Consider the following 57,671-nt stretch of genomic DNA (forward strand, 5'->3'; position numbering starts at 1 on the left):
ACACCCCCCCGGCCCAGCTTCCCGCTGGCCCCGGTAACGGCGATGGTCATGACCCCCATGACCACGCGGCACCCCGAATCGGCCTCCGACCCCGATCCGATGTTGGAAGCCGACGTGTTCTCCCGTAACTGCACCTCACGCCCGGTCCTCCAGGAGGTCGTGAGCCGCTGGGCCGTCCTGGCCCCTGACGGCCCTGCGCGAAGGCCCCTACCGCTCCAACGCCCTACGCCGCCGCGTAGACGGCGTCAGCGAACGCATGCTCTCCCAAACTCTGCAAACCCTCGAACGCGACGGCATGATCCACCGCGAGGTCCACCACACCATCCCCCCACGAGTCGAATACACCCTCACCCCCCTCGGCACCCAGGTGGCCGACAAACTCCAGGACCTGATCGACATCCTGCAGCCCAATATGGACACCGTCCGCGAGGCCCAAGCCGCCTATCACCGCGACTGACCCGCCACCCCTCAGCTCAACCCCAAGGCATCCACTCATCGGTACGGATCGAAATCCCGAACGGTTCCGGCAATTCGATCGTCTCCCCGAATTTCCAGCTCTCCGATGCCTGATAACTGCCTGATTGTGTATCCGGCAGGCTGTACAGCGTCGCGGCGGCAATTTTCGGATCACGGTCCACAATCAGGTAGCGGCGAATACCAACCCGCGCATAACCGTTCCATTTACTCGGACGCGCCCGGCGAACGGCGGGTTCACGGTCCTCAGCGGCATTCGACGGAGAAGTAACCTCCACAGCCAAGGCCAGTTGATTCGGCACCAGCTTCCTCAGAGCCGCCGTACCGGCCAGCCGCGCAACGTCCCGGTCGATAATGCACAGGTCCGGTATGTACCCATCATGGATCTCACTGAGATCGAGATCCTGCATCTGCAAGCATCGCCATGAAAACCTCGGATCGATTGCCTTGGCCCCCGCAAACGTGTCGTGGATATCGCTCACGATCAGGTTGTGCACGACCTCCGGCCCCGGCGCCACAACAATCTCCCCTCCAATGACCTCGACCCGCGTGCCGTCATGCGGCAGCTCGAGCACTCCCGCCAGCTCATCGCGCAACCACAACTCGTACGGATCGACGGGCAACTCGGTAGCCATAACACTCATTGTCTATCCCTCCCTCGCATTGGGCCAGCCCATCGTAATCACGATTTCGCCCGCAATGCCAACTTCATCCGATGTTCGCACTCCCTACAGGGCGACACACCGAAAAACCATCAAAGACGCGCGGTAAGGGGAATATTCCATTACACACTTTTCATTTCGCGAGTACAGCGATCAATGGAAAACGAGTAGTCCAGAAACAACAAGTCGCCCTCCGGTTCGAAACCGGAGGGCGACTTCGCTGACCGACACCACGACAGCTCTGGAACGCAATATGCGTAAGGCCGCGGTTATCACCGGGCTGTTCCGCCAAGATCGCTACGACTATCCACTCGAGGTAATCCGCGAACTGCTCGTCAATGCGCTGATGCACCGCGACTACAGTCCCGGAGCCCGGGGAAGCCAGATCCAGGTCGAGTTATATCGCGATCGCCTGGTCGTGAGGAGCCCCGGTGGATTATTCGGCAATGTCGTCGCCCCTCTGCTCGGGACCAGCGAACAATCTTCCTCCTCACGCAATTCGTCCCTCGCCAAACTACTGTCCGACCTTCCTGTATACGGGCGGGAAGACCATGCGATCAGCGAGAATCGTGGGTCCGGACTGCCGACGGTGATGTCCACCCTGCGCCGGGCGGGCATGAGCCCAGCGGCATTCGATGTAGCACCCGGTCGTGTACAGGTCACCGTTCCACAGCACGCCCTATTGGGTGTGGAAACGATCGAATGGATCGGAAACCTTGGACAGGACGGGCTTACCAATACCCAGCACCTCGACGAGCGCCCGAAGCCGGCGATCGAAAAACCGGAGTGGACGCAGAACTGGATGCGATCGTCCAGGCAATCCGTGCCGGACACGACACCGCCAGATCACTGGAGTCCGTTCTCGGGCTGAACTACCAGGCTGTTCTCCGCCGCCTGCGCAAATTGGTCGATGCCGGTGTCGTCGAGCGAGTACACGCCCGCAACAGCCGCAATCAGCAATATCGACTCAGGTGATGACCGAAAGCGCCCTCCGGACCAGAAACCAGTGGGCGCTTTCGGATGCGAATCAGAAGTTGATCATGTGCCCAGCCAGGCCGTGGAACGCCTCCTGCAACGCCTCGCTCAGGGTGGGGTGGGTGTGGACGTTGCGGGTCAGTTCGTTGACCGTCAGGTCCCACTTCTGGGCCAGGGTCAGTTCGGGGAGCAGTTCGGAGACGTCGGGGCCGATCAGGTGGCCGCCGATCAGTTCGCCGTACTTGGCGTCGGCGATCAGCTTCACGAAGCCGGTCGGGTCGCCCAGGCCGTGCGCCTTGCCGTTGGCGGTGAACGGGAAGGTGGAGATCTTCACGTCGTAGCCCTCGGCGCGGGCCTGCTCCTCGGTGAGGCCGAAGCTGGCCACCTGCGGCTGGCAGAAGGTGGCGCGTGGCATCATCCGGTAATCGCCCAGCGCGAGGGTCTCGGCTCCGGCGATGGTCTCGGCGGCGACCACACCCTGTGCCTCGGCCACGTGCGCGAGCTGGAGCTTCGCGGTGACGTCACCGATGGCGTAGATATGCGGCACGCTCGTGTGCATGTAGTCGTCGATGGCTATGGCGCCGCGCTCGGTGAGCTGCACGCCGGTGGCCTCGAGGCCGAAGCCGCGCACCCGGGGCGCGAAGCCGACGGCCTGCAGCACCTTGTCGACGGTGACGGTCTCGACCGAACCGGACTTGTTGTCCTTGATCGACACGGTGACCTTGGTGCCGTTGTCCTCGATGGACTGCACCGACGCGCCCGTGGTGATGGTGACGCCCAGCTTCTTGTACGCCTTGGTGATCTCCTTGGAGACGTCGGCGTCCTCGTTCGGCAGCGCGCGGTCCAGGAACTCCACGATGCGCACGTCGACGCCGTAGTTCTTCAGGACGTAGGCGAACTCCATACCGATCGCGCCCGCGCCGACGATCAGGATCGACCCCGGCAGGTCGCGGGTGAGGATCTGCTCCTCGTAGGTGACCACGTTCTTCGACAGCGACGTGCCGGGTAGCAGCTTGGTCTCGGTGCCGGTGGCGATGATCGCGTTGTCGAACGTGAGGGTCTCGCTCGAGCCGTTGCTGAGCGCGACCGACAGCGTGTGCGAGTCGGTGAACGTGCCCTTCCCGTCGAACTCGTCGATCTTGTTCTTCTTCATCAGGAAGTGGACGCCCTTGACGCGGCCGTCGGCGACCTTGCGGCTGCGGTCGAACGCCACGCCAAAATCGAAGCTCGCCTCGCCGGAGATACCGAAGGTCTTGGCTTCCTTGGTGAAGATATGCGCGAGCTCCGCGTTACGCAGCAGGGCCTTGGACGGGATGCAACCGACGTTCAGGCACACACCGCCCCAGTATTTCTGCTCGACGATCGCTGTTCGCAAACCGAGCTGAGCGGCGCGGATCGCGGCGACGTAACCGCCGGGCCCGGCGCCGAGAACGACGACATCGTAGTGGGAAGTCACGACGGCAAGTGTAGGCGGCGAACGCGAAGCGTCTCGGTTGAGGGGAGTGGTGGGGCCGAGGCGGGCGAGTCGGCGACAATGTCAGCATGAGCGGTGGGCAGGAGCAGCAGAACGATCCGTACCTCTGGCTGGAGGAGGTGACCGGCGAGCGCGCGCTGGATTTCGCGCGAGCGCACAACGAGGTGGTCGCCGAGCGTTTCGCCACCTCTGACCGGTTCGCCGAACTGGAGCACCGCATCCTGGACATGCTCGACACCGACACCCGTATCGCCTACCCGACCCGGCGTGGGCCGTGGCTCTACAACTTCTGGCGCGACGCCCAGCACGCCAAGGGGTTGTGGCGGCGCACAACGGCCGAGCAGTACGCCACCGACGATCCGGACTGGGAAGTGCTGATCGATCTGGACGCGCTGGCAGCCGCCGAGGACGAGAACTGGGTGTGGGGCGGCGCGGCGGTGCTGCGCCCGGAACAATCGCTGGCGCTGATCAGCCTGTCGCGCGGCGGGGCCGACGCCAAGGTCGTGCGCGAATTCGATATGGCGACAAAGCAATTCCGTGAGGAATCGGACGGCGGGTTCCATCTGCCCGAGGCAAAGTCCAGCATCCGCTGGATCGACGCCGACACCGTCTATGTCGGAACGGATTTCGGCCCCGACTCGCTTACCGACTCCGGGTATCCGCGAATCGCCAAGCGCTGGAAGCGCGGTGAACCGCTCGAGCGGGCGCAGACGGTGTTCGAGGGTGAGCCCGGCGATGTGTCCATCTCGGCGGGCTACGACCGAACCCCGGGCTACGAGCGCCATTTCGTGGGCCAGGCCATCGACTTCTTCAACGAGATCGTCTATCTGCTCGACGAGGACGGCGCCCTCCGCCGCCTCGACACCCCCACGGACGCCTCCGTCTCCTGGTACAAGGACTGGCTGCTGCTGCGCCTGAAGACGCCGTGGGAGGTGGGCGGCGAGACCTATCCGGCGGGCGCCCTGCTGGCCATGGACCTGAACGAATTCCTGGATGGCGCAAGGAATTTCGAGACCATATTCACCCCCGACGAACACACCGCGCTGCACGGCTACGGCTGGACCGAAAACCATCTGCTGCTGATCACCCTCGAGGATGTGCAGACCAAGCTGTACGTCCTCACCCCGGGCACACCGTGGACGCGCGAACCACTGGGTGACGCACCGCCGATGGCGACCACCAACGCCATCAACCTGGATCCGCTGGAGGGTGGTGATGAATTCATGCTCATCACAAGCGGTTTCACCACTCCGGCCACCCTGCTGTCCGCATCGGTGGGCCGCTCGGCCGCACCGCTGAAACAGGAGCCCGGTTTCTTCGACGCCGACGGCATCCGGACCGAGCAGTTCTTCGCCACCTCCGACGACGGAACACAGGTGCCCTACTTCGTGATCCGCCACGGCGACCACCGCGATCGTCCGGTCCCCACGGTCATGTCCGGCTACGGCGGCTTCGAGATCTCTCGCACGCCCGCCTACAGCGGCGCCTCGGGCATGGGCTGGCTCGAGCACGGCGGCGCCTGGGTGATGACGAATATCCGGGGCGGCGGCGAATACGGACCGCAGTGGCACACCCAGGCGCAGAAGGCCGACCGGCACCGGGCCTACGAGGATTTCTCATCCATTGCCAGAGATCTGGTGGCACGCGGTATTACGACCACCGATCAATTGGGCGCGGTGGGCGGCAGCAACGGCGGGCTGCTGATGGGCGTGATGCTCACCCGCTATCCGGAACTGTTCGGCGCGATCGTCTGTCAGGTGCCGCTACTGGATATGCGGCGCTATCACCTGCTGCTCGCGGGCGCCTCCTGGATCGCCGAATACGGCGACCCGGACAAGCCCGAGGAATGGGAGTACCTCTCGAAGTACTCGCCCTATCAGAACACCCACGCCGACCGGCCGTACCCTCCCATCCTGCTGACCACCTCGACCCGGGACGACCGAGTGCATCCCGGCCACGCCCGAAAGATGGCCGCGCGCTTGGCGGAACAGGGCCACACCTTCTGGTACCACGAGAACATCGAGGGCGGCCACGGCGGCGCGGCCGACAACAAGCAGATGGCGTTTCAGGCAGCCCTGATCTACGAGTTCTTCACCCAGATGCTGATCGAGGACCGCAAGAACGCCTGATACCTCACAGATCCCGCATCCACTGTTCGATTCGATCGACAGTGGAGCGGGGATCGGTGATCCATCCGTTGTGCCCCAACGGTTTCGACTCGTGCCAAGTGGTGATCGATGCGTTGGGCAGCTTCTCCAGCAGATGGTCGGCCGAGCTGCGCGGGGCCAGTTCGTCGCCCTCGACGGTGATCGACAGCACGGGCAGTTTCAGCCGGGAGATGCGCTCCTCGTAGTCGATATCGGCGCCGACGGGGACGAATCGCCCGGTGCGGGCCAGCCGCGCCCAGTCGGCGATCAGCACCTTGGACTGGCGGCCGAATCCGCCCGCGGTGATCCGGTCGCCGGGCCAGAATCCGGCCAGGTTGGCGGTCAGCGAGATGGCCGCCGGGCCCACCAGCATGCTTGAGCGGGCGATGCCGCTGTAGCCGCGGTAGTAGGGCGTGCCCGAGGCGATCAGGATCAGCCCGCGCAGCCGGCCGCGGATCCGTGAGGCGTACATCACGCCCAACTGCCCGCCCATGCTGTGTCCCAACAGGATGGGCGTGCTGTCCGGAAAGCGCTCGCGCACCACCTCGAAGATGGCCGGAAAGTCCACCGACACCAGTTCGTGGTAGCCGTAGGCGCTTTCGGCGGTCGGCCGAGGCCGCGAGTCACCGTTGCCGCGCAGTTCGCCGATCGCGACGTCGACCCCGCGCCCGGCCAGTTCCTTGGCGAAATCGCTGTAGTAGATCGCGGGTACGCCCAGGCCGGGGACGATCACCACCACCGCGCGCGGTGTGTCCGCGGTGATCGGATGCCGGTGCCGCCCCCAGGCCGGGATCAGCCGCACCGGCACCGTACTGCCGTCGGTCACCTGGATCGGAACAGTCTCCATGCGCGAACGCTACCGCGCACCAGGTGCGTTCACGTGAACGTCGGCACTCCTCACGAGGTGACCGCGCCGATGATGATGCGCCGCAGCACGCGGATCACATCGTCGAGCGTGGGCCGCGGGTCGGCGCCGCTCCACGCGTCGACGACGTAGTTGACCGCGCCGATGATCGCCAGCATCCGCATCTCGTAGTCGCCCGGCGGGATCTCCCCGTGCAGCGCGGCGTCTTCCGCCGCACTCGCCAGCAGCGAGCCCCAGGCCCGGCGTAGATCGAGCCGGAACTTCTCCACCTTGGGCCCGGCGCCGACCACCTCGACCAGCGCGACGCGTGCCTTGCGCGGATCGCGGCCCACCGACTCGATGTAGGCGCGGATGGCATGGTCGATGATGTCGGCCGCAGGTTCGTCGGCGTGGTCGGCCAGAGCCGTCGTGACCGCCTCCCGCGATTGCCGGTCGATCTGTTCGTAGAGCTCTAGTAGTAGCGATTCGCGGCCGGTGAACTCCTCGTAGAACTGTCGTGACGAGAGCCCGGCGTCCTTACAGATAGCGCCCACCGAGCTATTGCCATAACCGTCGCGCGCGAACACCGTCAATCCCGACTCCAGAAAACGTGCACGTCGCTGCCGCTGCCGGTCTTCTACGGGCTGTCCGGCGTACATTCTGCCCGCATTCGTCTCCTGTGACATTGCGCCAGAGAATACAGAAGGGCCCGATCCCCTCGTCATGGATCGGGCCCTTCGTTTTCACCGCCAGCTAACTTCGCGTTAGCCGAAAGTTGGCTGCATAACCGGTATTTTGGATGCCCTACCGCATCCGACCGGCAACCAGCCATTAGCTGAATCAGGGGCTCCGAAACAGCCTCGCCAAGCATAACTGTTTTACCGGAATTTTCTAGTCCAAAATCGCTTCCGTTTGAGCGCACCAGAAGACCGCCCAGGAAACCCGCTCACGACTGTCCAATCGGCGCCGCGCTAATAGTCGTTACACCCGAGGGCCTCGCCTGTGAGCCGAGGTAGCACATACCGGGCGAATCGGATAACCGGCCGGTTGGCCCGAGCCGCCGCCGACCCCGCGAACGACAAAGGGCCGCAGACGGTTTCCCGTCCACGGCCCTTCGGGCGCCGAATATCAGGCGGTGACGGCCTGCTGCTCCCGCTGCAGCTCCAGCGCGATATCGATCAGCTGATCCTCCTGGCCGCCGACCAGCTTGCGCTTACCCGCCCGCACCAGCATCTCCGCCGCGGAGACCCCGTACCGCTCGGCCTGACGCTCGGCATGCTTGAGGAAGCTCGAGTACACCCCCGCGTAGCCCATCATGAGGGCCTGGCGGTCCAGCAGGCACTCCTGCGGCATGGCCGGGCGTACGACGTCCTCCGCGGCGTCGGCGATGGCGAAGAAGTCGATGCCGGTCTTGATGCCCAGCTTGTCGCACACACCCACGAACGCCTCGACCGGTGTGTTGCCCGCGCCCGCGCCGAAACGCCGCGCGCTGCCGTCGATCTGCTTGGCTCCCGCCTTCACCGCGTAGATCGAGTTGGCCACCGCCAGGTCCAGGTTCTCGTGACCGTGGAAGCCGACCTGTGCGTCGTCACCGAGTTCGGCGACCACCGCGGCGATCCGGTCGGTAACCTGATCCAGCACCAGGGCGCCGGCCGAGTCGACCACGTACACGCACTGGCAGCCGGCGTCGGCCATGATCCGCGCCTGCTTGGCCAGCACCTCGGGCGGCTGGCTGTGCGACATCATCAGGAAGCCGACGGTTTCCAGTCCCAGTTCCCGCGCCAGCCCGAAGTGCTGGATGGACACGTCGGCCTCGGTGCAGTGCGTGGCGATGCGCACGATCGAGGCGCCGTTGTCCTGGGAGACCTTGATGTCCTCCTTGACCCCGACGCCGGGCAGCATGAGCACCGCGATCTTGGCCCGCTTGGCCGTCTGCGCCGCGATCGTGACCAGTTCTTGCTCGGGGGTTTTGGAGAAGCCGTAGTTGAACGAGGAACCCCCCAGGCCGTCGCCGTGAGTGACCTCGATCACCGGAACGCCGGAGCTGTCCAGCGCCGCGACGATATCGCGCACCTCGGTCGCGGTGAACTGGTGCCGCTTGTGATGCGACCCGTCCCGCAGCGAGGTGTCGGTGACGCGAATGTCGAGTTCTTGTGAATACACCATCGATTCGTTCCTTTCCCTACACCCGAGCCGAGAGGATCCGGTCGGCCAGCACTTCACCCACGCGCGTGGCGGCGGCGGTCATGATGTCGAGGTTGCCCGAATAGGGCGGCAGGAAATCGCCCGCGCCCTCGACCTCCACGAAGATCGAAACCTTCGCCATACCACCGGAAACCACCGACGGGTCGTCGAATTGCGGCTCGTTCAGCAGCCGGTAGCCGGGCACGTACTCCTGCACCGACTTCTCCATCCGCGCGATGGAATCGGCGATGGCGTCGCGATCGGCATCCTCCGGAATCGCGCAGAAGATGGTGTCGCGCATGATCATCGGCGGCTCGGCGGGGTTCAGGATGATGATGGCCTTGCCGCGCTGGGCGCCGCCGATCGTCTCCACACCCCTGGAGGTGGTCTTGGTGAATTCGTCGATGTTGGCGCGGGTTCCGGGTCCGGCGGACACCGACGAGACCGAGGCGACGATCTCCGCGTACGGCACCGGAACGACCCGGGAGACGGCCGCGACCATCGGAATCGTCGCCTGCCCGCCGCAGGTGATCATATTCACATTCGGGGCGTCCGTGAGTGTGTCGAGATTCACCGGCGGGATGACGGCCGGGCCGACGGCGGCCGGAGTCAGGTCGATCGCCTGAATGCCCGCTGCCTCGTACTTGGGCGCGTATTCGCGGTGCACGTAGGCCGAGGTGGCCTCGAACAGCAGATCGGGCTTGTCCGGCAGCGCCAGCAGCCAGTCCGCGCCCTCGTGCGAGGTCTCCAGGCCCAGACCGCGGGCGCGCTTCAAACCCTCACTGTCCGGATCGATCCCGACCATCCAACGCGGTTCGATGGAGTTCGAGCGCAGCAGCTTGTAGAGCAGATCGGTACTGATGTTGCCGGAACCGACAATGGCGGCGCTGACTTTCCCATTCGCAGTCACGTGTATCTCCTACTGGCTCAGCTGAATTGCAGACGAACAGAGCCGAGTCCGTCGAACTCGGCGTGGAAGGCGTCGCCCGGACGGGCGTCGATGGCACGGGTGCACGAGCCGGGCAGCACGATGTCACCGGCCTTCAGGCGCACACCGAACTGCGCGACCTTGCGGGCCAGCCAGGCCACCGCGGTCGTGGGATCGCCGAGCACCGCATCGCTGCGGCCCTCGGCGATCAGTTCACCGTTGCGGGTCAGGCGCGCGTCGATCTTCTTGATGTCCACCGCATTCGGCGCGACCCGCTCGGGGCCCAGCACCCATCCGGCCGAGGAGGCGTTGTCGGCGATGGTGTCGCACAGGGCGATCTTCCAGTCCTTGATGCGGGTGTCGATCAGTTCGATCGACGGGGCGTACGCGACGGTCGCGGCGAGCACGTCGGCCTCGGTGCACTCCTCGCCGGGCAGATCCGCGCCGAGCACGAAGCCGACCTCGACCTCCACCCGCGGGTACAGGTACTTCGAGCTGTCGACCACGACGTCCTCGAACACCTGCATCTCGCCGAGCAGATGGCCGTAGTCGGGTTCGTCGACGCCCATCATCTTCTGCATCGCCTCGGAGGACAGCCCGACCTTGTGGCCGATGACCTTCGCACCGCCGTCCAGGCGTGCGCGGATGTTCACCAATTGGATCTCGTAGGCATCCACCACGTCGATGTCGGGATACCGCGCGACCAGCGGGTCGACCGGCACCCGGTCACGTTCGGCGGCCGCGAGCTCCGCGGCCAGTTCACTCCGTACCGCGTCGGACAGCACACTCATTCCTTCCACTGTGGGGCCGGTGGGTTACCAACACAGAAACTGAAACGAGTTTTCCTGGGAAAACCTGCCCCAGCAGTACCTTCTGCCATGCCAATATAGACCAACCCGGCACTGATTCTATAACGTGTTCTACATGACTGATCGGGAATACGACGTGGTGGTGGTCGGTAGCGGCGCCGCCGGGATGACCGCCGCACTCACCGCGGCGCACCACGGCCTGAGCGCGGTGCTCATCGAGAAGGCCGCGCACTACGGCGGCAACACCGCGCGCAGCGGCGGCGGGGTGTGGATCCCGGGCAACAAGGCGCTGCGCGCCTCCGGCCGCCCCGACGACCGCGAGCAGGCGCGCACCTATCTGCACAGCATCATCGGCGACGCCGCGCCCGCGGACCGGATCGACACCTACATCGATCGCGGCGCGGAGGCGTTCGACTTCGTGCTGGATCACTCGCCGCTGAAGATGAACTGGGTGCCGAACTACTCCGACTACTACCCGGAGGCCCCGGGCGGCCTGTCCTCCGGCCGCTCGTGCGAGCCGAAGCCGTTCGACGCCAAGACCCTGGGCGAGGAGCGGTTCAAGCTGGAACCGCCGTATGCCAAGGCGCCGATGAATGTCGTGGTCACGCAGGCCGACTTCGTCAAGCTGAACCTGATCCGGCGGCATCCGCGCGGCATGCTGCGGGCCATGCGGGTGGGCGCGCGTACCTACTGGGCCAAGGCCACCGGCAAGCATCTGCTCGGCATGGGGCAGGCGCTGATCGCCGCGATCCGCAAGGGCCTGCTGGACGCGAATGTGCCGCTGCTGCTGAACACGCCGATGACCGGGCTGCTCATCGAGGACGGGCGCGTGGTCGGCGTCGAGGCGACCGACAACAACGCCGGCGGCGAGTCCATCGTATTCCGTGCCCGCTACGGCGTGGTGCTGGGCTCGGGCGGTTTCGAGCGCAACGAGGACATGCGGCACAAGTACCAGCGTGAACCGATCACCACCGAGTGGACAACCGGTGCGATGAGCAATACCGGCGACGGCATCGTCGCGGGGATGGCCGCGGGCGCGAACATCGATGTCATGGAGGACGCCTGGTGGGGGCCGACCATCTTCAAGGGGGGCAAGCCGTGGTTCGCCCTGGCCGAGCGCAATCTGCCCGGCAGCATCATGGTCGACGAGAGCGGTGAGCGCTTCGGGAATGAGTCCGCTCCTTACGTCGAGGCCGTACACACCATGTACGGCGGGAAATACGGGCAGGGCGAGGGGCCCGGCGAGCATGTGCCCGCCTGGCTGGTCTTCGACCAGCGCTACCGCAACCGCTATATTTTCGCTGGTTTGCAGCCCGGTCAAAGGATCCCGTCTCGCTGGATGGAAAACGATCTGATCGTCAAGGCCGACACCCTGCCCGAGCTGGCCACGAAGATCGGCGTTCCCGCCGAGGCGCTGGCCGCGACCGTCACGCGGTTCAACGGCTTCGCCGAGAAGGGCAAGGACGAGGACTTCGGGCGCGGCGAGAGCGCCTACGACCGGTACTACGGCGACCCGACCGTGAAGCCGAACCCGAGCCTCGCCGGTCTGGTGCAGGGACCGTACTACGCGGCCAAGATGGTGCCCGGCGACCTGGGCACCAAGGGTGGTCTGGTCACCGACACCGCCGGACGGGTGCTGCGCGAGGACGAGACGGTCATCGAGGGCCTGTACGCCTCCGGGAACTGCTCGGCGCCGGTGATGGGCCACACGTACGCCGGTCCGGGCGCCACCATCGGACCCGCGATCACCTTCGCCTACCTCGCGGTCCAGGACATCCTGCGTCGATCGAAGAACAGCGCATAGCTCGATGTGACATTCACCCCGATCCGGTCAGCGGGATCGGCACCGGGATCGCGACAGCGATCCATGACGATGGATATGAGCAGCCAGGAGTACTTACATGCCGATTGATCCGAAAGTCGCGCTGGGAGCGGAGCTTCCGTCGGAGGAGTTCGCGTGGACGCCGTCCGACGTGCAGCTCTACCACCTGGGTCTGGGCGCGGGGACGCGGTGGACCGACGCGGGTGAACTGCGCTATCTGGATGACCGGCAGCCGCAGGTGCTGCCGACCTTCGCGACCGTGGCGCCGACGATGCGGGTCACCGAACCACCGCGGGTGAGCTTTCCCGGCGTGGAGATCGACCTGGCGAAGGTCGTGCACGGGAGCCAGGAGATCGTGCTGCACCGGCCGATTCCCGCGTCCGGTAAGGCCAGCAGCACCACCCGCATCACCGAGGTGTGGGACAAGGGTTCGGCGGCGGTGATCGCGAACGAGTCCACCGTCATCGGCTCCGACGGCGAATTGCTGTGGACCGCACGATCGTCCATCTTCGCCAAGGGCGAGGGCGGCTTCGGCGGCGAGCGCGGCCCCAGCACCAAGGCCGAATTGCCGGACCGCACACCGGATTACACCGCCACCACACCGACCCTGCCGCAGCAGGCCCTGCTGTACCGCATGTGCGGGGACCGCAACCCCCTGCACTCGGATCCCGAATTCGCCCGCGGCGCGGGCTTCCCCAACCCAATCCTGCACGGCCTGTGCACCTACGGTCTGGTCTGCAAGACCGCGGTCGATACGGTCCTGGGCTCCGATGCCACCCGCGCGACGGGTTTTCGCGCCCGTTTCGCCGGCGTCCTGTACCCCGGGGAAACAATTCGGACCCGGATGTGGTTACAAGGTGATGAGCTCGTCATCGCGGCTACCGCGATCGAGCGCGACGAGGCCCCCGTCTTGGGCGATGTTCGTCTGACGTTCACCGCCTGACCCAGACCCCGCCGTCCCGGCGCCGGAGACCCCGGCAGCGCACCCTCGTCGCGCTGTCGCCCGTCCCGCCGGGGCGGCGGTCACCACTTCCGCACACCCGGCACGGCTCGGTGCACCGAACGGTGACCGCGTGGCGAACCGCAGGCGCGGGCGAGCGGAATCGTAGGCACACCATACGTTTCGACGCGAACTGCCCACTTCAAAACACGGCCGAGGGCTTACTGTTCAGGCGTTGGGACGCGCAAACGGGCTCGTCGCTCGGTCGGTTCCGGGGGTATGGCCGAGTACCCGGCGATAGACGTCGATGAAGGCGCTGGGGGTGGACCAACCGCAGCGGTGGGCGACCGTGGTGACCGGCGCGCCCTCGGCCAGCAGCTGCATGGCGCGGTGGACGCGGAGCTGGGTGCGCCATTGGGGGTAGGTCATGGCGAATTCGGTGCGGAACAGGCGGGTCAGGCTGCGTTCGGACACGCCCACCCGGTGGCCGAGGGCCGACAGCGTCCAGATATGCGTCAGATCTTCCTCGACCAGGGCGCATGCCTCGCGGAGCCGGGGGTCGGCGGCCACGGGCAGGCGCAGGGGCTGTTCGGGGCAGCGGCGTAGCTGATCGAGCAGGACCTGGCGCATGCGGTCGAGTTCCGCGGCGGGCAGTTCGGCGGTCGAGCAGGTGATGATCAGCTCACGTGCCAGCGGCGGGACGGCGATGACCAGCGGTGTCGCGCCGTCGGGCAGCAGGTTCACCACGAACGCCATGGAGTGGAATCTGGTCGGCCCGTGGAACCGATGTTCGTGCGCGCATCCGGCGGGGATCCAGATCGCGCGGTCGGGGGGCGCGATCCAGCTGCCGATATCGGTGCGGACCTCGGCCGCGCCGGTGCTCATGTAGACGAGCTGGTGGACGTCGTGCCTGTGGCGATCGATGCGCGCACCGGCGGGCAGCTCCATGGCCACCTCGAGCAAAGCGGGCCGCTGGCCGATTACCGACATAAATTGTCATTTTATCGGAAGTCTGCCGATGCCCTGCGCCCTTAAGCTCGAATTCTGAGCTTCCGCGAGATGGCCCAGTCGCTCCCGCGCACGAACCAACCTGGTGTGCATCGCATTTCGATGGATTCCCGGCAGTGCGTCGACCCGGCGCCGCACCCTCGCGTTCGTAAGCTCACCGCCCCGGGCGATTGAGCGAAAGGTGTTGCGGCAGTGAATATCAGTACGACCACCGGGAGAAGCGAGTCCGTGGTGTCGACGTTCACCCGCATGCGGTACTGGGTGATCGCGCACGCGGTCGACGACTTCTATCAGGGCATCGTCCCGGCGAGCGTGCCGTTCTTCGTGCTCGAACGCGGCTACAGCTACACCGCGACCTCCGGACTGGCGTTGGCGGCGACGTTGGGAAGCGCACTGCCGCAACCGATTCTGGGTGTGCTCGCCGATCGGCGAGCACTGCTGTGGCTGGCGCCGGCCGGCCTGACGACGGCCGGTATCGGCGCGGGGCTGGCCGGACTCGCCCCGACCTATCCGCTGGTGTGGATTCTGTTGCTGCTCTCGGGAATCGGCGTCGCTGCCTTCCATCCTGCCGCGGGTCGCGACGCACGCCGGGACGCCGGCGACAGCACCACCGGAATGAGCCTGTTCGCCGCGGGCGGCAACGTGGGCTTCTTCCTCGCTCCCGCCCTGGCGACCCCGGCACTGGTAACGCTCGGGGTCGGCGCGACAGCGCTGTTCATCCCGCCGGCCGCGGTGATGGGTTTCCTGCTGTGGCGCTATCAGCAGCGGCACGCGGCGACGGCACGCACCGCCGCACGCGGCGACGGCCGCGATCGATGGCTGGCCTTCTCCACCCTGACAGCGTTGGCGGTCGTTCGTTCGAGCCTGTTCTTCGGGGTGAACACCTTCGTCGCCCTGTACTGGATCAAGCATTTCGGCGCCTCACGCGAACTCGGCGGCGCCGCCCTGACGTGTTTCCTGGTAGGCGGGGTCGTGGGCACGCTCATCGGCGGCCGCATCGCCGACCGATTCGGCATGCTGCGCACGATTCACATCGGCAGCGTCGCGACGATTCCCGCGATGGTGCTGCTGCGCGCGGTCCCGAACGCGGAACTGGGCCTGGCCGCCGCGGTGCTCGCGGGGATGGCGGTGAACATGCCGTTCGCGGTGGTGGTCAAGCTCGGTCAGGACTATCTGCCGACACGGCCGGGCACGGCCGCCGGAGTGACCCTCGGCCTGGCGGTCAGCGCGGGCGGGTTGTTCGTCCCACTGCTGGGCATGATCGCCGACCACCACGGCCCACAGGCCGTCCTGACCGTGCTGTGCTTCGTACCGATCGCGGTGGTCATCTTCGGGCTGCTGCTACCGCATCCGCAGAGGTGAAATCAGTCCTTCGGGAAGCCGGTCGAGAACAGGCCCCCGATCGCGACGGCGCAGATGACGGAGACAACCGGAATGATCCACATACCGTCAGACTACAAGGTGTAGTAGATATACCCCGCCGATTGTGCCGAGCATCACCGCAGGCAGGCGGGGTGAATGGTGGCGTGGGTCACTATCCGGTCTACTCGTGCGCGCGGACCGCGAGGCCCTGGACGACCGCCGCGTACAGCAGGACCACCAGGATGGGCGCGGCCAGCGGAACCCACCGCAGATGCGCCGGAACCAGGGTCGCGGCGACCGCGGCGGCGGCGAAGCACACCGCACCCGCCACCGAGGGCGCCGTGGTCGGCACCACCCCGGCGGGGGCGGTCACCGTGGCGGTATTGAGCAGGTAGGTCGTGGCAACCAGACCGGTCGCGGCCGCGGCGAGCGCACCGGTATCGGACCAGGTCAGCGCGCCCAGCGCCACCAGAACGGCGCCCACGGCGCAGGGGCGATACCGCCATCCCGCCGCCACCAGCGCCAGCGCCGGAATCCCGGCCCAGGGCAGCTCGATCGCCACGGCCAGCGTGAGCAGCAGCCCGGACAGGACCGCGAGGAATCGCGTCATCGCCGCACCCGCACGACCCGGCGCCGGTCCGGAATCAGCCGCATCACCTGGTCCAGGCGCGTGCCCTCGGGCCAGGCCACGATATCGACGCCGACGGTGCCCATATCCCGGTACATCGTCGCCCGTTCCAGCTGCCACATCCGGGCCAGTGTGGAATTCAGGCCATCGCGAAACGGAGCGCCGCGCAACACATCCACGACCACCACGACGTGCCCGCGCTTGCGCAGGTCGATCAGCGCCAGGGCGAACTGCGTGTCCAGCAGCGTCGAGAACGCCACCACGACCGCGCCCAGCGGCACCGCCGGACGCGGGGCCAGCGAGCCCGAGGTGGAGATGTGCTCGTCCCCCGCGTCTAGCACGGTGTCGATGAGGCGATAGAACTGCCGCCGCCCGATATCGGCGCGCAGATAGCGCGGCGCTCCGCCACCCAGGCAGACCACCGCGGTGCGATCCCCCGCCCGCAGCGCGGACTGCGCCACCTGCGCCGCGCCGCGCACCGACAGCTCGATCGATTCCGATGCCGGACCCGGCGCCTGTTGTGAGGTATCCACCAGCACAACGACGTCCGCGGCCCGGTTGGTGAGCCGCTCGGTGACGAACAGCCGTCCGCGGCGCGCGCTCACCGGCCAGTTCACCGTGCGCAGTTGATCACCCGCGGAGTAGACGCGGATGTCGGCGTACTCGACGCCCGGACCGTGCCGGTGAGTGAGGTGGGTGCCGATGCGCTCGGGAAATTCGGTGCGCGGCAACCGCATCGACTGCGGATCGGCGATCGGGTACACGTACACCTCGCCCGCGGGCAGGTGCACCGCCGCCACCGCCAATCCGGCCGGGCTCAGGGCGCTGACCCGCATCGTCACCGGATACCGGCCCCAGCGCGCGGTCGAGAGCGCGAGCCGCAATCCGGCCGGGGTCGCGCCGGAATCCACCGCCTCCTCCACCCGCGTATCCAGACCGCGCGCCGGCTGCGGCTTGCAGCGCAGCAGCGCATGACCCTGCTCGACGAACGCTGTCGCGGCCAGCACGACCTCCTCGGACTCGAAGCAGCGCAGCACACCGGCACCGTCCACTCGAATCCTGGTGCGCGCCAACTGGGCCGGTGCGGTAGCGAGTACGCCGAGCATGGGCGCGGCGAAGACGACCAGCTGCCACCGGCTCAGCATCACCGCCAGGACCAGTGCGACAGCCGCCGACGTGGCGAGCATGTACACCAACGGCGCTGGTCGCCAGCGTAATTCGGCCTCTGTACTCATGTCGCGACGCCGCGCGGAACCGGCAGGCGGCGAAGCAACTCGGAGATCACGTCCTCGCCACGAATTCGGCGCACCCACATCTCCGGACGAAGTGTGATGCGGTGCGCGATCGCCGAAACCGCGAGGGCCTTCACGTCTTCCGGGATCACGTAGTCGCGGCCGAGCAGCAGGGCGCGGGCGCGCGACATCTGTACCAGATCCAGTTCCGCGCGGGGGCTGGCGCCGACCTCCACCTGCGGGTGGCTGCGGGTCGCGGCGGCCAGCGAGACCACATAGGTGACCACGTCGGGATGCACGGTGACGAATTCGACCGCCTGGCGCATCTCCAGCAGGCCCGCGGCGTCCACCACCTGGCCCACCTGCGGCGGTATCGCGCCGCGTTCGAGGCGGCGGCGAATCATCTGCGTCTCGTCCTGTTCGGACAGGTAACCCAGGCGCAGTTGCAGGGCGAAGCGGTCGAGCTGGGCCTCCGGCAGCGGGTAGGTGCCCTCGTACTCGATCGGGTTGTCGGTGGCCAGCACGACGAAAGGCTGTGGCAGCGGGAAGGTTTCGCCGTCAATACTCACCTGTCCCTCGGCCATCGCCTCGAGCAGCGCGGCCTGGGTCTTGGGCGGAGTGCGGTTGATCTCGTCGGCCAGCAGCATATTCGTGAATACCGGGCCCTTGCGGAAATTGAAACGACCCGAATTCATATCGTAGATGGTCGAGCCGATCAGGTCCGCGGGCAACAAATCCGGCGTGAACTGTACCCGGGTGAAATTCAAACCCAATGCGGTGGCGAAGGATCGGGCGATGAGCGTCTTGCCCAGCCCCGGAAGATCTTCGATAAGGACATGTCCACCCGAGAGCACAGCAATCATGATCAGCTGCAATTCATCTCGCTTGCCGACCACGACCCTCGATATTTCGCGCAGCACCGATTCGGTGCGCTTGACGGTCGCGTCCAATGGTTTCGTCACAGTCATATTTCCTACGGCGTCATATCTTTTGCCATTGTCATCGGTCCCGAAGCGTCACATGTCTTGTAGCCGCCGCAGTATCTCGTCCAGCGCCGCACGTCCCGGCGCGCGCGTCTTCTGTTCGCGCAGTGCCGAATTGGCCGGATCCACCCAGCGCCACAGCTCGGGACCGAACTGCAACACCCCCGCCGCCTCGGTGGCGCGGCGATCCTTGGCGATACGGTGCCCGCTGGACAGCTCGAATTCCTTGGCCAGCAGGGGCCGCAGATGCCGATCCCAGTCCGCGCGGGTGCCATCGGCGCGATGCGCGAGCATCTCCGCGCGGGCATGCCAGCGGTGCAGCATCTCCGCCGGGCCGTTCTCGATATCGTCGTCGGCACCGTCGTCGTTGGTGGGGGCGCCTGCACGCCCGGCCAGGGACCGGAGCAGCAGCGCCAGCCCCGCCAGCACCGGCACGCCGGTCAGCACCGGAAGCAGTGCGCGCTGATTGTCGAAGCCGATCGCCTCGACCAGCAGGATCAGCACGATCACACCGCCGGCCGCGACCGAGCGGGCCATACCGGCCGTGTCGCTCACGACGGCGCCCCGCTGACGCTCGGCTCTGTCGTGCGCCCGCCGCGCTGCGTCTCCCCGCGAAGATCCCGCAGCGCGATCCGCAGGAGCTGTTCGGCCCGCATGCGCTGCCACTCCAGCATCGAGTGCGGGCTGAAGCGCGCCTCTTCGAACAGGGTGACGAGCTCCCGCGCGGAGGCATCGCGCAGCGCACCGCGATCGAACGCCCGGGCCAGCACCTCCGAGGGGGTATCGGAGATCAGCGGGGCGACCTCCCGCGCGGCCGCCAGACCGCGCTCCATCGCGACGTAGCAGGCGATGATGGCGGTGCGCGCATCCTGGCCCGAGGCGATCATCGCGGCCAGGCCCATTTCGGCCACCTGTACCAGTGACACCGTGGATTCCGGTCCAGCGGAGTGGAATTCGTCGTCCTGTGCGACCGGGCGCCGCCGGGTGTTGATCACGACCGCGACGAGTCCGGCCAGGGCCACCGCGACCAATGCCCCGGCCGTCACACCGATCAACAGCATCGCGCCGCCGGACAATTTCCGTTGACCGGGCGCCGGATGGGGAGCCGGGATGGACGAGGGCGGAGCCTGGCTCGGGGTGGCGGAGGTCGTCGGACTCTGCGGGGCGCGCAGCTGGTATCCGCCCAGCACGAGATGCACCAGCCAGCCGACCGCCGCGACGAGGGCGACGGCGGCCAGCACGGCCACCACGATGAGCCCGATCCTGCCCAGTCGGAGCGACCGGCGCTCCCTGCGCCGTCCGGCGTCGGGCAGCGCGAGCGGCAGCCGATGCTGGCTGGTGATCACCCCGGCCAGCAGAATCACGATCGACACCAGCGACAGCACCGGCATCAGCGCGACGCTGACCGTCGTGGGCGCCGACACCGCACGCGGTCCGCTGCCGCCCGGCAGATACCCACGCAGTGCGAGGACGGCCAGAACCACGAGTGCGATCGCTACGATCGCACGCGGTACCGCCGTTCCCACGCGGATCATGGGCCTCTTTCGGATCTTGTCACTTCGGGTATCCAGTACTGCTGGAAACAGCCATATGGTTGCACGCCGAGCAGTTGTCCGGGCCGGAATTCGTGACACGCGCCACTACCTCGTGCCACCTACCGGCTCCGCACCGGTTCGAAGCCGGAGAAATTGTGCTGGTTCACAACCCGCAACCATTGCCGGTCGTTATGACACCGCGACGGTTCGCCAACCCTGGTGCGGAATCCCGGTAGCCCCAGCTGTGCTGCACCGGTATCGTTTCGCCGGTCGCGACGCGGAACGTCGGGGGATCAATGCACTCAACAGTCGTCAAGCGCCGTTCCGTCCGCGCACCGACGAAATCGCGGCAACGAGCGCGGGCCGGTACCCTGCTCATCCGCGTCATCCGCCGAAGCGCCTGGCGGGTAGGGACGATAAGGAATCACCATGGAACCCCAGTTCCCTTCGGAACAGCCCAACGATCCGACCGTGCAGTTCGGCGGCCAGCCGAACCAGCCCGGATATCCCCAGGGACAGCCCGGAACCGCTGCGCCCGGCCAGGGCACACCGGGCCAGGCTGGTTATCCACAACAGAGTCAGCCCGGATACCCTCCGCAGGGACAACCCGGCTATCCGCAGCCGAGCCAGCCCGGGTATCCACAGCAGGACCCGACGGCCTATCCACAGCAGGGCCAGGCCGGTTATCCACAGCAGGGCCAACCCGGCTACCAGAGTCAGCCCGGATACCCCGTACAGGGCCAGCCAGGCTACCCACAGCCCGGCTATCCATATCCCCCGCAACAATTTCCGATGGGTCAGCCGGTGGGCTTCGGCATGCCCGGTCCCCCGCCCACACGGTCGAATCTCGCCTGGGTGGCGATCGTGGTGCCACTCGTTCTGGTCCTCATCGGCGCCGGCGTCTGGGCCTATATCGCGTCGAACTCGCATGGTTCGCCGACCAGGTCCGCGGTGGGTACGACGAGCACCACCACAGCCGTCGCGACAACCACAGCCGACAGCAGCAGCACGCAGTACCAGGTAGGTGATTGCCTCAAGGTCTGGGGCACGGCGGACGATTCGCACTGGGTCAGCGCCGACTGCGGCACCATGGACGCCAATTACAAGGTCGCCTTCAAGACCGACGGCCCAGCCGGCCAATGCCCGCAGGGCGAATACACCACCGTGACGCAGCTCGGGTCGGACGCCTACCAGCTGTGCCTGGAAATGAACGTCCAACAGGGCGACTGTGTCCAGCAGAACGACAGCAACTCCGTCAAGGTGCCGTGCGGCAGCCCCGGTGAGAGCTTCCGGGTGACCGGCGTGCTCACCGGGACGACAGACGACGCCGGGTGCAGCCAGGACACCACGAAATACCGCAGCTACACCCAGCCCCAGCAGATCGTGGTCTGCTTGGCTCCCCCCAATTGATCGATAGCCCCGTGAGCGAAGCACCGCTCACGGGGTTGTCGGATCAGTTGGTGCTGAGCACCAAACCCGAGGTCGGCACGCCGGTACCGGCGGTGACGACGATGTTCTCCAGCCCCGCAACAGGATTCACGGAGGCGCCGCGAATCTGGCGCACGCCCTCGGCGATGCCGTTCATCCCGTGAATGTACGCCTCACCGAGCTGGCCGCCGTGGGTGTTCAGCGGTAGCCGGCCGCCCACCTCGATGGCGCCGTCGGCGATGAAGTCCTTGGCCTCGCCGCGGCCGCAGAAACCGAGTTCCTCGAGCTGCATCAGCACGAACGGGGTGAAGTGGTCGTACAGGATCGCGGCCTGCATGTCCTCGGGGCGCAAACCGCTCTGCGCCCAGAGCTGATCGCCGACCAGGCCCATTTCCGGTAGCCCGCTCATGGCGTCGCGGTAGTAGCTGGTCATGACGTATTGGTCGGCGCCGGAACCCTGTGCGGCGGCGGCGATCACGGCGGGCTTCTGTGGAAGGTCACGCGCCCGTTCGACACTCGTGACCACGATCGCCACGCCGCCGTCTGTCTCCTGGCAGCAGTCCAGCAGATGCAGCGGTTCGGCGATCCAGCGCGAATTCTGGTGTTCCTCCAGCGTGATCGGCTTACCGTAGAAGTGCGCGGCCGGGTTCACCGCCGCATGCTTGCGGTCGGCCACCGCGACGCGACCGAAATCGGCGCTGGCCGCGCCGTAGACGTGCATATACCGCCGGGCGACCATCGCCACCTGCGCGGCAGGAGTACCCAGGCCCTGGGGATAAGACCAGGCCGCGTCCACGCCCGAGGAGGTCGGGGCGGCCGCCAGCTGGGTGGAGAACTGCCCGAACCGATGCCCGGAGCGCTCGTTGAAGGCCCGGTACGCGACGACCACGTCGGCGATTCCGGTGGCCACCGCCATCGCCGCCTGCTGCACGGTGGCGCAGGCCGCGCCACCGCCATATCCGATGTGGCTGAAGAACTTCAGCTGCGGAATGCCGACCGCACGGGCCACGGCGGCCTGCGTATTGGTATCCATGGTGAAGGTCGTCAGGCCGTCCACGTCCGTGGGCCGCAACCCGGCGTCCTTCAGCGCAGCGTCGACAGCCTCGGCGGCCAAACGCAATTCGCTGCGGCCGGAGTCCTTGGAGAAGTCGGTGGCGCCGATTCCGACGATGGCGGCCTTACCGCTGAGCCCTGTACTCACGCAAGCTCCTGCAATTCGATGACCGCCTTGGCGGTGATGTGGTCGCCCAGGCTGTCCTTGCCGACCACATCGATGTGGACGAGCGCGCCCTCGACGGCGGTGACGGTGCCGCTGAGGGTCAGCGTGTCGCCCGCGTACAGCGGCACGCCCAGGCGCAGCGCGAGGGATTTCACGATCGTCGCCGGGCCCGCCCAGTCGGTGACGAACCGCTGTACCAGGCCGGTGTCGGTGAGGATGTTGACGAAGATGTCCTTGGAACCCCGCTGCACCGCCTTGTCGCGGTCGTGGTGCACATCCTGGAAATCCCTGGTGGCCAGGGCGGAACTGACCACGAAGGTCGGATCGGCGTGAACGACCAACTCGGGCAGGGTGTTTCCGACAGCGACCTGCGACGGCCGCAACGTCCGGTGGCTTGTCGTTGTCATTTGACGGCCTTCCAGTACGGCAGCGTGTTGTCCTCGTCGAGCTTCTCGAAACCGACCTCGACCGGCATATCCATCCGGACCTGATCGGGTTCGACGCCACGCAGCTCACCGAGCATGCGCACGCCCTCCGCGAGTTCCACCAGCGCCACCACGAACGGCACCGTCCGCCCGGGCACCTTCGGCGCGTGGTGCACCACATAGCTGAACACCGTGCCCCGCCCCGAGGCGACCACATAGTCCGGGGCCTGCGTCTTGTCCTGCCACAGTGCGGGAACCGGTGGGTGCCGCAGCGTCCCGTCCGGCGTGCGCTGGATGCGCAGCTCGCCGAGCTTGGCGCCCTCCCAGAAGAATTCGGTGTCCCGGGAGGCGATCGGCCGCACCCGCTTGCTCAGATCGTCCTGCGGCGCGGCCGGTTTACCGGTGCCCGGCACGAATTTCAGCATCCGGAAGGACATCTCGGTGACGGGCTCGCCATCGACATACCAGGTCAGCAGATAGGTGGCGAACCAGCCCTCCCCCAACGCGGTTCGCTTGGGCCCTACCAGATCCTTCAGCCGGGTCCGTGCGTACGGCCGTTCGCCGAGCCGCAGATACCGGTGATAGGTCTGCTCACAGTTGGTGGCGACGACCGAGGTGTATCCGGCGGCGTCGAGCAGATCGTTGATCGCGTTCATCGGATCGTCCGAGGGCCTGGCCCCGTGCAGTCCGGGCATGGTCCACACCTGCGCCATCGCCGGCGGCGCGACGATGCCCGGATGGCCCGCGGCGCGGGCGGCATCCTCGTCGACGTAGATCGGGTTGGCGTCGCCCAGGGCCTCGACCCAGTTGTTGATCATCGGCTGGTTCACCGGATCGCGACCCAGCCGCGGCGCGCACTCGCCCGCCTGCATGACCCGGTCACCGGCGGCGATGATCTCTTGTGCTGTCATGGTTTCCGGCACGACACTCCTATCTCGGTACCCGCGGCAACTTCAGTCCGGCGGTGGCGATGAGCTCGCGCATCACCTCGTTGACCCCGCCACCGAAGGTCACCACCAGGTTCTGCTTGGTCCGCCGGTCCAGCCAGGTCAGCAGTTCGGCCGTGGACGGATCGGCGGGGTCGCCATGGCGACCCACGATCTCCTCGACCAGACGGCCCGCCTCCTGCAGTGATTCGGTCGAGAAGACCTTGGTCGCGGACGCATCGGCGATCACATCCATCGGATCCGCCGCGGCGTGATCGGCCTTGGCGGCAACCTGCCAGTTCAGCAGTTCGTTGAGCCTGACCATGGCGTGCACGCGGCCCAGCGAGCGGCGCACGTCGGCCTCGCCCAGCACCCCCTGGCGCTGCGCCCAGCCGTGTGCCCGGTGGTAGAGCTGTTCGATCTTGCCCGAGGGACCCAGGCTCACCCGCTCGTGATTGAGCTGGGTGGTGATCAGCTTCCAGCCTCTGTTCTCCTCGCCCACAAGCATATTCGCGGGCACTCGGACGTTGTCGAAGTACGTCGCGTTGGTGTGGTGCGCGCCGTCGGAGGTGATGATCGGCGTCCAGGAGAATCCCGGATCTTTGGTATCGACGATCAGGATCGTGATGCCGCGATGCCGCGATTCGGTCGTGCCCGTGCGGCAGGCGAGCCAGATGTAATCGGCCTCGTGCGCGCCGGTGGTGAAGATCTTCTGCCCGTTCACGATCCAGTCACCGTTCGCGTCGCGCACCGCGCTGGTGCGCAGCGCCGCGAGATCGGTTCCGGCCTCCGGCTCGGAGTAGCCGATCGCGAAATGGATGTCACCGGAAAGGATTCCGGGCAGGAACTGTTTCTTCTGCTCCTCGGTGCCGAAGTCCTGGAGGGTCGGCCCGACCGTCATCAACGTCACCAGCGGCAGCGGGACGTCGGCGCGTACCGCCTCGTTGTAGAAGATCTGCTGTTCGAGCGGGCCGAATCCCTGGCCGCCGTACTCTTTCGGCCATCCGACACCGAGCCGGCCGTCCCGGCCCATACGCCGCACCACCGCGCGGTAGGCGTCGCCGTGCCGGTTGACCGCCATCTCGGCCTCCTCCTCGGGAGTGACGAGATCGGCGAAATACGAACGAAGTTCGTCGCGCAGCGTGCGCTGCTCGACGGTCAGGTCGATGAACATCTGGCTCCCAAACGATCCAGCCGGAACGACGCGCCGCCGAGCCAGCGGGCGATGTCCTTGGCCTGTGAGTAGTAGCGATGTAGTGGATGGGTCATGTCCACGCCGATTCCGCCGTGCAGGTGATGGCATTTCTGCATGGCGGCGGGCAGATCCGAGGCGACGGCATAGGCCAGTACGTCCAGATCGTCATCGGTGCGCTCGCGGTGTTCGGGCCCGGGGTCCGGCTGGGCCAGCGCCCAGTTGGCCGACGCCGCGGCCGCGTGCAGGGTGCGGGACACCACGTACACATCGGCGATCTGCTGTGCCACCGCCTGGAATTCGGCCAGCGGCCGCCCGAATTGATGCCGCGTGCGCACATGTTCGGCGGTCAGCGCCAACACACCCTTGAGCAGACCGTCCGCGACCGAACCGATCGATGCCAGTGCCAGCCGGTGCAATTCGGTGATACCGCCCGCCAGCAGTTGCGCGGCGGGAATGGCGACCCCATCGAAATGCACGGAGAATTCCGGTGTTCCGTCCGAACTCGGGCTCGCCAGGCGGGTGATGCCCGGGGCATCACCGTCCACGACCGCGATTCCGGAATCGGTCGGCACCAGAATCCACCGGGCCCGATCGGCATACGGCACACCAATCTTGTGCCCGGTGATCCGCACGGAATCACCGTCGACCACGGCGGTGGTCTCCGGCTTCACCGTGAACGGCGCGCCCGGCTCGTGCAATGCGGCGGTGAGTACCGCCCCCTCGGCGACCGCGGGGAATATCCGCTCCGCCAGCTCATCCGGAATTCGCCCGATGAGCGGCAACGCGCCGAAGCCCAGCGTCACCAGCGCGGGCGTCTGCACAGCGTCGGTGGCCAGCTCGGTCAGCATGGCCGACACCTCGAGCAGGCCCATACCGTCCCCGCCGAAGCCCTCGGGTAGCGCCACGCCGAGTAGACCGCTCTCCACGATGCTGGGCCACAACTCGATATCCCGCGCGCTGTTTCGTTCCAGCAAACTTACTACAACCTCGGCGACAGCGTCTTGGCTCTCGTCCCTGTCGAAGTCCAATTTCAATGCTCCCGGTTCATATGAGGACCTAAGCGTGCGCTTCGCGCGGGAGTCCGAGAATCCGTTCGCCGGCCAGGGTCAAAAGGATCTGCTCGGTGCCCCCCGCGATCGACAAACAGCGTGTCAGCAGGAATTCTTTCACCACTTCCGTTTCTCGTGCACCCGCCACACCAGCGATTTCCACCGCGAATTCGGCAACCGCCTGGCGATGCCGGACGCCGACCAGTTTCCGTACGCTGCTTTGCGGTCCGGGATCACCGCCCGCGAGCATTCGCTGCGCGGCACGAGTTTCGAGTAATAGACCGGCGACCGCGTCGGAGACCAATTCCCCGATCCGGTCGGCGATCAGTTCCGCACCCGGTCCGGAAACCGGCGCCGCATCGATGAGCGACTCCAGTTCCTGCCCGATTCCACTGCCGCCCATTGCCACCCGCTCGGAGGACAATGTGGATCGCGCGATTTTCCATCCACCGCCCAGTTCACCGACGAGGCAGTCGTCGGGGACGAAAACCTCGTCCAGGAATACCTCGGAGAAGCGGGCCTCGCCGGTGATCTGCACCAGCGGCCGTACCTCGAGACCCGGACTGCTCATGTCCACCAGGAAGTAGCTGATGCCCTTGTGCTTGGGCACGTTCGCATCGGTGCGGGCCAGGCAGATGGCCCAGTTGGCGACATCGGTCAGCGAGGTCCACACCTTCTGCCCACGCAGCCGCCAGCCGCCCTCGACACGCGTCGCGGTGGTGCGCAGCGCCGCCAGATCCGATCCGGCCTCCGGCTCACTGAACAGCTGGCACCAGACCACCTCGCCGCGCAACGTCGGCGGCACGAACCGTTCGATCTGTTCGTCGCTGCCGTGCTGCAACAGCGTGGGCACCGCCCAGTTACCGATCTGGATGTCCGGCACGGTGATTCCCGCGTCGCGCACCTGTTCGTCGATCAGCGTGCGCAGAATCGGGCCCGCGCCGCGGCCGTACGGGGCCGGCCAGTGCGGGGCCAGCAATCCGGTGTCCACCAGGGCATCTCGCTGCCGATCGGCCGGAAGTGCGGCGATGCGAGCCAGATCCGCGCCCAGCTCGGTCGCCGCGGCGGCGTCCAGGCCCATGGCCTCCCACGCCGCGGCGTCGTCGCCCGCGGTGTCACCGAAGCCCAGATCCAGCCCGACGGTGCGGCGCGCGCCCGCGCGCACCAGCGAGGTCACCCGGGCCCGCCACGGGGCCGAACCGCCCAGCAGCTGCCGCAGCGCGACCGCGCGGCGCAGGTAGAAGTGCGCGTCGTGCTCCCAGGTGAAGCCGATTCCGCCGAGCACCTGGATGCAATCTTTGGCCGTCTCGACGGCCGCGTCCAGCGAGATCGTCATCGCGATGGCGGCGGCCAGCGGGAGCTCGGAGCTGCGCTGGTCCACTGCCCCGGCGACATCCGCGGCGACCGCGCGGATCAGTTCGGCCCGGCACAGCATCCATGCGCAAATGTGTTTCACCGCTTGGAATTCGCCGATCTTGCGGCCGAATTGCTCACGGACCTTGGCATATTCGGTCGCGGTTCGCAGACACCATCCGGCAATCCCGGCGAGCTCGGCCGCGACCAGCGCGGCGGTCAGATCGCGGACCGCGTAGGGAGGTTCGAAGATGTCACCGGCCGACAGCCGCACACCGGCGCATTCGACGTGTGCCAGCGGCGTGCTGCGATCCAGCGGCTCGAGCGCCTCGACCTGCAGCCCGGCGGTATCCGGCCGGACCAGGGCCCACGCCTCGCGGTCGGCGCGCAGCACCGGCAGCAGCACCGCCGTGCCCGGGGCCGCGCCGAGCACGGCGCCCCACTCCCCGGTCAGTTCGAAATCGCCGGAGTCGTTGTCCCGCAGTGAAACCGGCGATTCCAGTGCGACACCACACGGTGTATCCTCGGCCAAGGACCCGGCGGTGACCAATCCGGCCAGAGCGGTCGTCAGCACGGGCCCGCCGACCAGATCGTGCGCGAGTTGCTCGATCAACACGGCCAGATCGCCGACCGACCCGTCCGCGGCGGCGTCACCCTCGCCGACCGCCACACGAAATACGCCGAGTCCCACCAGACTCGGCCAGTAGGCACGCCAGTGATCTGCCGTTCCGGTGCGCATTGTTGCAATCGGGCTGACCGTCGCGGCCCATCCGCGCATCGACTCCTGGACGGCTTTATGCTCGTCAGTGGTGGCGATGGTCACAGTCCATACCGCCTTTCCGGCGTGACTCCCACACCTAGAACATGTTCTAATATCCTGATCGGGCGGAAGTCAAGCGCCGGCCGATGGGTTGACCCTCGAGGCGTTATGCACGAAAGGACCTTCACCGATGGCCAGTCCCTCCCGAGAGCAGGCAGCCGACTCGGGCGCGCAGAATGGCAATCGCACCCGTACCGCGCCGGTTTCCACGCTCAGCGAGGACGAACTGAGTTCGACCGCGCAGCGTGAGCGCCGCCGGCGCATCCTGGACGCCACGCTGGCGCTGGCGTCCAAGGGCGGCTACGACGCGGTGCAGATGCGCGCGGTCGCCGAGCGCGCCGACGTTGCCGTGGGCACGCTGTACCGGTACTTCCCGTCCAAGGTGCACCTGCTGGTCTCGGCGCTGGCCCGCGAATTCGAGCAGTTCGAATCCCGGCGCAAGCCGCTGGCCGGGCCCGGTCCCAGGGAACGCATGCATCTGCTGCTGACCCAGGTCACCCGTGCCATGCAACGCGACCCGCTGCTCACCGAGGCGATGACACGCGCGTTCATGTTCGCCGACGCGTCCGCCGCGGCGGAGGTCGATCGGGTGGGCCGGGTGATGGACCGCTTCTTCGCCCGCGCCCTGAGCGACGAGGAGCCCACCGAGCGTGAACTGGCCATCGCCCGGGTAATCAGCGATGTATGGCTGTCGAATCTGGTCGCGTGGCTGACCCGCCGCGCCTCGGCCACCGATGTGGCCGAGCGCCTCGAGCTGACCGTCGATCTGCTGTTGGGTCCCGGCAGCTGAGTGCCGCGCGACATCGCGAAGACAAAATTCTGAACGTTTGCTGCTTCACCCGCGTGGCAAACCAGCCAACCTACGGCAGGACCCTTCACAATTGGGGATGCGTACGGCGAGGGGGATGTAAACGTCTCGTATCGTTGCGCGAACATGCGAGCTACCCGTACCCGGTAAGGTTTCTCGCGCCCTGGAAATGTCCTCCGATCACCTAGGTTGGATGCGTGAGCGCACAGGATCTGCCAATCGAACTTCGCCGTGCGTTGGCGGCGGTAGCCCGGATGCCCCGGCTACTCGTCGCCTCGGACTACGACGGGACGCTCGCGCCCATCGTGGCCGACCCGGCGAAGGCCTATCCCCATCGGGAATCGGTGAGCGCGTTACGCGCCCTCGCCGGTCTGACCGCTACCACAGCGGCCGTCATATCCGGCCGAGCACTGCGAGATCTCGCGGCGCTGTCCCGGCTCCCGGTCGAGGTACAGCTGATCGGTAGCCACGGTTCGGAATTCGACGTCGGCTTCGTACATGCCATCGACAATGACGCCAAACAGTTACTGCGCGAGGTACAGAACTCGCTGACCCGAATATCCCAGGACAACCCCGGCGCATCGGTCGAGATCAAACCGGCCAGCGTGGCCCTGCACGTGCGCAACGCCGCCCCCGAGGTCGGCCGCCGCGCGTTGCAGCAGGCCCGGCAGGGCCCGGCCAGCTGGGTCGGGGTGCAGGTGACCGAGGGCAAAGCCGTTATCGAACTCGCGGTCATCCAGACGGACAAGGGCGCCGCGCTGGACATCATCCGACATCAGGAGGGCGCCTCGGCCGCGGTGTTCTTCGGTGACGACGTCACCGACGAGAAGGCGTTCGCCCGCCTGGCCGGGCCGGACGTCGGCATCAAGGTCGGCGAGGGCGACAGCCAGGCCGACTACCGCGTGGACAGCACCGAGGAGGTGTCCAAGGCCCTGGCGTTCCTGCTCGAGGAGCGCCGCACCTGGCTGGCGGGTGCCTCGGCCCCTCGAATCGAGCGGCTGACCATGCTGGCCAGCCCCCGTGCCAAATCCCTGGTCACCCCCGACGGCACCATCACCTGGTTCTGCCATCCCGAACCCGATTCCGCGGCTGTGTTCGCGCATCTGCTCGGCGGCACGCAGGCCGGGCACTTCACCGTCGCGCCGGAACGGCCCGGACTGCCGCTGTCGCAGCGTTACGTCGACGGCACCATGACCGTCGAAACCCGCTGGGCCAGTCTGCAGGTCGTGGACTACCTGCCGCACGACGTGCCCCCCGAGCGCACCGATCTGACCCGGGTGATCACCGGTGACGCCAAGGCCGTTGTGACATTCGCACCGCGACCGGAGTTCGGGCAGGTGCCGGTGACGCTGGTGCGCGAACCGGCCGGACTGCGGGTGCACGGCACCAACGATCCGATCGTGCTGCGCTCGCCGGGGGTGCAGTGGACGATCATCGAAGACGGAATCCATCACCTCGCCACCGCCGTCGTCGACCCGTCGCGGGGTCCGGTGGTACTCGAAATGCGCTGCGGCACCTCCGACCTGGCGCCCGCGATGGTCAGCGAGCCGGACCGGCGCACCGAGGCCGAGCGGTACTGGCGCACCTGGTCCGATCAACTCGAATTGCCGCCGCTGAAGCCGGATCTGATGAAACGATCCGCGCTGACCCTGCGCGGGCTGGTGCACGCCCCCTCGGGGTCCATCATGGCCGCGGCCACCACCTCGCTGCCGGAAGACATCGGCGGCGTGCGTAACTGGGACTACCGCTACTGCTGGCTGCGCGATGCCTCGCTGACCGCACACGCGCTGGTGACGGTGGGTTCACTGACCGAGGCCGAGGAGTTCCTGGCCTGGGTGCACCGGGTGCTGGACACGCTGGCCGGGCCGGAGCGCCTGCATCCGCTGTACACCCTCTACGGCGAGACCCTCGGGCCCGAGGCGGTCCTGGATCAGCTGCCCGGCTACGCGGGTTCGCGCCCGGTCCGGGTGGGCAACGCGGCCAATATGCAGGTGCAACTGGACGTGTTCGGTCCGATCGTGGACCTCCTGTCTGCCCTGGCCACCGCGCGCGAGCACAAGGGCATCACCGATCCCGCCAAGGCGCTGCCGGACCGGGACTGGGAGCTGGTCACCGCGATGGTCTCGGCGGTGCAGCGACGCTGGCGCGAACCCGACCACGGCATCTGGGAGATCCGCGGCAATCCGCGGCACCACGTGTACTCCAAGGTGATGGGCTGGCTGACCGTCGATCGGGCGGTCCGCCTGGCGGAGCGGTTCGGCCGGCACGTCGATCCGGCCTGGCTCGAACTGCGCGACACCATCGCCGAGGAGGTCAAGGCCAAGGGCTGGAACGACGACGTGCAGTCCTACACCGCCGCCTACGATGGCGCCGATCTGGACGCCGCGACCCTGCACATCGGGTTGAGCGGGCTGATCGATCCGTCGGATCCGCGGTTCGCCGCGACCGTGGTGGCCACCGAGGCGGAGCTGCGCAGCGGATCCACGGTGTACCGGTACCACCACGACGACGGCCTGCCCGGCGGCGAGGGCGGATTCCACCTGTGCGCGGCCTGGTTGGTCGAGGCGTACCTGCTGATCGGTAAGCGTTCGGATGCGGAGGCACTGTTCGCGCAGTTGGTCGACGTGGCCGGGCCGACGGGGCTGCTGAGCGAGGAGTACGACCCGGTTGCCGAGCGTTCGCTCGGTAATCACCCACAGGCCTACAGCCATCTGGGCCTGATCCGCTGTGCGCAGCTGTTGAGTGAGCCGGTGCCCGCGCTGGTGCAGTAAACCAGCCGGTTTTCCCGATTCGGCCCGTCCAGCGCTCCGGCTGGGCGGGCCGAATCGTTTGCCCACAAGCGCGCGGCACGCGGCACGTCGAAGTGCGCATTCCGGGCGGATCAACCGCCTATACTGCCGCGTTGGTGTCCGGATTCACACGTCGCACACCCGGCGAATCGGGCAGATCGATTGCGACGATTCGGGGCGCTCGAGTTAAATTCGAAATGGTAACCGTTTCCGTTTGCAGCAGTCGCCAGGAGAACACCGCGTGCCCAGACCTCTCACCAGCCGTGCGGCTCGAATCGCTCTAGTCGTCGTCGGGGTCGCGGCCGCTGCCACGCTGAGCGCCTGCGGCGGCTCGAAGAGCACCGCCTCGGGTAAGCCGACCATCGTCGCCTCCACCGATGTGTGGGGCAGCGTCGCGACCGCTATCGCGGGGCCGGACGCTCAGGTCACCTCGATCATCACCAGCCCGACCGACGATCCGCACTCGTACCAGACCACTCCGATCGACGCCGCGCACATCCAGGACGCCTCGCTGGTGATCTACAACGGCGGAGACTACGACGAGTTCGCCTCGAAGGCCGCCGCCGGGCGCGACAAACCCACCATCGACGCCTTCGCCCTGCGCCCCGCCGATGTCGCGAACGACGACAACGAGCACGTCTGGTACGACATGGACACCGTGCACGCCGTCGCGAGCAAGATCGCCGACGACCTCGGCAGCATCGACAAGGCGCACGCACAGGGCTACACCGACCGCGCGATTCGGTTCGAATCGAAGCTGAAGGACATCACCACGATCACCGATCAGATCGCCGACAACCATCCCGGCGCCCCGGTTCTGCAGACCGAACCGCTCGCCCACTACCTGCTGCTGGCCGCCGAAGCGGACGACCGCACCCCGCATTCCTTCGAGGAGGCGATCGAGCAGGGCACCGACCCCGCGCCCGCCGATCTGGCGACCGTGCGGGAGATGTTGAGCGCGAAGAAGGTTCGCGCCCTGGTCTACAACATCCAGACCGAGGACAAGACCACGCAGAGCGTGGCGGCCGCCGCGAAGGCAGCGGGCGTCCCGGTGGTGGACGTGACCGAAACCCTGCCGCAGGGCGCCGACTATCTCACCTGGCAGATCCGCAACGCCAAGGCCCTGGCCGCGGCCCTGAGCTGAACGCAGGCACATCGATGACGACAACCACCCGGTCCGCCGACACGACCTCCGAATCCGCTGCGCCACAGCCGGATACCCCCGAGACGTCCGACTCTGCGACCGCCCGCGAGGGCAACGGCGAGTCCTCCCCGCCGGTGGCCGAATTCGCCACCGGCGCAGCGAAAGACGCTGCCGCCGAACGGAATACCGTAGCGACGCGGCAGCCCCATGGATCGGTGGGCCCACGCCCACCCGCGGTGCGGCTGTCGCAGGCACGGCTGTCCTATGGAGAGCGGACCCTCTGGCAGGGACTGGATCTGCAGGTCGCACCCGGGGAGTTCATCGCGATCCTGGGCCCCAACGGTTCCGGAAAGACCTCGTTGCTGCGGATGCTGCTGGGTCAGCTCGCGCCGAGCGCGGGCACGGTGGAGGTCGCGGGTATCCCCGCGCGGCTGGGCAATCCGCATATCGGCTACGTGCCGCAGCAGAAGACGATCGACTCCGGGGTGCCGTTGCGCGGGGTGGACCTGGTCGGGCTCGGCGTCGACGGGCATCGGTGGGGGCTGGGCTGGCGCGGACGCCGGGAGCGACGGCGCCGGGTGGCCGACGCGGTCGCGCAGGTGGGCGCGCAGCATTACGCGCACGCGCCGCTCGAGGCGATGTCCGGCGGCGAACAGCAGCGGTTGCGGGTGGCCCAGGCGCTGGTCGGCGATCCGCGGGTACTGCTGTGCGACGAGCCGCTGCTGAGCCTGGACCTGGCCAATCAGCGCCGGGTGGCCGAGTTGATCGACGCGCGCCGGCGCAGTCACGACACCGCGGTGCTGTTCGTGACGCACGAGATCAATCCCGTTCTGCCGCTGGTGGACAGGGTGCTCTATCTGGTCGACGGGCAGTTCCGGATCGGCGCGCCCGACGAGGTGATGACCTCGGCGGTGCTCTCGCAGCTGTACAAGACCGAGGTCGATGTGCTGCGGGTGCGCGGGCGGCTGGTCGTCGTCGGCATCGGTGACACGGCGGCCGGCGACGAGGACTGCACGAGCGCGGAGACGGCCCAGTGAACGAGAAACTATCCGACATCTTCACCAAGCTGCTCGACTTCCACACCACCGCCGACCTGCTGTCCTACGACTTCGTCCAGCAGGCGGTGCTGGCCGCGGCACTGCTGGGCCTGCTGGCCGGGGCGATCGGCCCGCTGATCGTGAGCCGCCAGATGTCGTTCGCGGTGCACGGGACGAGCGAGCTGTCGCTGACCGGAGCCGCCGCGGCGCTCCTGGCGGGGATCGGGATCGGCGCGGGGGCGATCATCGGCTCGGTGGTCGCGGCGATCCTGTTCGGTGTGCTGGGATCGCGGGCGCGCGAGCGTGATTCGGTGATCGCGGTCGTGCTGTCGTTCGGGCTCGGCCTGTCGGTGCTGTTCCTGTGGCTGGGCCCCACCCGCGCCGGATCGAAGTTCTCGCTGCTCACCGGGCAGGTCGTCAGCGTCGGCGGGTCCGGGCTGACGCTGCTGTCGGTGTGCACGGTCGGCGTGCTGGTGGTGCTCGCCTTCGTCTATCGCCCACTGCTTTTCGCCAGTACCGATCCGGAAGTGGCCGTGGCGCGCGGTGTTCCGGTGCGGGCGCTGTCGGTGATCTTCGCCGTGCTGCTGGGCATCACCGCCGCGTTCGGGGTGCAGATCGTCGGCGCGCTGCTGGTGCTGTCCCTGCTGATCACCCCGGCCGCGGCCGCCGCCCAACTCACCGCGAGCCCACTGCGCGCGGCAGTCCTGTCGATCGTATTCGCCGAGATCGCGGCGGTCGGCGGCATCGTACTGTCACTGGCCCCCGGAGTCCCGGTATCGACCTTCGTGACCACGATCTCCTTCGTGATCTACCTGATCTGCCGGGTGGTAGGTACTCGCACCCGCACCCGGCGCCGAGTACCTATCCCAGCCTGACCGCCTATCCCCCGCCCTCACCGGCCAGGGCGAACAGACCGTCGGAAGTCTGTTCGATGAGGCCGTCGGTGAGCAGGGAGTCCAGGGCCCGGGCGCGCTGGCCGGGGTCGCGGGTCCACGCCAGGTCCAGGGCCGTGCGCTCGACGGGGCCGGTGGCCGCGCGCAGGACGTCCAGCAGGCGGCCGCGGGCCTGGCGGTCGGTGCCGTCGTACTTCTGGGTGCGGCGCACCACCTCGGTGACCGGGCGTCCGGCCGCGACCCAGGCGCAGCGCGGCAGCGGGCAGCGTTCGCAGTCCGGGGTCCGTGCGGTGCATACCAGTGCGCCCAACTCCATCAGGGCCGCGGAAAATACCGCGGCGCGGTCGATCCGGGCGGGCAACAACGCCTCGGTCTCGGCCAGATCGCGCGCGGCCGGATTGCCCGCCTCCGCCCGGCCGTGCACCGCACGCGCGACCACACGGCGAACGTTGGTATCCACCACGGGAACTCGCTGTCCGTACGCGAAACACGCCACGGCCCGTGCGGTATACGCGCCGATACCCGGCAGCCCGAGCAGCACCTCGACATCGCCGGGCACCTCGTCGCCGTGCTCGGCGGCCAGCACCCGCGCGCATTCGTGCAGCCGCAGCGCCCGCCGCGGGTAGCCGAGCTTGCCCCAGGCCCGCACCACCTCACCCGGCGCCTCGGCCGCCATCGCCGAGGGCACCGGCCAGCGCTGGATCCACTCCCGCCACACCGGTTCCACCCGCACCACCGGTGTCTGCTGCAACATGATCTCGCTGATCAGAATCTGCCACGCCGAAATACCAGGCCGCCGCCAAGGCAGATCCCGCGCCGTCTCGTCGTACCAGTCGATCAGCACGTCCGAATCGATACTCACGCACCCACCATTCGTATGATCTGCACCACCAATTTTCCCGACCGAACACCGTAACCGGTGACCGTCGCCGCCTATATTCGACCAGACCGCCCCGGCCGTACCTCCTCGTCCACTCGGAACATCGGTGACCGAAAGGTAGCTAGCTCGTAACTTCACGAACTGGCCGGTAGCCCCCGCTCTATGGAAAATGGGACACATGCCTCATACCAACCCGATCAGCGCCTGGAAGGCCCTCCGCGAGGGCAACGACCGGTTCGTCAGCGGTAGCCTGCAGCACCCCGGTCAGAGCGCGGCAGACCGGGCGAAGCTCGTCAGCGGCCAGCAGCCGACCGCGATTCTGTTCGGTTGCGGTGACTCCCGGGTAGCCGCCGAGATCATCTTCGACCAAGGCCTGGGCGATATGTTCGTGGTCCGCACCGCCGGCCACGTGCTCGATGCCTCGGTGCTCGGCTCGATCGAGTACGGCGTGGACATCCTGAACGTGCCGCTGATCGTGGTCCTCGGTCACGACAGCTGTGGTGCGGTGGCCGCGACCATCAACGCCCTGGACGGCGGCGACGTCCCCGGCGGCTTCATCCGCAGCCTGGTCGAGCGGGTCACCCCCTCCATCCTGCTCGGCCGCCGCGAGGGCCTGACCGGCATCGATGAGCTCGAGGCACGCCACGTGGTGGAGACCAGCAAACTGCTCATGCAACGCTCGATGACCATCTCGCAGCGCGTGGCCACCGGCGAATGCGCCATCGCCTGCGTCACCTACAAACTCGCCGACGGACGCGCCCAACTGCACCGCTCGATCGGCAACATCGGCGAGACGGCCTAGGCTTTCGCCGGGACGACCCGGCGAACACGCCGGAGTGCTGCGACGCCGAAACCGGTGCACTAGCTTTACCTTGGTGGGGTGTTGGAACCGAACGGACCACTACCACCGGAGATCTACTGGCGTCGCCGCGCCCTGGCCATCGGCGCGATCGTGATCGCACTCGTGCTGGTGGTCTGGCTGGCCTTCGAACTGCTGCACGGCAGCGGTAAGTCCAGCTCCACGGCGGCCTCCACCTCGACGTCGGCCGCGGCGAGCAAGTCCGGGACCAGCGCGACCACCTCCGCCGCAGCCACGTCGGGTACGCCCGTGCCCGCGAATTCGGTGAACGCCGCCGCCTCCGGCGCGCCCGCCCCGTGCCCGGACCAGTCGCTGGCCATCAAGGTGACCGTCGGCAAGCCGACGTACAAGACCGGCGAGCAGCCGGTATTCGGCATCGTCATCACCAATATCTCGACCACCGCCTGCTCCCGGGACATGGGCTCGGGGCTACAACAGGTGTCGGTGCAGTCCCTCGACGGGCAGCGCCGGCTGTGGACGAGCACCGACTGCGATCAGGGCGGCCAGGCCGACGTGCGCAACCTCAACGGCGGCCAGCAGGCGGCATTCACCCTGACCTGGTCGGGGACCACCTCGCAGCCCGGCTGTGCGGGCGAGCGGGTTCCGGTTCCGCCGGGCGCGTACACCGTCTCGGCACAGTTCGGTTCGGTCCGCAGCACCCCGGAAACCTTCAACATCGCCTAGCTCGTCCGCCTCGCCCTAGACTCCGCCCGATTCGACCAAGCGCGACAGGCCCTCGCGGATTTGTCGTGCCAGCTGTGGATCGACGCCGTCCAGGGTTGCCAGTTCCTCCGCTGTGGCCGACAGGAGGGTCGACAGCGAACCGAACGCCGCGACAACCGATTCCACGCAGCGCATGGGGACGCGGGGGATCTCGGCCAGCAGGCGGTAGCCGCGGGGGTAGACCGCTGTGTCCAGTGCTTCCAGGGCGTCCGAAAAGCCCAGTGCTGGGCCGAGGTTCGCCAACTCCAGCAGGTCTACCTCCAGCAGTTCGTCCAGTTCCGCGAGTGCGGCGTCGATATGCGCGCGGTCGATCGGGTGGTCCTGTAGGTAGTCCCGCACTATCAGGCGTCGCAGTACTTCGGTCTCGCCGACCAGCTCCGCGAGCTGCAATGCCAGCTGGCGCCCGTCGACACCGAGTTCTACTACGTCGGAATCGATTTCGCGCGAGACGCGGCGGACCAGCTCCAGGCAGTGTGCGACGGACAGTACATCGCGCAGGGTCGCGAAGTCCTCCAGCTCGACGATGGACAGCTGGCGGGTGGCCTCGTCCAGCCGCGAACGGTAGCGCTCGAGGGTCCCCATCGCCTGGTTGGCTCGAGACAGGATTGCCTGGGAGGGCTGGATCACATGCCGGTAGCCCTGGAGGTAGACCGTCACGATCCCGGTCGAACTGCTCACCGACACGACCGGATGCCCGGTCTGTACGGCGGTACGCTCGGCAGCCTTGTGCCGGGTGCCCGATTCCACCGTGGGCAGCGCGGAATCGGGGACCAGATGCACATTGGCCCGGCGGATACGCTCGCCGTCGGTCGAAAGGATCACGGCGCCATCCATTTTCGACAGCTCCCGCAAACGGGTCGGGGAGAATTCGACATCCAGCTCGAAGCCGCCGTCGCAGATCCGCTCGATGGCCTCGTCGTGGCCGAGCACGATCAGGGCACCGCTGCGGGCCAGCAGTATCCGGTCGATGCCGTCGCGCAACTGCGTGCCCGGCACCATCCGCGAAACCACCTCGCGCATGGCCGCACTCGCCTGCGCCGGGACCCCCCGGGGCGATCGGAGGGTCTGTGCCTCGAGGGAATACGACTTCAAGGCGCCGATCGCAGATCTACCGAGCAGGCTGCCCATCCAACGTCCCGGATTCATCCGTCCGCCTCCGCGCGTTTACCCTTGCCCTTTGTCAGACCGCTCAGCGCAACCGCCGCGCGGACGCTGTCCACCTCGCGCACCCGCATGGTGAGCCCGGCACGATCGACACCGGGCGGCACCAGCGCCTCGGTGAACCCCAGCCGCTCGGCCTCGGCGAGGCGGCGCCCCAGCCCCGTGACCCGCCGCACCTCGCCGGCCAGGCCGACCTCCCCGAGGATCACCATGCCGCCGCGCAGCGCAGTGTCCCATACGGCGCTCGTGATGGCCAGGGCCACCGCGAGATCGGCGGCGGGTTCGGTCAGCCGCATGCCACCGACCGTGGCCGCGTAGACGTCGTGCTTGCCCAGGGAAATCGAGCACCGGCTCTGCAACACCGCCAGCACCATCGAGACCCGGTTGTAGTCCAGCCCGCTCACCGCTCGCCGGGGTGCGGGCATCGAGGTGCCGACCGTCAGCCCCTGCACCTCGCCCAGCAGCGGCCGTTTACCGTCCATCGCCACGGTGATCGCGGTGCCGGGCACCGGATCGGCGCGGTGATGCAGGAACAGTCCGGACGGATCGGGCACACAGGCGATGCCGTCGTCGTGCAGTTCGAAGCAACCCACCTCATCGGCGCTGCCGAAGCGGTTCTTCAACCCGCGCACCATGCGCAGCGTGGAGTGCTTGTCGCCCTCGAACTGCAACACCACGTCGACCAGATGTTCCAGGGTGCGCGGACCGGCCACGTTGCCATCCTTGGTGACATGCCCGACCAGCAGCACCGCGATACCGCTGGTCTTGGCCAGCGAGGTCAGCGCCGCGGTCACCGCGCGGACCTGGGTCACCCCGCCGATCACGCCCTCGGCGTCGGCGGTGAGCATGGTCTGCACCGAGTCGACCACCAGCAGCGAGGGCCGCACCTGCTCGACATGCCCGAGGATGGTGGCCAGATCCGATTCCGCGGCCAGATAGACCCGCTCGTGCACCGCGCCCGTGCGGTCGGCGCGCAGCCGCACCTGACCGGCCGACTCCTCGGCCGTCACGTACAGCGCCCGCTCCTCGCGCTGTCGCGCCCAGCGGTGCGCGACCTCGAGCAGCAGGGTGGACTTGCCAACGCCCGGCTCACCGGACAGCAGCACCACCGAACCGGGCACGACTCCGCCCCCCAGCACCCGGTCCAGTTCGCTCACGCCCGTAGACCGGGCCCGGCTGACCTGAGAGTCGATCGCGGAGATCGGCGCGGCGGCCGTCGAGGGCAGCAGCGCGCGCCGCCCGGCCGACGACACGCCCGAGGGTGCGGTCGCCGTCTCATCGATGGATCCCCACTCGCCACACCCGGGACAACGGCCGACCCATTTGGCCACCTCGTGCGAGCACGCGGAACAACGATAGAGAGATTTCACCTTGGCCACGTGCGCAGCCTAGGGATCGACTCCGACAGATTCCGCTTCCCCCGCCCGGCCGGAGGCCGTGTCACAGTGTTCGTTCACCCCTATTGACGAGAAATCTCAGCCCGCCTTGTGTGCGGAGCCGCTCGCGTCGATCGGGACGTTGACCAGGACGGTCCCCGCCTCCTTGAAGTTGAAGGTGACCGGGTAGGTCAGACCGGGGGTCAGGTCCTGGGTCAGGTTGTCGACCTCGACCAGGATCTCCTTGGCGCCGGTGGCCGTGGTGGGCTGCGCCGCGGCCGGCGCCACGCTGGAGGACGGCGCGGCCGAGGTGGTGCTCGCCGCGGCCGCACCACTGGTCGGGGTCGCGCTGCTGGTCGGGGCGGCGCTGCTGGTCGGGGCGTTCATGTGCATCGCGTCCGGGCCGGCGGCCACGACCGCCCCGCTGGCGTCGATCGTGACGGCGGACGGGGTGATCTTCACGGTGCCCAGGTCGGTGGTGATGCTGCTGAGCTGGTCGGGCTGGCCTGCGTTGTCGTTGGCCGCGGTGAACGCCAGCAGCGCCTTACCGCCCTTGGTGTTGCTGTAATCCGCGGACTGCGGCAGCAGGAATCGCACGTCACGCAGGGCGACCTGGCCCACATCGGCGGTGTTGCCGTTGACCGCGGAGACCTCGCGCGCGGTCTGTGCCTGCTGGCCCGAGCTGCAGCCGGACAGCACGAGCGCCGCGCCTGCGGCGAGGGCGGCAACTGCGACAGCGCCGCGCCGCACGACAAGGCGTGGCGCGTTGGACGCTGTAGTGGCTTTCAGGGCAGTCACGGGTTGTCCCTCCATGTCGACCGAGCTCACTCCACGATGCAGAGTAGTAGTACGGAGCGTAATAGTTGATCGGCCACGCGGATCGTCAGGCCCCCTCCGGCCGACTCGGGCAGACTCGGACCGACTGCTTGGCAGGCTCCTGACAGTCTCCGCACAGACTCCAGACGAACTCCGCTGGTGCGCATCCTTCCGGGCGCCACAGCCTCCGGGAGACCATCCGGTCGGAAGTGGTTCTGGCACAACAGGATGCACACCGGATTCGTTCTGTCAACCCCCACCACCCAGCTGTTGTGGCCCTGACCTGCGTCGTTGATCGCGCCGTTACCGATCCGCATGTTAAACTGTGAGCATCGAAAGGGGCACGGGACAGATGATTTTTAAGGTCGGAGACACCGTCGTTTACCCCCACCACGGAGCGGCGCTGATCGAAGCTATCGAGACACGCACCATCAAGGGCGTGCAGAAGGAGTACCTGGTCCTCAAGGTCGCCCAAGGCGATCTCACCGTGCGGGTTCCCGCCGAAAATGCCGAATATGTCGGCGTGCGCGATGTTGTGGGCCAGGAGGGTCTCGATCGAGTCTTCCAGGTGCTGCGGGCGCCGCACACCGAGGAGCCGACGAACTGGTCTCGCCGCTACAAGGCGAACCTGGAAAAGCTCGCCTCGGGTGATGTGAACAAGGTCGCCGAGGTCGTACGCGATCTCTGGCGGCGCGAACAGGACCGCGGCCTGTCCGCCGGCGAGAAGCGAATGCTCGCCAAGGCCCGCCAGATCCTCGTCGGTGAACTCGCCTTGGCAGAGGGCACCGACGACGTCAAGGCCGAGACCCTGCTCGACGAGGTTCTCGCAGCGGCCTCCTGACCGTGGCCGATCAGCACGACGGTAGTCGTGTTGTGGCGCTGGTGCCTGCCGCTGGTCGGGGCGTTCGCCTGGGTGAGTCCATGCCCAAGGCGTTCGTGCCGATCGGCGGCAGCTCCATGCTCACACTCGCAGTGGACGGCCTGATCGCGTCCGGGGTCGTGGACCATATCGTGATCATGGCGCCTGCCGAACTCATCGGCGAGGCGCCAGTTCTGCTCGGCATCGTCGAGACGACGGGCCCCGTGCCGGTGAGCGTGGTCTCAGGCGGCGCCGAGCGCACCGATTCCGTTCGCGCCGGAATCGCGGCCGCGCTGAACACGCCCAAGACCGTCTCCCATTTCCTGGTGCACGACGCAGCGCGCGCGTTGACCCCGCCATCGCTCATCGAGCGGGTGGTCGCCGAGCTGCGCGCCGGACAATCGGCGGTCGTGCCCGGACTGCCGGTCGCCGACACGATCAAGACGGTGGACGCGCACGGTGATGTCACCGGAACTCCCGACCGATCGGTCCTGCGTGCGATCCAGACTCCGCAGGGCTTCGAGGCGCAACTGCTGCGCGATGCCTACGCCTCGGGTCTGCACGCGACCGACGACGCCGGATTGGTCGAGCGGTTCGGCGCACACGTCCGGGTGATTCCCGGCGACCCGCTGGCATTCAAGATCACCACACCGCTGGATCTGCACCTGGCCCGCACGCTGCTCGCCGAGCGCGCCGACGCCGCACTGACCACAGGACTGCCACGATGACCGCGCCCGCCACCATGCGGGTGGGCATCGGCAGCGATGTGCACCCGATCGAACCCGGCCGTCCCTGCTGGATGGCCGGTCTGCTGTTCGAGGGCGACAGTGGCTGCGCCGGACATTCCGACGGCGACGTCGCCGCGCACGCGCTGTGCGACGCACTGCTGTCGGCCGCCGGACTGGGCGATGTGGGCGCGGTCTTCGGCACCGGGCGACCGGAATGGGCCGGCGTGTCCGGTGCGGACATGCTGCGCGAGGTCCGCCGGCTCCTGGACGAAGCGGGTTATACCGTTGCCAACGCGGCGGTTCAGGTAATTGGTAACCGGCCCAAGATCGGCCCGCGACGTAGCGAAGCGCAGCGGGTACTGGGAGAATTACTCGGAGCGCCGGTTTCGGTGTCCGGCACGACCACCGACGGTCTTGGTCTCACCGGCCGCGGCGAGGGTATTGCGGCGGTCGCGACCGCGCTGCTGTGTTGTAGTAACTGACACAAGCTTGCTGGATAACCGCGCTATACCCCGTATTTTCCGCAATTGCCCTGACAGTAGGATGGCTGGTCGTGACTCTGCGCCTTTTCGACACCGCGACGCGGACCCTGCGTGATTTCACGCCGTTGGTCCCCGGCCGAGCGTCGATCTACCTCTGTGGCGCCACCGTGCAGGGCGAACCCCATATCGGACATGTGCGCAGCGGAGTCGCCTTCGACGTGCTGCGCCGCTGGCTGCTGGCAAGCGGGCTGGACGTGGCGTTCGTGCGCAACGTCACCGATATCGACGACAAGATTCTCAACAAGGCCGCTGCCGCGGGCCGCCCGTGGTGGGAGTGGGCCGCCACGCACGAACGCGCCTTCGACCGCGCCTACGCCGCTCTCGGCGTGCTGCCCCCCTCGGTCGAGCCGCGCGCCACCGGCCACATCACCCAGATGGTCGAGATGATGCAGCGGCTGATCGACCGCGGCCACGCCTACGCCTCGGCCGGAAACGTGTACTTCGATGTGCGCAGCTTCCCCGAGTACGGCGCACTGTCCGGGCACAGGCTCGACGATGTGCACCAGGGTGAGAGCGCGGGCGCGGGCAAACGCGATCCGCGCGATTTCACGCTGTGGAAGGCCGCCAAGCCCGGCGAGCCGACCTGGCCCTCGCCGTGGGGTCCGGGCCGCCCCGGCTGGCATCTGGAATGCTCGGCGATGGCCGAGTTCTACCTCGGCGCGGAATTCGATATTCATTGCGGCGGCATGGATCTGGTGTTTCCGCACCACGAGAACGAGATCGCCCAATCCCGCGCCGCCGGTGACGGTTTCGCGCACTATTGGCTGCACAACGGCTGGGTGACCCTGGGCGGGGAAAAGATGTCCAAGTCCCTGGGCAACACCCTGGCGGTGCCGAACGTGCTGGAAACCGTTCGCGCCGTGGAACTTCGGTTCTACCTGGGCAGCGCGCACTACAGCTCGATGCTGGAGTATTCCGATCAGGCGCTGCGCGATGCCGCCAATACCTATCAGCGACTCGAGGCGTTCGTGCGGCGCTCGGCCGAGCGCCTCGGTGAGATCCCCGTCGGCAAGTGGACCGACGCCTTCGCCGAGGCGCTGGACGACAACCTCGGAATTCCCAAGGCGCTGGCCGAAATTCACCGGGTCGTGCACGAGGGCAACAAGGCGCTGGAGTCCGGCGCCACCGACGCCGCCCGCGAGTACGCAGAACAGGTTCGCGCCATGCTCGCGATCCTCGGGGTGGATCCGCTGGACCCGCACTGGGATTCGGGCACGGACACCTCGGCGGCGGGCGATGCGCTCGACGTGCTGGTGCGTGCCGAACTCGACCGCCGCCAGACCGCCCGCGCGACCAAGGACTGGGCGGAGGCCGACGCGGTGCGCGACCGACTGCACACGGCCGGGGTAGAGGTCACCGACACACCCGACGGCCCGGAATGGTCGCTGGTGTCACCCTCGACACGGAAGGCGAACTGATGGCAGGCAACTCACAGCGACGCGGCGCGATCCGCAAGGGCGGCAGCAAGAAGGGCCAGGTGGCCGGGTCCGGCGGTGTCCGGCGGCGCGGGCTCGAGGGCAAGGGCCCGACCCCGAAGGCGGTGGACCGCAGCTATCACCCCGCGGCCAAGCGGGCGGCCGCGGCGGCCAAGGCCGCGGCGAAGGGCGGCGGGCGAGCGCCCGGGAGCCGCACGGCCGGACGCCGCAGCGACGACGGCCCCGAACTGGTCCTCGGCCGCAACCCGGTGGTGGAGTGCCTGCGCGCCGGTGTTCCGGCGACAGCGCTGTTCGTGGCGGTGGGCACCGAGAACGACGAGCGCCTCACCGAATCGGTCAAACTCGCCGCCGACACCGGGATCTCGATCCTCGAGGTGCCGCGCACCGACCTGGATCGCATGAGCACCAACGGCTTACACCAGGGTGTGGCCCTGCAGGTGCCGCCGTACCGCTACGCGCATCCGGACGATCTGCTCGAATCGGCGCACAACTCCACCGAACCCGCGCTGCTGGTCGCACTGGACAACATCTCCGACCCGCGCAACCTCGGCGCGGTGATCCGCTCGGTCGCCGCGTTCGGCGGCCACGGCGTGGTGATCCCGCAGCGGCGCAGCGCCAGCGTCACGGCGGTGGCCTGGCGGACCAGCGCCGGTGCCGCAGCCCGGCTGCCGGTCGCGCGGGCGACGAATCTGACCCGCACGCTGAAGGATTGGGCGGCCAGCGGTGCGCAGATCATCGGCCTGGACGCGGGCGGCGACACCGCGCTGGACGAATTCGACGGCACCACACCGACTGTCATCGTGGTCGGCTCGGAGGGCAAGGGCCTGTCGCGGCTGGTCCGCGAGACCTGCGACTCTATCCTGAGCATCCCGATGGCCGGTCCGGTTGAATCGCTCAACGCCTCGGTGGCCGCGGGCGTCGTGCTGGCGGATATCGCTCGTCAGCGCCGCGCGCGGTAGACGGACTCGCCGAACGGCCACACGGCGGCAATCGAATACAGCGCGTCAGCCCGACCTCATGAGCGGGGCACCCGTAGACTCGTGAGGTGGCCATGCCGAACCCCTACTGGGATGACCTGCCCGAGCAGCCGATCGGGCAACCGATCGAGCACCCGCACGCGACGACGGTGCTGCTGCTCGGTGCACTGAGCGTCTTCTGTTGCGGCGCACTGGGTCCCATCGCGTGGGCCATGGGCAAGCGTGCCCTGGACCAGATCGAACGCTCCGGCGGCGCTCTCGGTGGCCGCTCCCAGGTGGTGATCGGCTACGTCCTGGGCGTTGTCGGGACGATCCTCATGGTCATCGTCGCGATCATTTACCTGATGCTCCTGGTGGGCGGGCACGGAAGATAGTGCGGCTCAGTCCAGGCTGGGTCGGCCCGTTTCGCCCGTGGTATCCCAGGCCGGCCACTCACCGGTGATACTTCCCGTCCAGCGCGGCTGGCGGCGATCCCGGAACGCGGCCATCCCCTCACCGCCGTCGATGCTCTTGGCGACGAAGGTGTTCAGCTCGGACTCCAACTGACCGACCGCCTCGGGGGTCATACCCAGCCCCTCCCACAGCAGCCGCTTGGACAGCGCGGCGGGCAGCGGCGCGGACCCACCCGCGATGTCCTGTGCGACGGACAGCGCCGTCGGCAGCACCTCGGCGGCGTGCAGGCATCCGTTCGCCAGGCCCATGGCCTTGGCCTCGTCACCGTCGAAGGTACGGCCGGTGAGCATGATGTCGGCGGCGTTGGCCATGCCGACCAGTCGCGGCAGCGTCCAGTGCGCATAGCCGTCGGCCAGCACGGCCCGGCGCACCTGGTTGAGACCGTAGACGGCGTCGCGGGCCATGTATCGCAGATCGCACTGCAACGCCAGCGCCAGACCGATACCCACGGCGTGACCGTTCACCGCCGCGATCACCGGCTTGCGCACGCGCCACGGCGGCGGGTCGATGGTGCCGCTGACATCGCCGACCCGGCTGGACAGATCGGCCCCGGCGCAGAACGCCGGTGGTGTACCGGTGATGACCACCGCGCGGATGGCGTCCTCGGCGTCGCATCTGCTCAGCGCCGCACCGAGTTCCGTCGCCATGACCGGCGTCAGCGCGTTCTGCTGAGCGGGACGGTTGAGCGTGAGCACGGCGACACCGGCGGAGACATCGACCTGGAGTTCCGAACTCATGCTGTGTACCTCATACCGCACCCTTTCGGCATGGCCGTCCGGCGCGCTACTGCCTGCTCGCCCGACCATGCAAACAACCATCCTAAGACACTGCCATGACGCGTCAGGGTGTGTCGCACCACACTTCGTCGCCATCCGACATTTCGGTATCCGTACTGGTCGCCCCGCTGGGCCGCTCATCCGTTCCAGGCGAGTCGCCTATCGTCGACAGGCGATGGTGATCTCGAATCGGACAGTGACCGAAATGGGCGGTACGGGCGTACCGATCCTGCTCCTGCACGGCCTGATGGGCAGTGGTCGGACCTGGCACGCGCAGCTGGACTGGCTGCGCGAGTTCGGACGGCCCTATACCTTCGACGCGGCCGGGCACGGCCGACCGGCGCCGCCGGAGCTGACCACGGAGGCGTTCGTGGCGGATCTGGCCGCGGCCGTAGCCTCGATCACCGAGCCGATGGTGGTGATCGGCCATTCCATGGGCGGGCTGCACGGCTGGATGTTCGCCGCGCGGTATCCCGAGCGGGTGCGCGCGCTGGTGGTCGAGGATATGGCGCCGGATTTTCGCGGCCGCACCGCACAGGACTGGGCACGGATGATCGAGGCGTGGCCGCAGCCGTTCCCGGATGAGGCCGCGATGCTCGCGTACTTCGGCCCGGTGGCCGGGCGCTATTTCTTGAACTCGTTCGCCCACGGCCCGGACGGCTACCGATTGCACGGCCCGGTGAAGACCTTCCGCGACATTTCCGAGGAATGGGGAACCCGCGACTTCTGGGCCGAATGGGAATCGGTGGGCGCGCCCGCACTCCTGCTCGAGGGCGAGCACACGATCACCCCGCCGGGGCAGATGCGCCGGATGGCCGAGGTGAATTCCCGCGCCCGGCACGTACTGATCCCGCACGCCGGGCACCTGGTCCACGACGACCGGCCCGAGGCGTATCGCACCGAGGTTTCTGCCTTTCTACGTTCGGTCCTCGCATAAGGTCGCACCTGCGCGAACATCTTTGATGGCGGGTGCCTTCAGTTACTCCGGGCGGTCGCCGTATGCTCAGCCGATGATCGACTTCTCGATTCCCGCCGACCTCGCCGCCGAACGTGATCGGGTGCGCCGGTTCGTCATCGACAAGATCGTCCCGTACGAGCGCGATCCGCGCCTGACCTCACACGGGCCGAACGACGAGTTGCGAGCCGAACTCGTCGAGCTGGCACGGGCGGAGAACCTGCTGACCGTGCAGGCTCCGACCGAGCTGGGCGGACGCGGGCTGACCCATATCGAGCAGGCCGTGCTGTACGAGGCCGCGGGCTGGTCCACCCTCGGACCGGTCGCGATGAACTGCGCCGCGCCGGACGAGGGCAATATGTTCCTGCTGTCCAGGGTCGCGAATCCCGAACAGGTGCAGCGCTATCTCATGCCGGTGATCACCGGCCGCCAGCGCTCGGTATTCGCGATGACCGAGCCGGGCGGGGCCGGATCCGATCCGGGCCAGCTGGCCACCTCCGCGAGTTTCGACGGCGAGAACTTCGTCATCAACGGCCACAAATGGCTCATCACCGGGGCGAACGGCGCCAAGACGTGGATCATCATGGCCCGGCTCGAGGCCAATCCCCATGCGCCGGAAGGGCCCACACTGTTTCTCACCGAGGGTGACACGCCGGGCATCGTCGTCGAGCGGACCATGAACACCATGGACCGCAACTACGTCGGCGGACACGGCGTGGTGCGGTTCGACAATCTCACGCTGCCGAAGGAATCCGTCCTCGGCGAAACCGGGCAGGCGCTGCGCTACGCGCAGCTGCGACTGGCCCCGGCCCGCCTGACCCACTGCATGCGCTGGCTCGGCGCGGCCGAACGGGCACACAGCATCGCGGTCGAGCACGCCCGCACCCGCACCGCCTTCGGCAGACCCATCGGTGAACACGAGGGCGTGTCGTTCATGTTGGCGGACAACGAGATCGCCCTGCACCAGTGCCGCCTGACCATCTGGCACGCCTGCTGGCTGATGGACAACGGCGACAAGGCCAGGCACGAGAGCTCGATGGCCAAATCCTATGTCTCCGAAGAGCTTTTCAAGGTCGCCGACCGCTGCGTTCAGGTACTCGGCGGCATCGGCATCAGCGACGAGACGGTCGTGGAGATGATCTTCCGCGACATGCGCGCCTTCCGCCTCTACGACGGCCCCACCGAGGTACACAAATGGGCCATCGGACGCCAGGTGCTGCGGGGGTAGACCTGTCTCGACGCGTCGAGACAGAGCCGTCACACGATGGCGGTCGGCTCCGAGGCGGGCAATGATTCTTCGGAAGGTAACGGCCACTGGAGGATTCGTCGGGCCGATCCACCCAGGATCAGGTCTCGCTCCTGCTGTGAGAGTTCGGGATCGTCCGAGACGCTGTACAGCAGATCGGCCCAGGTGTGGCCGAACATGACGGATTTGTCGCTCGCCCAGAGCAATCGGTCGGCGCCGAAAGCCTCGATCGCGCGCCGCAGGTACGGCCGGATCTCCGGATACGGGTATGTCGTTGCGCCGAAGTAGTTCTGGGCGTGGCTCCACTTCAGCGCGATGTTGGGCAGGTCCGCGAGGCGCAGCACTCGATCGAAGTAACCGGTGCTCTGCGCGGCGCGCGCCTCCTCCTGGGGGCGGCCGGCCGGAATTCCCGGAAAGCCCATACCGCAGTGGTCGACGACGAATGTCAGTCCGGGAAACTGCCGGGCGTACGGTTCCAGCAGTTCGACGTAACCCGGAATGAACAGGAATACCGGGAGACCCACGTCCTGGGCGATTTCCAGCAGCTGCGTGTACGCCCCGGTGGCGAACGCCTCCACCTCGTCGAGCGTCCAGACCGGCTGCAATCGAAAGGCGCGGGCATGCGGGGATGTGCCGACGAAGCGCATGAGACTTTCCAGTTGCGGATCGCGGCGGTCGATGCGAACCAGATAGGAGAATCGGCCGGGATGCAGGATGGCGGCCTCTTCCGCGGTCGGCCACGATACGCGCCAGGCACCGTTCTCCAGGAGGTGACCGGGCTCGAAATGAGTCGGTCCGGTGTCCCGGTAGACGCCCCAGAATTCGTCGAGCAGTACGGAGGTGATGCCGAGTGCGTCCATCGCTTCGAGCGTCGGCTCGATCATCCGGCGCCCGAGGTGCAGTTGCGCGTCGACGATATCCATACGTTTTCCTTTTCTGGCGCCACCGGTGACAACAGCTGGAAAGCACTGCCATGGCAGGGATTTCGGAGCAGCGACGCAGGACCCGCCCTCTGGTGTACGCCAGTCCGTCGCGACAGGACGATACTTCAATTCTCGTAAGGTTAGCAATGATTAATAGTGCACGAGGTTGGAATCGATCTGCCAAGTCGCGCTCGGAGTCGCGAGCCGAGGCCGCAGCGCTAGCCTGTACGCATGGCTGTTGTAAAGATCAATGCGATCGAGGTGCCCGAGGGCGCGGGACCCGAGCTGGAGAAGCGATTCGCCCATCGCGCGCACGCGGTGGACAACTCGCCCGGATTCCTCGGGTTCCAGCTGCTGCGACCGGTCTCCGGGGACAACCGGTATTTCGTGGTCACGCAGTGGGATTCGGAGGAGTCCTTCGCCGCGTGGCGGGACGGCCCGGCCAAGGAGGCGCACGCGGGCGATCCGTCGCGCAAGCCGGTGTCCTCGGGTGCGTCGCTGCTGGAGTTCGAGGTCGTGCTGGACGTGCCGGCCAAGCAGAACTGAGCTCAGCCGCCCTGTCGGCTCATCATCCCGCGGAGTCCTCAGTTCGTGCGGATGTCCAGGTCGCTGATACCGGGGCGGGCGGATGGGTCGGCGCCCCGCACGGTAACGCGCACATAGCGTGCGTACAGCGGGGTGATCAGCTCCCCATCGGCCTTCAGTGCGGCCGGGGTCCATGTCTGCTCATCGGTCGACACATCGACCGATGACAGATTCGGCGCCGGATCGGTCCACTGCGGGACGACGCGGGTGACGGCGGCGACGGCGCCCAGGTCCACGGTGAGTGCGCCTTGGGCGGAATCGGGTACCCAGGCGGTGCCCGGGTCGCCGTCGACCGCCGCCTCGGCGTAGTCGCCCGGCTGTGCGCTGTCGCTCATCGCGAGCTTGCAGCGCGCGGCATCGGCGGTGGGCGTCAGATCGGGCCGCCGGGTCGGCAGTTCCAGCGATGCGCCGGGCTCGACTCGGCGCAGTCCAGTCGCGGTCTCCACCGGCAGCGCCGCACCGGACCGCAGCGTGATCACGGTACGCCGCGGACCGATCTCGGCGTCGAATATCCTTGCTTGCCACTGTATTCCGTGCACCGCCACACCCTCGCCGAGCTGCGGCGGCAGCACCGGATCAACGCGCACTCGATCCTCGCGAAACCGCAGTCCCAGCAGGCCATTGGTGAATTCCTGCACGAAACCACCTGCGGCGGTATCGAAGTCGAATGCCGGTGACCCGGCCAGTGGATCCGTCGCGCCGGCCTTGTTGCCGCGCGCCTCGGCGAACTGTCCGAACGGCGGCCGGACGAACGGGCGCACCGACCGATCCAGATAGGCGCCGATCGAACAGCCCGGGATCCCCTGTGCCGCGGCGTCGATCTCGTGCACCGAATCGGTCATGGCGGGGCCGTCGGGATCGGTGCGCCCGGCGTAATACGCCAGGGTCTTCGCGGCCGTCTGGGGCGACATCGGCCATTCCAGCGGATATTCCAGCAGCACGGTATCGGCCTGTTTGATCTGCGATCCGCGATAGCCGTCGTACTGCTGGAAGACGTCGTTCCGCGCGTCGAACGGCATGCGCAGATGATCCGCGATCTGCGACCACTGCGGCGGCGCGGGCACACCGATCAGCCGGGCGGCCGCGGCGGCATCGCGCAGCGCGAGTGCGGCGACGCCATTGGTGTACACGCCGTCGTCGACGCCGTTGCTGTATTCGTCCGGCCCGGCGACATCGTCGATCGAATAGCTGCCGTCCGGATTCGCCTTCGCACGCGCCGCCCAGAATTCGGCCAGCGCGGACATGATCGGCCAGCTACGGCTGCGCAGATAGCCGAGATCGCCGGTGACCAGGTAGTACTGCCAGGCGGCCAGGGAGATATCGCCCTGCAGGTGGATCTGGGTCAGGCAGTGCGGCGGGGACCAGCTGTGGCATTCGGTCCACAGATCCCCGGTGTCCGCGCCCGTCCACGGATAGAACGCGCCGGGATAGCCGAGGCGCTGCGCGTTCGCGCGGGCCCCGGGCAGCGTCTTGTAGCGATATTCGACGACCGAGCGGGCCAGGTCCGGCGCGAATTGCAGCAGGGGAGGATACATCCAGATATCGGCGTCCCAGAAGATCAGGCCACCGTAGTTGTCACTGGACAGGCCGGTCGGCGAGATGCTGTTGTCCTGTTCCGGATTCGTCGCCGAGTACAGCGAATACAGCGCGCCGTGAATCCAATTCTGCATATCGGGGCGGCCGGGTACCTCGATATCGGAATCCCACAGGCCGGCCCAGACGGCCGACTGTTCGGCGAGCAGTTCGGCCCAGCCGCGCAGGAATACCCGGCGCGCGGTGTCCAGGGCCGCGCGCTGCGGATCGCGGGAGGTGAGCGAGGTGTCGACACCGACGAACTTGGTGAACTCGTAGGTGTTACCTGGCGCCACAGCGACTTTCGCGTGCTGACCGGTGGCGTCCTGTTGTACGGGCGCGTCACCGGCGTATAGCACCGCGGCCACATCGCCCACGACATTCGTTGTCCGGGTGCGGAATTCGACATCGGTAGTGTGCCCGTTCGGTGTCACGGTGGCGGTCCGATCGATGCGGCGGGCCCCGGCGAAGTCGAGCTGTCCGGTGACCGCCAGTTCCCCGCGCCAGCGCGGGGACACCGTCAGATGCACTGCGGCGGCATGCTGATCGGCCCGATCGGTCATCACGTCGTAGACCAGATCGGTGACGCGACCGTCGCGGGCGGTCCAGGTCAGCGCGGTGCGCACCAGCCCGCAACGCTGATATTCGGTCTGCCGGAAATTCGACACCTGTCCTGCGGGCGTTGCCGCGGAGTAGGTGTCACCACCGGCCTGGACCTGAAGCGTCGACCAGACGGGCAATGCCGCGGCCACCGAAAGTCCATCCGCCACAGCGGGATCGCGCGCGTACAGGCCCGCGACGAACGCGCCGTCGTAGCGCGGGGTGTACAGCGGCCACCCTGTCCGCTCCCCCGTCTGCACGTAGCCCATTCCGGCGGGCGGCACTCGCAGTCCCAGATATCCGTTGCCGACGAAGGGGTGCCTGTCGTAGGTCGCGGAATAGTCCGCCGAGGCCGGAGCCCACTGCGGCTGCACGGACGCGCTGTCCTCGGTGCACGGATACGTCTGTGCCGGTGCGCCTCGCCAGGGCCGGATCACCACCATCGCGGCGACCACGAGCACGGCGACCACGCCGACCCCGATCAGCAGCCGGGACCGGCGGCCGATCGTCGCCCACCGAGTAGACGCCACATTCGGCACACTGCCATACGCCGCGGGCTTCGGCCAGCGCCGACACAGCCATCCCCAGGAGTCACCGAGGACCGGTCACGAACAGGCCCGCGGTGGTTCATGGACCACCGCGGGCCTTGTTCGCCGCAGTCGAGCCGCGGGCATCGGCCGACTCACCTGGTCGATGCCCGCGGATCCGGGTGAATCAGGATTCGAGGGCCGCGTCCAGCTCGATGTTCTCGACCCCGGCCAATGCCTTGCTGATCGGGCATCCGGCCTTGGCGGCCTCGGCGGCCTTCAGGAAACCCGCCTCGTCCAAGCCGGTAACCTTGCCCCGCACGGTCAGCTTGATCGTGCTGATGCGGAAGCCGCCCGCCGGATCCGAATCCAGGGTCACATCGGTGTCGACGTTCAGGGCCTGCACGGTACCGCCGGCACTGCCGATCTCCGCCGAGCACGCCATCGCGAAGCAGGACGAATGCGCTGCGGCGATCAGCTCCTCCGGGCTGGTGGTGCCGTCGGCGTCGACCGCCGACCGCTTGGGGAACGACACGTCGTACGTGCCGACGCCCGAACTGACCAGCGCGACCCGCCCCGAGCCGTCCTGCAGCCCTCCGGTCCATTCGGTACGCGCGCTACGTGTTGGCATCACAGTCCTTTCACAGTGGTGATAGATCGCCGTCCGCCCCCGAACCTACTCGCAGCCGGAACGGCACACGACTCGACCGCCGACGAGAACAACCGTCGGCGGTCGACCCCTCGGCCGAATTCTCGGACGTCTCAGGCCAGGTCGCGCCGGTCCACCAACCACACCGCGGCGGCGGCGAAGACCGCGATGTAGATCGCGAGCATCAGGAACGAGGCGGGACGGGAAAGGATGTCGAGCACCCCGGGAGTCGACGCGCCGGATGCCGTGCGCATCGCGCCCGCGAGCGATCCGGCCGCGGTACCGGGCAAATGATCGGTGATCGCCCGGATCGGGGAGAAGATCGCGGCGACACCGCGCAACAGATTCTCCACCACCAGCACCCACACCAGACCCAGCCCGACCGCCAGCGCCGGGCCACGAGCGGCGACGCCGATAAGAGCACCCGCCAGCGTCCACATCCCGAGAATCACTATACCCGTGACGATTCCGAGCAACACCCGTCCCGATCCCGGCAGCGCCAGGGACTGATGCTGCACCGCGCCGATCAGTGCGGCGACTCCGGTGTCGACCACGAAGGCAGCCAATACCAACGCCACGACGACCCCCGCCAGCGCCACTATCGTTCCGCCCATCACCCGGACCCGCGAGGGCCCCTGAGTGAGCACGGTTTTCCAACTGCCCCAACCGTATCCGCTACCGGTCACCAGCGCGCCGAGCACCAGCATCAGCGCACCGCCGAACATCGCCATGCCCTGGGTGAACACGTCGGGCACGGCCGCGGGCAGCATCTGCCGCATCAGCAACGCGCGCGGCTGGCCGTCCGACATGCGCGTTGTCGCGCCGGTGGTGTAGGCGAGGTAGTTGAACAGGTAGGCGAAGACCAGATTCAGCACGATCCACGTGCTCAGGATGATCCAAAAAGCAGGCCACTTACGCAGTCGCGCGAATTCTGCTCGAGTGCAGGCGATAAGGTCACTCACGAGGCGGCTCATGACCTTGTCCTGTCGCGTAACCGAGACGGCCTCGAGTGATTTTGATGCGGTTGTCATACCGTCTCCACCTTCGTCATTTCGAAAAATACTTCCTCCAGCGACTTTTCGTCCGTGCGCAGCTCCAGCAGGTCCGCACCTGCCTCGATCACCGCACGTGCCACCGCGGGCGCGTCTGCCGCATCGACATCGACCCTGATGCCCGTGGCGGTCAGCAGCGCGCCCGCCTCACCCACCACCGCGCGCACTGCGGGAAAGGCCAGCTCCACCGGCTCGGCCCGCAGGAAAAGCGTTCCCGTGCCGCGCAATTCACGCACCGTGGACTGCGCGAGCAGACGGCCCCGCGAGATGACGCCGACGCGGTCGCAGATCTCCTGCACTTCGCTGAGCAGGTGAGAGGACAGCACGACGGTGTGCCCGTCGGCGGCAAGTTCGAGTACGAGCTCGCGCATCTCGGCCATACCGGCCGGGTCCAGTCCGTTGGTGGGTTCGTCGAGGATCAGCAGATCCGGATGGCCCAGCAGTGCGGCGCCGACGCCGAGCCGCTGCTTCATACCCAGTGAGTAGGTGCGGAAGCGGTCGTCGCCGCGAGCGGACAGGCCGACCCGGCCCAGTGCCTCCTCGACGTCGTCACGGGTGCAGCCGCGATAGCGGGCCAGGACGCGCAGGTTGTCGCGCCCCGACAGATACGGGTAGAAACCCGGCCCCTCGATCAGCACCCCGATGCGACGCAGGGCCGCCGGATCGCCGGGCCGCCGGCCCAATATCGTCGCGGTGCCGCTGGTCGCCCGGATCAGGCCGACCAGCATGCGCAGTGTGGTGGTCTTTCCGGCCCCGTTCGGACCGAGAAAGCCGTAGATCTCACCGGCGTCGACCCGCATGCTGACGGCGTCGACGGCCGTCTGGTCGCCATAGCGTTTGGTCAGCGCGTCGGTGGTCACGACCGCGACGGGTTCGGTGGTGTTCATGCCATTGAGAATCCGCCCGCGACCTCCTGCGACACATCCGCCGCCCGGCGCGACCACGCATACGTATCTCGACGTAATTCGCGCTGCGCAGCGGCATTATCAGCGCCGGCGGCGTTACCGTTCGAGGGTGGAATCGCGGATTCGTCCGGGCGGCAGGGATCTGCTGCTGACGCTGATCGTCGCCGCCGTGCAGGTGGGCGGCGGGCGGGCGGCGAACCTGCACTGGCACGACGCCGGCTCACGCGAGCTCGACGCCCTCGGCTACGCGTTGCTGGTCATCGGTCCGCTGCTGCTGCTGGGGCGGCGTGCCTGCCCACGAGCGGTGCTGATCGGCGTCCTCGCCGTCACGCTGACCTACCTGCTGTGCGGCTTCGGCTACGGCCCGATCTTCATCGCGCTGGTGGTCGCGTTCCTGTCCGCCGGCACGCGCGGTTCACGCTGGTACACCTATCCGCTGGTACCGCTGGGCTATCTGCTGATGGCCTGGCCCGCGCCCGGAATCCGCGGGCATCCGACCGACTATTCGCTGGTCTTCGGGGTACTGGCCTGGCTGGCGGTGCTGGTCGCGGTGGCCGAGGGGACCCGGCAGCGGCGGGTGGTCCATCTCGCGCGGCGGCAGCGAGCCCAGGCCGCGCGCCGTAACCAACAGGCCGAACGCGCGCGCGAACTGGCCGAACGCGAACAGCGCGCGACCCAGGAGCGCCTGGCGATCGCTCGCGAGCTGCACGATGTGCTCGCGCACAGCCTGTCGCTGATCAATGTGCAATCCTCGGTGGCGCTGGAGTTGCTCGATCGCAAACCCGAGCAGGCGGCCACGGCGCTGGCCGCGATCAAGGCCGCCAGCCGCGACGCGATCGGCGAGGTACAGGCGCTGCTGCGCTCCTTGCGCTCGGGCGCGGACGGTGTGGAATTCGTTGTCGCGCCGACGAGTCCGGCGGTGCGCGTGAGCGATCTGGAGACGCTGCTGGCACCGGCTCGGACTGCGGGGCTCGACGTCCGGGTCCGCGTGCGCGGTACACCCGTTCGTCTGCCCGCGGTTCTGGACACCGCGGCCGCCCGTATCGTCCAGGAGTCGCTGACCAATGTGCTGCGCCACGCGCCCGGCGCGAAGGCCGTTGTCGAGGTGGACTACTCGCCCGAGGAGCTACGCCTGACCGTCGAGAACACCGCACCCGAGAATGCTGCACAGTCATCCACAACCCTCGGTGGAAACGGCATCCCCGGTATGGCCGAACGCGCCTGCGCCCTCGGCGGCGAGGTATCCGCGACCGCGCTGCACACGGGCGGCTTTCGCGTCACCGCCCGCCTGCCCATCCCCAGGAGCTCCGATGATTCCCGATGAGAACGCGCGTATCCGAGTCCTCGTGGCCGACGATCAGGCACTGGTGCGGGGCGGTTTCGCCGCGCTGCTGGAGGCGCAGGAGGGTATCGAGGTGGTCGGGGAGGCGGCCGACGGGGAGCAGGCGGTGCGGATGTGCCGGGAGCTGACCCCCGATGTGGTGTTGATGGACATCCGAATGCCGGTGCTGGACGGGTTGGCCGCCACCCGGGAGATCGCCGCCGATCCGCGGCTGGCGGGTGTGCGGGTGGTCGTGCTGACGACGTTCGAGCTCGACGAGTACGTCTTCGAGGCGATGCGTGCGGGGGCAACGGGATTCCTCGTCAAGCATACCGAGCCCGCGGACCTCGTCCGGGCGGTGCGGGTGGTCAGCGGTGGGGATGCGCTGTTGTCCCCCAGCGTCACTCGCCGCCTCGTCGCCGAATTCGCCTCGCGCGCAAAGCCGGCGCCCGCGGCCGCGTTGACCGAATTGACCGATCGCGAGCGTGAGGTGATGACCCTGGTGGCCGAGGGCCTGACCAATGCCGAGATCGCCGAAAGACTGTTCATGAGCCCGGCCACCGCTCGCACACACGTCAGCCGAATCCTGTTGAAACTCGACGCCCGCGACCGGACCCAATTGGTTGTCATGGCATATGAATCGGGTCTGGTGCGACC

53 protein-coding genes and 1 pseudogene (1 of these 54 running past the window's edge) are annotated in these 57,671 nt (G+C 67.6%); 25 read left to right on the top strand and 29 right to left on the bottom strand.

Features of this window, described 5'->3' with window-relative positions; translation table 11 throughout:
* The first annotated feature begins 57 nt into the window (after positions 1-57).
* A pseudogene (locus JZ791_RS17530) lies at positions 58-457 on the top strand (winged helix-turn-helix transcriptional regulator).
* Between the two features lie 16 nt (positions 458-473).
* Here the strand turns inward: JZ791_RS17530 and JZ791_RS17535 are convergent.
* Entirely contained in the window at positions 474-1,109 is a 636-nt protein-coding gene (locus JZ791_RS17535; protein ID WP_216896176.1) for a Uma2 family endonuclease, read from the bottom strand.
* 280 nt (positions 1,110-1,389) lie between these two features.
* On the opposite strand from JZ791_RS17535, the gene JZ791_RS17540 reads away from it, so the two are divergent.
* The gene (locus tag JZ791_RS17540; protein WP_254205862.1) at positions 1,390-2,007 is read left to right on the top strand and encodes an ATP-binding protein; all 618 of its coding nucleotides are present in this window, start codon (positions 1,390-1,392) and stop codon (positions 2,005-2,007) included.
* A 156-nt stretch (positions 2,008-2,163) separates the two neighbouring features.
* On the opposite strand, the gene lpdA is transcribed toward JZ791_RS17540, so the two are convergent.
* A complete protein-coding gene (gene lpdA / locus JZ791_RS17545) occupies positions 2,164-3,567 on the bottom strand; it encodes a dihydrolipoyl dehydrogenase (RefSeq protein ID WP_216896178.1) in 1,404 nt (467 codons plus the stop codon).
* 86 nt (positions 3,568-3,653) lie between these two features.
* On the opposite strand from lpdA, the gene JZ791_RS17550 reads away from it, so the two are divergent.
* Entirely contained in the window at positions 3,654-5,714 is a 2,061-nt protein-coding gene (locus JZ791_RS17550) for a prolyl oligopeptidase family serine peptidase (RefSeq protein ID WP_216896180.1), read from the top strand.
* A gap of 4 nt (positions 5,715-5,718) precedes the next feature.
* On the opposite strand, the gene JZ791_RS17555 is transcribed toward JZ791_RS17550, so the two are convergent.
* The 5 genes from JZ791_RS17555 to JZ791_RS17575 form a co-directional block, all read right to left on the bottom strand.
* Complete coding sequence (locus JZ791_RS17555) at positions 5,719-6,579, bottom strand: alpha/beta hydrolase family protein (RefSeq protein WP_216896182.1); 861 nt, start codon at positions 6,577-6,579, stop codon at positions 5,719-5,721.
* Between the two features lie 50 nt (positions 6,580-6,629).
* The gene (locus JZ791_RS17560; RefSeq protein WP_254205863.1) at positions 6,630-7,262 is read right to left on the bottom strand and encodes a TetR/AcrR family transcriptional regulator; all 633 of its coding nucleotides are present in this window, start codon (positions 7,260-7,262) and stop codon (positions 6,630-6,632) included.
* A 442-nt stretch (positions 7,263-7,704) separates the two neighbouring features.
* Positions 7,705-8,742, bottom strand: coding sequence for a 4-hydroxy-2-oxovalerate aldolase (gene dmpG / locus JZ791_RS17565; RefSeq protein WP_216896184.1), 1,038 nt, complete (start codon positions 8,740-8,742; stop codon positions 7,705-7,707).
* Positions 8,743-8,758: 16 nt separating this feature from the next.
* Positions 8,759-9,670, bottom strand: a complete 912-nt coding sequence (locus JZ791_RS17570; RefSeq protein ID WP_216896186.1) for an acetaldehyde dehydrogenase (acetylating) — start codon at positions 9,668-9,670, stop codon at positions 8,759-8,761.
* Positions 9,671-9,687: 17 nt separating this feature from the next.
* Complete coding sequence (locus tag JZ791_RS17575; RefSeq protein WP_216896253.1) at positions 9,688-10,473, bottom strand: 2-keto-4-pentenoate hydratase; 786 nt, start codon at positions 10,471-10,473, stop codon at positions 9,688-9,690.
* Positions 10,474-10,603: 130 nt separating this feature from the next.
* On the opposite strand from JZ791_RS17575, the gene kstD reads away from it, so the two are divergent.
* A complete protein-coding gene (gene kstD / locus JZ791_RS17580) occupies positions 10,604-12,301 on the top strand; it encodes a 3-oxosteroid 1-dehydrogenase (RefSeq protein ID WP_216896188.1) in 1,698 nt (565 codons plus the stop codon).
* Positions 12,302-12,398: 97 nt separating this feature from the next.
* A complete protein-coding gene (chsH3, locus tag JZ791_RS17585) occupies positions 12,399-13,262 on the top strand; it encodes an enoyl-CoA hydratase ChsH3 (protein ID WP_216896190.1) in 864 nt (287 codons plus the stop codon).
* A 225-nt stretch (positions 13,263-13,487) separates the two neighbouring features.
* On the opposite strand, the gene JZ791_RS17590 is transcribed toward chsH3, so the two are convergent.
* The gene (locus JZ791_RS17590; RefSeq protein WP_216896192.1) at positions 13,488-14,249 is read right to left on the bottom strand and encodes an AraC family transcriptional regulator; all 762 of its coding nucleotides are present in this window, start codon (positions 14,247-14,249) and stop codon (positions 13,488-13,490) included.
* 267 nt (positions 14,250-14,516) lie between these two features.
* On the opposite strand from JZ791_RS17590, the gene JZ791_RS17595 reads away from it, so the two are divergent.
* Positions 14,517-15,629, top strand: a complete 1,113-nt coding sequence (locus JZ791_RS17595; protein ID WP_216896254.1) for an MFS transporter — start codon at positions 14,517-14,519, stop codon at positions 15,627-15,629.
* 181 nt (positions 15,630-15,810) lie between these two features.
* Here the strand turns inward: JZ791_RS17595 and JZ791_RS17600 are convergent, their stop codons facing one another.
* The 5 genes from JZ791_RS17600 to JZ791_RS17620 are packed head-to-tail and all read right to left on the bottom strand — an operon-like array spanning position 15,811 to position 20,007.
* Positions 15,811-16,239 carry a hypothetical protein gene (locus JZ791_RS17600; protein WP_216896193.1) on the bottom strand — a complete coding sequence of 143 codons (429 nt, stop codon included), beginning with the start codon at positions 16,237-16,239 and terminating at the stop codon, positions 15,811-15,813.
* Positions 16,236-17,492: a DUF58 domain-containing protein gene (locus JZ791_RS17605; protein ID WP_216896196.1), complete on the bottom strand. Its 1,257-nt coding sequence runs from the start codon at positions 17,490-17,492 to the stop codon at positions 16,236-16,238. The genes JZ791_RS17600 and JZ791_RS17605 overlap by 4 nt, the downstream gene beginning before the upstream one ends.
* A complete protein-coding gene (locus JZ791_RS17610) occupies positions 17,489-18,451 on the bottom strand; it encodes an AAA family ATPase (protein ID WP_308162962.1) in 963 nt (320 codons plus the stop codon). Before JZ791_RS17610 ends, JZ791_RS17605 begins: the two co-directional genes overlap by 4 nt.
* A gap of 54 nt (positions 18,452-18,505) precedes the next feature.
* Positions 18,506-19,027, bottom strand: coding sequence for a hypothetical protein (locus JZ791_RS17615; RefSeq protein ID WP_308162963.1), 522 nt, complete (start codon positions 19,025-19,027; stop codon positions 18,506-18,508).
* Positions 19,024-20,007 carry a DUF4129 domain-containing protein gene (locus JZ791_RS17620; protein ID WP_216896200.1) on the bottom strand — a complete coding sequence of 328 codons (984 nt, stop codon included), beginning with the start codon at positions 20,005-20,007 and terminating at the stop codon, positions 19,024-19,026. Before JZ791_RS17620 ends, JZ791_RS17615 begins: the two co-directional genes overlap by 4 nt.
* A 429-nt stretch (positions 20,008-20,436) precedes the next feature.
* On the opposite strand from JZ791_RS17620, the gene JZ791_RS17625 reads away from it, so the two are divergent.
* Positions 20,437-21,417 carry an LppU/SCO3897 family protein gene (locus tag JZ791_RS17625; RefSeq protein WP_216896202.1) on the top strand — a complete coding sequence of 327 codons (981 nt, stop codon included), beginning with the start codon at positions 20,437-20,439 and terminating at the stop codon, positions 21,415-21,417.
* Positions 21,418-21,460: 43 nt separating this feature from the next.
* Here JZ791_RS17625 and JZ791_RS17630 read toward each other — a convergent pair whose 3' ends face one another.
* Genes JZ791_RS17630 through JZ791_RS17655 form a run of 6 tightly spaced genes read right to left on the bottom strand, consistent with a single transcriptional unit; the run spans position 21,461 to position 28,341 of the window.
* Complete coding sequence (locus JZ791_RS17630) at positions 21,461-22,636, bottom strand: lipid-transfer protein (protein ID WP_216896204.1); 1,176 nt, start codon at positions 22,634-22,636, stop codon at positions 21,461-21,463.
* Positions 22,633-23,061, bottom strand: coding sequence for a MaoC family dehydratase (locus JZ791_RS17635; protein WP_216896205.1), 429 nt, complete (start codon positions 23,059-23,061; stop codon positions 22,633-22,635). The genes JZ791_RS17630 and JZ791_RS17635 overlap by 4 nt, the downstream gene beginning before the upstream one ends.
* Entirely contained in the window at positions 23,058-23,990 is a 933-nt protein-coding gene (locus JZ791_RS17640) for a bifunctional MaoC family dehydratase N-terminal/OB-fold nucleic acid binding domain-containing protein (RefSeq protein ID WP_216896256.1), read from the bottom strand. The genes JZ791_RS17635 and JZ791_RS17640 overlap by 4 nt, the downstream gene beginning before the upstream one ends.
* 19 nt (positions 23,991-24,009) lie before the next feature.
* The gene (locus JZ791_RS17645; protein WP_216896208.1) at positions 24,010-25,179 is read right to left on the bottom strand and encodes an acyl-CoA dehydrogenase family protein; all 1,170 of its coding nucleotides are present in this window, start codon (positions 25,177-25,179) and stop codon (positions 24,010-24,012) included.
* On the bottom strand, positions 25,164-26,228 hold the full coding sequence (locus JZ791_RS17650; protein ID WP_216896210.1) for an acyl-CoA dehydrogenase family protein: 1,065 nt from the start codon (positions 26,226-26,228) through the stop codon (positions 25,164-25,166). Before JZ791_RS17650 ends, JZ791_RS17645 begins: the two co-directional genes overlap by 16 nt.
* 28 nt (positions 26,229-26,256) lie before the next feature.
* Positions 26,257-28,341, bottom strand: coding sequence for an acyl-CoA dehydrogenase family protein (locus JZ791_RS17655; protein ID WP_438804532.1), 2,085 nt, complete (start codon positions 28,339-28,341; stop codon positions 26,257-26,259).
* A gap of 211 nt (positions 28,342-28,552) precedes the next feature.
* Between JZ791_RS17655 and kstR the strand changes: the two genes are divergently transcribed.
* The 5 genes from kstR (at position 28,553) to JZ791_RS17680 (ending at position 35,075) form a co-directional block, all read left to right on the top strand.
* Positions 28,553-29,212 carry a cholesterol catabolism transcriptional regulator KstR gene (kstR, locus tag JZ791_RS17660; protein WP_216896213.1) on the top strand — a complete coding sequence of 220 codons (660 nt, stop codon included), beginning with the start codon at positions 28,553-28,555 and terminating at the stop codon, positions 29,210-29,212.
* Positions 29,213-29,427: 215 nt separating this feature from the next.
* A complete protein-coding gene (gene otsB / locus JZ791_RS17665) occupies positions 29,428-32,001 on the top strand; it encodes a trehalose-phosphatase (protein ID WP_216896215.1) in 2,574 nt (857 codons plus the stop codon).
* Between the two features lie 259 nt (positions 32,002-32,260).
* Positions 32,261-33,163, top strand: coding sequence for a metal ABC transporter solute-binding protein, Zn/Mn family (locus JZ791_RS17670; RefSeq protein WP_216896217.1), 903 nt, complete (start codon positions 32,261-32,263; stop codon positions 33,161-33,163).
* Positions 33,164-33,177: 14 nt separating this feature from the next.
* On the top strand, positions 33,178-34,200 hold the full coding sequence (locus JZ791_RS17675) for a metal ABC transporter ATP-binding protein (RefSeq protein WP_254205866.1): 1,023 nt from the start codon (positions 33,178-33,180) through the stop codon (positions 34,198-34,200).
* Entirely contained in the window at positions 34,197-35,075 is an 879-nt protein-coding gene (locus JZ791_RS17680; protein WP_216896219.1) for a metal ABC transporter permease, read from the top strand. Before JZ791_RS17675 ends, JZ791_RS17680 begins: the two co-directional genes overlap by 4 nt.
* Before the next feature lie 4 nt (positions 35,076-35,079).
* On the opposite strand, the gene JZ791_RS17685 is transcribed toward JZ791_RS17680, so the two are convergent.
* The gene (locus JZ791_RS17685) at positions 35,080-35,955 is read right to left on the bottom strand and encodes an HhH-GPD family protein (RefSeq protein ID WP_216896221.1); all 876 of its coding nucleotides are present in this window, start codon (positions 35,953-35,955) and stop codon (positions 35,080-35,082) included.
* A gap of 196 nt (positions 35,956-36,151) precedes the next feature.
* Here JZ791_RS17685 and JZ791_RS17690 point away from each other — a divergent pair, with 196 nt between their 5' ends.
* Together JZ791_RS17690 and JZ791_RS17695 are read left to right on the top strand one after the other, a co-directional pair.
* Positions 36,152-36,775, top strand: a complete 624-nt coding sequence (locus JZ791_RS17690) for a carbonic anhydrase (RefSeq protein WP_216896223.1) — start codon at positions 36,152-36,154, stop codon at positions 36,773-36,775.
* Between the two features lie 78 nt (positions 36,776-36,853).
* The gene (locus JZ791_RS17695) at positions 36,854-37,516 is read left to right on the top strand and encodes a DUF4232 domain-containing protein (RefSeq protein WP_216896225.1); all 663 of its coding nucleotides are present in this window, start codon (positions 36,854-36,856) and stop codon (positions 37,514-37,516) included.
* A gap of 15 nt (positions 37,517-37,531) precedes the next feature.
* Here the strand turns inward: JZ791_RS17695 and disA are convergent, their stop codons facing one another.
* The 3 genes from disA to JZ791_RS17710 form a co-directional block, all read right to left on the bottom strand.
* Complete coding sequence (gene disA / locus JZ791_RS17700; protein WP_216896258.1) at positions 37,532-38,575, bottom strand: DNA integrity scanning diadenylate cyclase DisA; 1,044 nt, start codon at positions 38,573-38,575, stop codon at positions 37,532-37,534.
* Between the two features lie 122 nt (positions 38,576-38,697).
* A complete protein-coding gene (radA, locus tag JZ791_RS17705) occupies positions 38,698-40,095 on the bottom strand; it encodes a DNA repair protein RadA (RefSeq protein ID WP_216896227.1) in 1,398 nt (465 codons plus the stop codon).
* Positions 40,096-40,191: 96 nt separating this feature from the next.
* A complete protein-coding gene (locus JZ791_RS17710; RefSeq protein WP_308162964.1) occupies positions 40,192-40,890 on the bottom strand; it encodes a copper chaperone PCu(A)C domain-containing protein in 699 nt (232 codons plus the stop codon).
* 370 nt (positions 40,891-41,260) lie between these two features.
* Between JZ791_RS17710 and carD the strand changes: the two genes are divergently transcribed.
* The 6 genes from carD to JZ791_RS17740 all read left to right on the top strand — a co-directional run bounded on the left by carD (position 41,261) and on the right by JZ791_RS17740 (position 45,824).
* Positions 41,261-41,749, top strand: coding sequence for an RNA polymerase-binding transcription factor CarD (gene carD / locus JZ791_RS17715; RefSeq protein ID WP_019931623.1), 489 nt, complete (start codon positions 41,261-41,263; stop codon positions 41,747-41,749).
* 2 nt (positions 41,750-41,751) lie between these two features.
* The gene (gene ispD / locus JZ791_RS17720) at positions 41,752-42,495 is read left to right on the top strand and encodes a 2-C-methyl-D-erythritol 4-phosphate cytidylyltransferase (RefSeq protein WP_438804531.1); all 744 of its coding nucleotides are present in this window, start codon (positions 41,752-41,754) and stop codon (positions 42,493-42,495) included.
* Between the two features lie 14 nt (positions 42,496-42,509).
* Complete coding sequence (gene ispF, locus JZ791_RS17725; protein WP_216896261.1) at positions 42,510-42,977, top strand: 2-C-methyl-D-erythritol 2,4-cyclodiphosphate synthase; 468 nt, start codon at positions 42,510-42,512, stop codon at positions 42,975-42,977.
* Between the two features lie 71 nt (positions 42,978-43,048).
* Positions 43,049-44,455, top strand: a complete 1,407-nt coding sequence (gene cysS, locus JZ791_RS17730) for a cysteine--tRNA ligase (RefSeq protein ID WP_216896229.1) — start codon at positions 43,049-43,051, stop codon at positions 44,453-44,455.
* On the top strand, positions 44,455-45,432 hold the full coding sequence (rlmB, locus tag JZ791_RS17735) for a 23S rRNA (guanosine(2251)-2'-O)-methyltransferase RlmB (protein ID WP_216896231.1): 978 nt from the start codon (positions 44,455-44,457) through the stop codon (positions 45,430-45,432). The genes cysS and rlmB overlap by 1 nt, the downstream gene beginning before the upstream one ends.
* 92 nt (positions 45,433-45,524) lie before the next feature.
* Complete coding sequence (locus tag JZ791_RS17740; protein ID WP_216896262.1) at positions 45,525-45,824, top strand: DUF4190 domain-containing protein; 300 nt, start codon at positions 45,525-45,527, stop codon at positions 45,822-45,824.
* Positions 45,825-45,830: 6 nt separating this feature from the next.
* Here JZ791_RS17740 and JZ791_RS17745 read toward each other — a convergent pair whose 3' ends face one another.
* The gene (locus JZ791_RS17745; RefSeq protein WP_216896233.1) at positions 45,831-46,640 is read right to left on the bottom strand and encodes an enoyl-CoA hydratase/isomerase family protein; all 810 of its coding nucleotides are present in this window, start codon (positions 46,638-46,640) and stop codon (positions 45,831-45,833) included.
* A gap of 244 nt (positions 46,641-46,884) precedes the next feature.
* On the opposite strand from JZ791_RS17745, the gene JZ791_RS17750 reads away from it, so the two are divergent.
* Both JZ791_RS17750 and JZ791_RS17755 read left to right on the top strand, forming a co-directional pair.
* Positions 46,885-47,616, top strand: coding sequence for an alpha/beta fold hydrolase (locus tag JZ791_RS17750; RefSeq protein WP_254205879.1), 732 nt, complete (start codon positions 46,885-46,887; stop codon positions 47,614-47,616).
* Positions 47,617-47,689: 73 nt separating this feature from the next.
* Complete coding sequence (locus JZ791_RS17755; RefSeq protein ID WP_216896237.1) at positions 47,690-48,862, top strand: acyl-CoA dehydrogenase family protein; 1,173 nt, start codon at positions 47,690-47,692, stop codon at positions 48,860-48,862.
* Positions 48,863-48,891: 29 nt separating this feature from the next.
* On the opposite strand, the gene JZ791_RS17760 is transcribed toward JZ791_RS17755, so the two are convergent.
* Entirely contained in the window at positions 48,892-49,803 is a 912-nt protein-coding gene (locus JZ791_RS17760) for an amidohydrolase family protein (protein WP_216896239.1), read from the bottom strand.
* A 231-nt stretch (positions 49,804-50,034) separates the two neighbouring features.
* Here JZ791_RS17760 and JZ791_RS17765 point away from each other — a divergent pair, with 231 nt between their 5' ends.
* Positions 50,035-50,349, top strand: a complete 315-nt coding sequence (locus JZ791_RS17765) for an antibiotic biosynthesis monooxygenase family protein (protein ID WP_216896240.1) — start codon at positions 50,035-50,037, stop codon at positions 50,347-50,349.
* Between the two features lie 38 nt (positions 50,350-50,387).
* Here the strand turns inward: JZ791_RS17765 and JZ791_RS17770 are convergent, their stop codons facing one another.
* The 4 genes from JZ791_RS17770 to JZ791_RS17785 form a co-directional block, all read right to left on the bottom strand.
* Positions 50,388-53,090, bottom strand: coding sequence for a discoidin domain-containing protein (locus tag JZ791_RS17770; RefSeq protein WP_308162965.1), 2,703 nt, complete (start codon positions 53,088-53,090; stop codon positions 50,388-50,390).
* A 184-nt stretch (positions 53,091-53,274) separates the two neighbouring features.
* Complete coding sequence (locus tag JZ791_RS17775; protein ID WP_216896242.1) at positions 53,275-53,718, bottom strand: OsmC family peroxiredoxin; 444 nt, start codon at positions 53,716-53,718, stop codon at positions 53,275-53,277.
* A 131-nt stretch (positions 53,719-53,849) separates the two neighbouring features.
* The gene (locus tag JZ791_RS17780) at positions 53,850-54,767 is read right to left on the bottom strand and encodes an ABC-2 transporter permease (protein ID WP_308162966.1); all 918 of its coding nucleotides are present in this window, start codon (positions 54,765-54,767) and stop codon (positions 53,850-53,852) included.
* Positions 54,764-55,675: an ABC transporter ATP-binding protein gene (locus tag JZ791_RS17785; RefSeq protein ID WP_216896244.1), complete on the bottom strand. Its 912-nt coding sequence runs from the start codon at positions 55,673-55,675 to the stop codon at positions 54,764-54,766. The genes JZ791_RS17780 and JZ791_RS17785 overlap by 4 nt, the downstream gene beginning before the upstream one ends.
* A 127-nt stretch (positions 55,676-55,802) precedes the next feature.
* On the opposite strand from JZ791_RS17785, the gene JZ791_RS46290 reads away from it, so the two are divergent.
* Complete coding sequence (locus tag JZ791_RS46290; protein WP_308162967.1) at positions 55,803-57,017, top strand: sensor histidine kinase; 1,215 nt, start codon at positions 55,803-55,805, stop codon at positions 57,015-57,017.
* A protein-coding gene (locus tag JZ791_RS17795) for a response regulator transcription factor (protein ID WP_216896247.1) crosses the window boundary here: on the top strand, positions 57,004-57,671 show its 5' portion. It continues 13 nt past the right edge of the window; the window shows 668 of its 681 coding nt (coding positions 1-668); its start codon is at positions 57,004-57,006; its stop codon lies beyond the right edge, outside the window. The genes JZ791_RS46290 and JZ791_RS17795 overlap by 14 nt, the downstream gene beginning before the upstream one ends.

This window comes from Nocardia alni (assembly GCF_019038435.1).
GTDB lineage: Bacteria > Actinomycetota > Actinomycetes > Mycobacteriales > Mycobacteriaceae > Nocardia > Nocardia alni.

Coding starts and splice junctions, on each gene's coding strand:
- JZ791_RS17535 (WP_216896176.1), bottom strand. CDS start 1,109: ATGGCTACCGAGTTGCCCGTCGATCCGTACGAGTTGTGGTTGCGCGAT.
- JZ791_RS17540 (WP_254205862.1), top strand. CDS start 1,390: ATGCGTAAGGCCGCGGTTATCACCGGGCTGTTCCGCCAAGATCGCTAC.
- JZ791_RS17550 (WP_216896180.1), top strand. CDS start 3,654: ATGAGCGGTGGGCAGGAGCAGCAGAACGATCCGTACCTCTGGCTGGAG.
- JZ791_RS17555 (WP_216896182.1), bottom strand. CDS start 6,579: ATGGAGACTGTTCCGATCCAGGTGACCGACGGCAGTACGGTGCCGGTG.
- JZ791_RS17560 (WP_254205863.1), bottom strand. CDS start 7,262: ATGTCACAGGAGACGAATGCGGGCAGAATGTACGCCGGACAGCCCGTA.
- dmpG (WP_216896184.1), bottom strand. CDS start 8,742: ATGGTGTATTCACAAGAACTCGACATTCGCGTCACCGACACCTCGCTG.
- chsH3 (WP_216896190.1), top strand. CDS start 12,399: ATGCCGATTGATCCGAAAGTCGCGCTGGGAGCGGAGCTTCCGTCGGAG.
- JZ791_RS17590 (WP_216896192.1), bottom strand. CDS start 14,249: ATGTCGGTAATCGGCCAGCGGCCCGCTTTGCTCGAGGTGGCCATGGAG.
- JZ791_RS17595 (WP_216896254.1), top strand. CDS start 14,517: ATGCGGTACTGGGTGATCGCGCACGCGGTCGACGACTTCTATCAGGGC.
- JZ791_RS17600 (WP_216896193.1), bottom strand. CDS start 16,239: ATGACGCGATTCCTCGCGGTCCTGTCCGGGCTGCTGCTCACGCTGGCC.
- JZ791_RS17605 (WP_216896196.1), bottom strand. CDS start 17,492: ATGAGTACAGAGGCCGAATTACGCTGGCGACCAGCGCCGTTGGTGTAC.
- JZ791_RS17620 (WP_216896200.1), bottom strand. CDS start 20,007: ATGATCCGCGTGGGAACGGCGGTACCGCGTGCGATCGTAGCGATCGCA.
- JZ791_RS17625 (WP_216896202.1), top strand. CDS start 20,437: ATGGAACCCCAGTTCCCTTCGGAACAGCCCAACGATCCGACCGTGCAG.
- JZ791_RS17635 (WP_216896205.1), bottom strand. CDS start 23,061: ATGACAACGACAAGCCACCGGACGTTGCGGCCGTCGCAGGTCGCTGTC.
- JZ791_RS17640 (WP_216896256.1), bottom strand. CDS start 23,990: ATGACAGCACAAGAGATCATCGCCGCCGGTGACCGGGTCATGCAGGCG.
- JZ791_RS17645 (WP_216896208.1), bottom strand. CDS start 25,179: ATGTTCATCGACCTGACCGTCGAGCAGCGCACGCTGCGCGACGAACTT.
- JZ791_RS17655 (WP_438804532.1), bottom strand. CDS start 28,341: ATGCGCACCGGAACGGCAGATCACTGGCGTGCCTACTGGCCGAGTCTG.
- kstR (WP_216896213.1), top strand. CDS start 28,553: ATGGCCAGTCCCTCCCGAGAGCAGGCAGCCGACTCGGGCGCGCAGAAT.
- JZ791_RS17675 (WP_254205866.1), top strand. CDS start 33,178: ATGACGACAACCACCCGGTCCGCCGACACGACCTCCGAATCCGCTGCG.
- JZ791_RS17690 (WP_216896223.1), top strand. CDS start 36,152: ATGCCTCATACCAACCCGATCAGCGCCTGGAAGGCCCTCCGCGAGGGC.
- disA (WP_216896258.1), bottom strand. CDS start 38,575: ATGCGCGAGGTGGTTTCGCGGATGGTGCCGGGCACGCAGTTGCGCGAC.
- carD (WP_019931623.1), top strand. CDS start 41,261: ATGATTTTTAAGGTCGGAGACACCGTCGTTTACCCCCACCACGGAGCG.
- ispF (WP_216896261.1), top strand. CDS start 42,510: ATGCGGGTGGGCATCGGCAGCGATGTGCACCCGATCGAACCCGGCCGT.
- rlmB (WP_216896231.1), top strand. CDS start 44,455: ATGGCAGGCAACTCACAGCGACGCGGCGCGATCCGCAAGGGCGGCAGC.
- JZ791_RS17740 (WP_216896262.1), top strand. CDS start 45,525: ATGCCGAACCCCTACTGGGATGACCTGCCCGAGCAGCCGATCGGGCAA.
- JZ791_RS17745 (WP_216896233.1), bottom strand. CDS start 46,640: ATGAGTTCGGAACTCCAGGTCGATGTCTCCGCCGGTGTCGCCGTGCTC.
- JZ791_RS17750 (WP_254205879.1), top strand. CDS start 46,885: ATGGGCGGTACGGGCGTACCGATCCTGCTCCTGCACGGCCTGATGGGC.
- JZ791_RS17755 (WP_216896237.1), top strand. CDS start 47,690: ATGATCGACTTCTCGATTCCCGCCGACCTCGCCGCCGAACGTGATCGG.
- JZ791_RS17760 (WP_216896239.1), bottom strand. CDS start 49,803: ATGGATATCGTCGACGCGCAACTGCACCTCGGGCGCCGGATGATCGAG.
- JZ791_RS17765 (WP_216896240.1), top strand. CDS start 50,035: ATGGCTGTTGTAAAGATCAATGCGATCGAGGTGCCCGAGGGCGCGGGA.
- JZ791_RS17775 (WP_216896242.1), bottom strand. CDS start 53,718: ATGCCAACACGTAGCGCGCGTACCGAATGGACCGGAGGGCTGCAGGAC.
- JZ791_RS17780 (WP_308162966.1), bottom strand. CDS start 54,767: ATGACAACCGCATCAAAATCACTCGAGGCCGTCTCGGTTACGCGACAG.
- JZ791_RS17785 (WP_216896244.1), bottom strand. CDS start 55,675: ATGAACACCACCGAACCCGTCGCGGTCGTGACCACCGACGCGCTGACC.